51 protein-coding genes (2 of these 51 only partly in view) are annotated in these 57535 nt (G+C 65.1%); 31 read left to right on the top strand and 20 right to left on the bottom strand.

The genetic code is table 11. The features are described from left to right. On the bottom strand, positions 1–210 hold the start of the coding sequence (locus ACU8YE_RS21050) for a (2Fe-2S)-binding protein (RefSeq protein ID WP_004631388.1). It extends 249 nt beyond the left edge of the window; the window shows 210 of its 459 coding nt (coding positions 1–210); its start codon is at positions 208–210; its stop codon lies beyond the left edge, outside the window. 627 nt (positions 211–837) lie between these two features. Between ACU8YE_RS21050 and leuA the strand changes: the two genes are divergently transcribed. The 4 genes from leuA to ACU8YE_RS21030 all read left to right on the top strand — a co-directional run bounded on the left by leuA (position 838) and on the right by ACU8YE_RS21030 (position 5277). After that, positions 838–2550: a 2-isopropylmalate synthase gene (gene leuA, locus ACU8YE_RS21045; RefSeq protein ID WP_446929519.1), complete on the top strand. Its 1713-nt coding sequence runs from the start codon at positions 838–840 to the stop codon at positions 2548–2550. A gap of 127 nt (positions 2551–2677) precedes the next feature. Further along, positions 2678–3064, top strand: coding sequence for a four-helix bundle copper-binding protein (locus ACU8YE_RS21040; protein ID WP_446929518.1), 387 nt, complete (start codon positions 2678–2680; stop codon positions 3062–3064). Positions 3065–3081: 17 nt separating this feature from the next. Further along, positions 3082–3558, top strand: coding sequence for a Cd(II)/Pb(II)-responsive transcriptional regulator (gene cadR / locus ACU8YE_RS21035; protein ID WP_446929517.1), 477 nt, complete (start codon positions 3082–3084; stop codon positions 3556–3558). An 87-nt stretch (positions 3559–3645) separates the two neighbouring features. Then, positions 3646–5277 (top strand): mucoidy inhibitor MuiA family protein, encoded by a 1632-nt coding sequence (locus ACU8YE_RS21030; protein ID WP_446929516.1) that lies wholly within the window; start codon positions 3646–3648, stop codon positions 5275–5277. A 25-nt stretch (positions 5278–5302) separates the two neighbouring features. Here ACU8YE_RS21030 and ACU8YE_RS21025 read toward each other — a convergent pair whose 3' ends face one another. Together ACU8YE_RS21025 and ACU8YE_RS21020 are read right to left on the bottom strand one after the other, a co-directional pair. Continuing rightward, complete coding sequence (locus ACU8YE_RS21025) at positions 5303–7669, bottom strand: heavy metal translocating P-type ATPase (protein ID WP_446929515.1); 2367 nt, start codon at positions 7667–7669, stop codon at positions 5303–5305. A 56-nt stretch (positions 7670–7725) separates the two neighbouring features. Further along, positions 7726–8274, bottom strand: a complete 549-nt coding sequence (locus tag ACU8YE_RS21020) for an RBBP9/YdeN family alpha/beta hydrolase (protein ID WP_316871901.1) — start codon at positions 8272–8274, stop codon at positions 7726–7728. 198 nt (positions 8275–8472) lie between these two features. Here ACU8YE_RS21020 and ACU8YE_RS21015 point away from each other — a divergent pair, with 198 nt between their 5' ends. The 7 genes from ACU8YE_RS21015 (at position 8473) to ACU8YE_RS20985 (ending at position 14554) form a co-directional block, all read left to right on the top strand. After that, complete coding sequence (locus ACU8YE_RS21015) at positions 8473–9771, top strand: CitMHS family transporter (RefSeq protein WP_446929514.1); 1299 nt, start codon at positions 8473–8475, stop codon at positions 9769–9771. A 4-nt stretch (positions 9772–9775) separates the two neighbouring features. Then, the gene (locus ACU8YE_RS21010) at positions 9776–11131 is read left to right on the top strand and encodes an acyclic terpene utilization AtuA family protein (RefSeq protein ID WP_446929513.1); all 1356 of its coding nucleotides are present in this window, start codon (positions 9776–9778) and stop codon (positions 11129–11131) included. Between the two features lies 1 nt (position 11132). Continuing rightward, the gene (locus tag ACU8YE_RS21005; protein WP_260803328.1) at positions 11133–11453 is read left to right on the top strand and encodes an AtuA-related protein; all 321 of its coding nucleotides are present in this window, start codon (positions 11133–11135) and stop codon (positions 11451–11453) included. Between the two features lie 26 nt (positions 11454–11479). Continuing rightward, positions 11480–12379: a LysR family transcriptional regulator gene (locus ACU8YE_RS21000; protein WP_446929512.1), complete on the top strand. Its 900-nt coding sequence runs from the start codon at positions 11480–11482 to the stop codon at positions 12377–12379. Between the two features lie 91 nt (positions 12380–12470). After that, positions 12471–12938, top strand: coding sequence for a universal stress protein (locus ACU8YE_RS20995; protein ID WP_322018059.1), 468 nt, complete (start codon positions 12471–12473; stop codon positions 12936–12938). Positions 12939–13053: 115 nt separating this feature from the next. Further along, complete coding sequence (locus ACU8YE_RS20990; RefSeq protein WP_446929511.1) at positions 13054–13497, top strand: nuclear transport factor 2 family protein; 444 nt, start codon at positions 13054–13056, stop codon at positions 13495–13497. A 52-nt stretch (positions 13498–13549) separates the two neighbouring features. Continuing rightward, the gene (locus ACU8YE_RS20985; RefSeq protein ID WP_446929510.1) at positions 13550–14554 is read left to right on the top strand and encodes an NAD(P)H-dependent flavin oxidoreductase; all 1005 of its coding nucleotides are present in this window, start codon (positions 13550–13552) and stop codon (positions 14552–14554) included. Positions 14555–14557: 3 nt separating this feature from the next. Here the strand turns inward: ACU8YE_RS20985 and ACU8YE_RS20980 are convergent, their stop codons facing one another. Continuing rightward, positions 14558–15094 (bottom strand): PadR family transcriptional regulator, encoded by a 537-nt coding sequence (locus ACU8YE_RS20980; protein WP_260803331.1) that lies wholly within the window; start codon positions 15092–15094, stop codon positions 14558–14560. Positions 15095–15284: 190 nt separating this feature from the next. Further along, entirely contained in the window at positions 15285–16205 is a 921-nt protein-coding gene (gene gcvA / locus ACU8YE_RS20975; protein ID WP_446929509.1) for a transcriptional regulator GcvA, read from the bottom strand. Between the two features lie 135 nt (positions 16206–16340). Here gcvA and hglS point away from each other — a divergent pair, with 135 nt between their 5' ends. Genes hglS through ACU8YE_RS20960 form a run of 3 tightly spaced genes read left to right on the top strand, consistent with a single transcriptional unit; the run spans position 16341 to position 20475 of the window. Continuing rightward, positions 16341–17750, top strand: a complete 1410-nt coding sequence (hglS, locus tag ACU8YE_RS20970) for a 2-oxoadipate dioxygenase/decarboxylase HglS (protein ID WP_446929508.1) — start codon at positions 16341–16343, stop codon at positions 17748–17750. Continuing rightward, entirely contained in the window at positions 17747–18997 is a 1251-nt protein-coding gene (locus ACU8YE_RS20965; protein ID WP_446929507.1) for an aminotransferase-like domain-containing protein, read from the top strand. The genes hglS and ACU8YE_RS20965 overlap by 4 nt, the downstream gene beginning before the upstream one ends. 38 nt (positions 18998–19035) lie before the next feature. Beyond that, positions 19036–20475, top strand: coding sequence for an FAD-binding oxidoreductase (locus ACU8YE_RS20960; protein WP_446929506.1), 1440 nt, complete (start codon positions 19036–19038; stop codon positions 20473–20475). Here the strand turns inward: ACU8YE_RS20960 and ACU8YE_RS20955 are convergent. Further along, positions 20460–21302 (bottom strand): IclR family transcriptional regulator, encoded by an 843-nt coding sequence (locus ACU8YE_RS20955; protein WP_004631370.1) that lies wholly within the window; start codon positions 21300–21302, stop codon positions 20460–20462. The two genes, ACU8YE_RS20960 and ACU8YE_RS20955, sit on opposite strands and share 16 nt — an antisense overlap. Positions 21303–21489: 187 nt before the next feature. On the opposite strand from ACU8YE_RS20955, the gene ACU8YE_RS20950 reads away from it, so the two are divergent. From ACU8YE_RS20950 to amaB, 8 genes are all read left to right on the top strand, one after another. Beyond that, positions 21490–22554, top strand: coding sequence for an ABC transporter ATP-binding protein (locus ACU8YE_RS20950; protein WP_446929505.1), 1065 nt, complete (start codon positions 21490–21492; stop codon positions 22552–22554). Further along, a complete protein-coding gene (locus ACU8YE_RS20945) occupies positions 22551–23408 on the top strand; it encodes an ABC transporter permease (RefSeq protein ID WP_446929504.1) in 858 nt (285 codons plus the stop codon). Before ACU8YE_RS20950 ends, ACU8YE_RS20945 begins: the two co-directional genes overlap by 4 nt. Before the next feature lie 10 nt (positions 23409–23418). Next, positions 23419–24213: an ABC transporter permease gene (locus tag ACU8YE_RS20940; RefSeq protein WP_316869081.1), complete on the top strand. Its 795-nt coding sequence runs from the start codon at positions 23419–23421 to the stop codon at positions 24211–24213. 13 nt (positions 24214–24226) lie between these two features. Further along, positions 24227–24553 (top strand): (2Fe-2S)-binding protein, encoded by a 327-nt coding sequence (locus ACU8YE_RS20935; protein ID WP_446929503.1) that lies wholly within the window; start codon positions 24227–24229, stop codon positions 24551–24553. Further along, positions 24553–25983 (top strand): FAD-dependent oxidoreductase, encoded by a 1431-nt coding sequence (locus ACU8YE_RS20930; RefSeq protein WP_446929502.1) that lies wholly within the window; start codon positions 24553–24555, stop codon positions 25981–25983. The genes ACU8YE_RS20935 and ACU8YE_RS20930 overlap by 1 nt, the downstream gene beginning before the upstream one ends. Then, positions 25976–27109 carry an NAD(P)/FAD-dependent oxidoreductase gene (locus ACU8YE_RS20925; protein ID WP_446929501.1) on the top strand — a complete coding sequence of 378 codons (1134 nt, stop codon included), beginning with the start codon at positions 25976–25978 and terminating at the stop codon, positions 27107–27109. The genes ACU8YE_RS20930 and ACU8YE_RS20925 overlap by 8 nt, the downstream gene beginning before the upstream one ends. 26 nt (positions 27110–27135) lie before the next feature. Next, positions 27136–28200 (top strand): ABC transporter substrate-binding protein, encoded by a 1065-nt coding sequence (locus ACU8YE_RS20920; RefSeq protein WP_232038994.1) that lies wholly within the window; start codon positions 27136–27138, stop codon positions 28198–28200. 67 nt (positions 28201–28267) lie between these two features. Next, positions 28268–29800 (top strand): L-piperidine-6-carboxylate dehydrogenase, encoded by a 1533-nt coding sequence (gene amaB, locus ACU8YE_RS20915; protein ID WP_440818690.1) that lies wholly within the window; start codon positions 28268–28270, stop codon positions 29798–29800. Between the two features lie 71 nt (positions 29801–29871). Here the strand turns inward: amaB and ACU8YE_RS20910 are convergent, their stop codons facing one another. After that, positions 29872–31137 carry a serine hydrolase domain-containing protein gene (locus tag ACU8YE_RS20910; RefSeq protein WP_446929500.1) on the bottom strand — a complete coding sequence of 422 codons (1266 nt, stop codon included), beginning with the start codon at positions 31135–31137 and terminating at the stop codon, positions 29872–29874. Positions 31138–31321: 184 nt separating this feature from the next. Here ACU8YE_RS20910 and ACU8YE_RS20905 point away from each other — a divergent pair, with 184 nt between their 5' ends. Then, positions 31322–32239, top strand: coding sequence for a LysR substrate-binding domain-containing protein (locus tag ACU8YE_RS20905; protein WP_446929499.1), 918 nt, complete (start codon positions 31322–31324; stop codon positions 32237–32239). 9 nt (positions 32240–32248) lie between these two features. Here the strand turns inward: ACU8YE_RS20905 and ACU8YE_RS20900 are convergent, their stop codons facing one another. Both ACU8YE_RS20900 and ACU8YE_RS20895 read right to left on the bottom strand, forming a co-directional pair. Then, the gene (locus ACU8YE_RS20900) at positions 32249–33157 is read right to left on the bottom strand and encodes an alpha/beta fold hydrolase (RefSeq protein ID WP_446929498.1); all 909 of its coding nucleotides are present in this window, start codon (positions 33155–33157) and stop codon (positions 32249–32251) included. A 171-nt stretch (positions 33158–33328) separates the two neighbouring features. Further along, positions 33329–34399 carry an NAD(P)H-dependent flavin oxidoreductase gene (locus ACU8YE_RS20895; protein ID WP_446929497.1) on the bottom strand — a complete coding sequence of 357 codons (1071 nt, stop codon included), beginning with the start codon at positions 34397–34399 and terminating at the stop codon, positions 33329–33331. A gap of 148 nt (positions 34400–34547) precedes the next feature. Here ACU8YE_RS20895 and ACU8YE_RS20890 point away from each other — a divergent pair, with 148 nt between their 5' ends. Together ACU8YE_RS20890 and ACU8YE_RS20885 are read left to right on the top strand one after the other, a co-directional pair. Next, positions 34548–35129, top strand: a complete 582-nt coding sequence (locus tag ACU8YE_RS20890; RefSeq protein WP_316869092.1) for a CGNR zinc finger domain-containing protein — start codon at positions 34548–34550, stop codon at positions 35127–35129. Between the two features lie 116 nt (positions 35130–35245). Continuing rightward, entirely contained in the window at positions 35246–36019 is a 774-nt protein-coding gene (locus ACU8YE_RS20885; RefSeq protein ID WP_446929496.1) for an SDR family NAD(P)-dependent oxidoreductase, read from the top strand. A gap of 328 nt (positions 36020–36347) precedes the next feature. Here ACU8YE_RS20885 and ACU8YE_RS20880 read toward each other — a convergent pair whose 3' ends face one another. The 5 genes from ACU8YE_RS20880 to ACU8YE_RS20860 form a co-directional block, all read right to left on the bottom strand. Beyond that, positions 36348–37784, bottom strand: coding sequence for a M20/M25/M40 family metallo-hydrolase (locus ACU8YE_RS20880; protein WP_446929495.1), 1437 nt, complete (start codon positions 37782–37784; stop codon positions 36348–36350). A gap of 191 nt (positions 37785–37975) precedes the next feature. Continuing rightward, positions 37976–39523 carry a methyl-accepting chemotaxis protein gene (locus ACU8YE_RS20875; RefSeq protein ID WP_446929494.1) on the bottom strand — a complete coding sequence of 516 codons (1548 nt, stop codon included), beginning with the start codon at positions 39521–39523 and terminating at the stop codon, positions 37976–37978. Positions 39524–39699: 176 nt separating this feature from the next. Beyond that, entirely contained in the window at positions 39700–40206 is a 507-nt protein-coding gene (locus tag ACU8YE_RS20870; RefSeq protein ID WP_446929493.1) for a GNAT family N-acetyltransferase, read from the bottom strand. A 2-nt stretch (positions 40207–40208) separates the two neighbouring features. Next, on the bottom strand, positions 40209–41615 hold the full coding sequence (locus ACU8YE_RS20865) for an alkaline phosphatase family protein (RefSeq protein WP_446929492.1): 1407 nt from the start codon (positions 41613–41615) through the stop codon (positions 40209–40211). A 104-nt stretch (positions 41616–41719) separates the two neighbouring features. Beyond that, entirely contained in the window at positions 41720–42979 is a 1260-nt protein-coding gene (locus ACU8YE_RS20860; RefSeq protein WP_446929491.1) for an MFS transporter, read from the bottom strand. 89 nt (positions 42980–43068) lie between these two features. Here ACU8YE_RS20860 and ACU8YE_RS20855 point away from each other — a divergent pair, with 89 nt between their 5' ends. The 3 genes from ACU8YE_RS20855 to ACU8YE_RS20845 are packed head-to-tail and all read left to right on the top strand — an operon-like array spanning position 43069 to position 45654. Next, positions 43069–44061: a GlxA family transcriptional regulator gene (locus ACU8YE_RS20855; RefSeq protein WP_446929490.1), complete on the top strand. Its 993-nt coding sequence runs from the start codon at positions 43069–43071 to the stop codon at positions 44059–44061. Positions 44062–44095: 34 nt separating this feature from the next. Next, positions 44096–44761, top strand: coding sequence for a glutathione S-transferase (locus ACU8YE_RS20850; RefSeq protein WP_446929489.1), 666 nt, complete (start codon positions 44096–44098; stop codon positions 44759–44761). Between the two features lie 32 nt (positions 44762–44793). Next, entirely contained in the window at positions 44794–45654 is an 861-nt protein-coding gene (locus tag ACU8YE_RS20845; RefSeq protein WP_232038979.1) for a class I SAM-dependent methyltransferase, read from the top strand. A 12-nt stretch (positions 45655–45666) separates the two neighbouring features. Here the strand turns inward: ACU8YE_RS20845 and ACU8YE_RS20840 are convergent, their stop codons facing one another. From ACU8YE_RS20840 to ACU8YE_RS20820, 5 genes are all read right to left on the bottom strand, one after another. After that, positions 45667–45999 carry a hypothetical protein gene (locus ACU8YE_RS20840; RefSeq protein ID WP_147217811.1) on the bottom strand — a complete coding sequence of 111 codons (333 nt, stop codon included), beginning with the start codon at positions 45997–45999 and terminating at the stop codon, positions 45667–45669. A gap of 119 nt (positions 46000–46118) precedes the next feature. After that, positions 46119–46484, bottom strand: a complete 366-nt coding sequence (locus ACU8YE_RS20835; protein WP_440077802.1) for a response regulator — start codon at positions 46482–46484, stop codon at positions 46119–46121. 29 nt (positions 46485–46513) lie between these two features. After that, positions 46514–47047 (bottom strand): hypothetical protein, encoded by a 534-nt coding sequence (locus ACU8YE_RS20830; protein WP_446929488.1) that lies wholly within the window; start codon positions 47045–47047, stop codon positions 46514–46516. A gap of 11 nt (positions 47048–47058) precedes the next feature. Then, positions 47059–47775, bottom strand: coding sequence for a methyl-accepting chemotaxis protein (locus tag ACU8YE_RS20825; protein ID WP_446929487.1), 717 nt, complete (start codon positions 47773–47775; stop codon positions 47059–47061). Beyond that, a complete protein-coding gene (locus ACU8YE_RS20820; protein ID WP_446929486.1) occupies positions 47775–50168 on the bottom strand; it encodes an ATP-binding protein in 2394 nt (797 codons plus the stop codon). Before ACU8YE_RS20820 ends, ACU8YE_RS20825 begins: the two co-directional genes overlap by 1 nt. 459 nt (positions 50169–50627) lie before the next feature. Between ACU8YE_RS20820 and ACU8YE_RS20815 the strand changes: the two genes are divergently transcribed. The 3 genes from ACU8YE_RS20815 to ACU8YE_RS20805 all read left to right on the top strand — a co-directional run bounded on the left by ACU8YE_RS20815 (position 50628) and on the right by ACU8YE_RS20805 (position 56512). Continuing rightward, positions 50628–51023: a DUF1801 domain-containing protein gene (locus tag ACU8YE_RS20815; RefSeq protein WP_260803425.1), complete on the top strand. Its 396-nt coding sequence runs from the start codon at positions 50628–50630 to the stop codon at positions 51021–51023. 77 nt (positions 51024–51100) lie between these two features. Further along, complete coding sequence (locus ACU8YE_RS20810; protein ID WP_116575053.1) at positions 51101–51430, top strand: DUF2322 family protein; 330 nt, start codon at positions 51101–51103, stop codon at positions 51428–51430. Between the two features lie 159 nt (positions 51431–51589). Continuing rightward, positions 51590–56512 (top strand): NAD-glutamate dehydrogenase, encoded by a 4923-nt coding sequence (locus ACU8YE_RS20805; protein ID WP_446929485.1) that lies wholly within the window; start codon positions 51590–51592, stop codon positions 56510–56512. Here ACU8YE_RS20805 and ACU8YE_RS20800 read toward each other — a convergent pair whose 3' ends face one another. After that, positions 56513–57535 carry the 3' portion of a phophatidylserine decarboxylase associated domain-containing protein gene (locus ACU8YE_RS20800; RefSeq protein ID WP_446929484.1) on the bottom strand. 255 nt of this gene lie beyond the right edge of the window, so 1023 of the gene's 1278 nt are visible here — the last part of the coding sequence; its start codon lies beyond the right edge, outside the window — the gene reads right to left on this strand; the stop codon is at positions 56513–56515.

The following is a 57535-nucleotide window of genomic DNA, read 5'->3' as shown; positions in this document are numbered from 1 at the left end:
GATCTGCTGGCCGGCCACCGCAGAGATCGGCAGCACGCAGCTGCGCGTGGGCTGGCCGTTCAGGTGCACCGTGCAGGCGCCGCACGATGCAACACCGCAACCGAATTTCGTGCCAGTCAGACCGAGGTTGTCGCGCAGCGCCCAGAGCAGCGGCGTCGACGGATCAGCATCAACTTCCACTGGTTTGCCGTTGATGTTCAACGTGACCATTGGGGGATTCTCCTTGTGGGGCGTGAGGGGGTCTTGCCGTTATAAAGCCCTTGACATAGCGGGCTGGCGGCATGGACGGGGTGTATTAAAGCAGGTTCGGATGGGTTCTGCTGGCGCCCACGTCACATGGCTTCTGGCGGGTAGCACACGTTTTCGTCGGCTTTGGATCTGGTGTTTCATCTGCCCCAAAAAACCGACCTCTATCCGCCAAAGCAACTTGACAGCCCCCGGCCTTCCCCATCACTATCGCCAAATGCATTCTCAGCAGACCACCCTCCAAACCGCTCCTGCCCGCACCCTCCTGTGCGTGCGCGGTCTGCTATCCGCTTCTCTACTACGCGTGTAAGCGCGTAGACCTCTCTTCCCCCCTCGTTCCGGTGTTTGACCGGTCCGTGCCCTAAGCGGCGACGGGCCTTGTGTGTGGCGCAGTCCGTGCGCCGAATCGTTGGAGCCTCTCATGCCCGCCTCGATCCCGCTTTCGCTACGACTACCGACCGGTTGCCAGACCACGCGCCCGTGGCTGTCTGGCCGCCACATCCCGAACCCGATTCCGGCCACCCCGGACGCCGCCCGCGCGGCCGTCCCCGTTGTACGAAACCGATCTCGATCTCACAGGACGCACTCACCATGTTGAAGAACCCTGCCACCAAGTACCGCCCCTTCCCCGCCATCGCCCTCGCCGATCGTACTTGGCCCAACAAGACGATCACCCGTGCCCCGATCTGGATGAGCACGGACCTGCGCGATGGCAATCAGGCCTTGTTCGAGCCCATGAACGCCGAGCGCAAGATGCGCATGTTCAAGATGCTCGTGCAGATCGGTTTCAAGGAAATCGAAGCCGCTTTCCCCGCCGCCTCTCAAACCGATTTTGATTTTGTGCGCGAGCTGATCGAGGGTGGACACATCCCCGACGGCGTGGCCATCGAAGTGCTCACGCAGGCACGCGAAGACCTGATCCGCCGCACGATGGAATCGCTGCGCGGTGCCAAACGCGCCATCATCCACGTCTACAACGCAACCGCGCCGGTGTTCCGCCGCACGGTGTTCAACACCGACCGCGAGGGCGTCAAGCGCATTGCCGTGCAAAGCGCCAAGCTGATCCGCGAGATTGCTCAGACGATGCCCGAGACGCAGTGGACGTACCAATACAGCCCCGAAGTCTTCAGCGGCACCGAACTGGATTTCGCGCTGGAGGTGTGCAACGCGGTGACCGAGGTCTGGGAGCCGACGCCCGAGCACAAGATCATCTTCAACCTGCCGGCCACGGTGGAGATGGCCACGCCAAACATCTACGCAGACCAGATCGAATGGATGCATCGCAACCTGGCGCGCCGCGATTCGATCATCCTCTCCGTGCATCCGCACAATGACCGCGGCACTGCCGTGGCAGCGGCTGAACTGGCCGTGATGGCCGGCGCCGATCGCGTGGAAGGTTGCCTGTTCGGCAACGGAGAGCGCACCGGCAACGTGGACATCGTCACGCTGGCGTTGAACCTGTATTCGCAGGGCGTGGATCCGGAGTTGGATTTCTCGCACATCAATGACGTGGCACGGACCTGCGAAGACTGCACGCAGCTGCCGGTGCATCCGCGTCACCCGTACGTGGGCGACCTGGTGTTCACGGCGTTCTCGGGCTCGCACCAGGACGCCATCAAGAAGGGCTTTGCGGTGCAGAAGCCCGATGCGCTGTGGGAAATGCCCTACCTGCCGATCGACCCGGCCGACGTGGGCCGCACGTATGACTCGATCATTCGCGTGAACAGCCAGTCGGGCAAGGGCGGCATCGCCTATCTGCTGGAATCCGGCTACGGCGTGGCCATGCCGCGCCGCCTGCAGGTGGAATTCAGCAGCACCGTGCAGCAGTTGACCGATGAGAGCGGCCGCGAAGCCACGGGTGCCGACATCTGGGCACTGTTCCAGCAGACCTATCTGCGTGGCGACGGCGCGATCGGCTACGTATCGCACCGTCTGACCGAGCGCGATGACGGCAGCCAGCACATCCGCCTGGTGGTCAACATCGCTGACCGCGAGCACATCTGCGAAGGTACCGGCAACGGGCCGCTGGATGCGCTGGTGCATGCGCTGTCGCACGTGCTGGCGTCCCCCGTGTCGATCCATCATTACGAAGAACGTGCGCTGGGCCAGGGCGCCAATGCCGATGCCATCGCATTTGCAGAAATGGCTGCACCGGACGTGGCGGGCAGCGTATTCGGTGTGGGCGTGGATGCCAACCTGACAACGGCATCGATTCGCGCCGTGGTGGGCGGGGTCAATCGCCTGATCGCACGCGCCGGTAGCGGCATGCTGCGCAGCGGCAAAAGCGAGGTGCAAGCGGTGTAACGCACAAGTCGGGCTCACACAGTGGAGCGCGAGTTGCTAAATTGGAAAGATGAGTCTCGGGCCGCGCCCGGGCTCATCCCTTTCCAAGCGCGCCCGCGTGCACATCCACTGCCACAGGAGAACCGACATGACCACTCGTCCGACCGCGAAAGAGAATGCCAAGCGTTTTGCCAGTGTGATCCAGGCGCTGCAGGCATGCGAGGCCGCTTGCACTCATTGCGCGACGGAATGCGGCAAGAATGGCCACGCCGAAACCATGGCCCGCTGCATCAGCGTGTGCACGGATTGCGCGGAATACTGTGCCCTCACGCGCAAATTCCTGGAGCGCAACAGCGAATTCGCAGACCTGCTTCTCGAAGACTGCGCCGAGATCTGCTCCCAATGCGCGGAAGAATGCGATCATCACGGCCAAGGCCATTGCAGCGCCTGCGCAACGGCCTGCCGCGCCTGCATGGACGCCTGCCTGAAAGTCGCTGGCGTCGAAGCGGTCACCGCGGAGCCGACTGTTTTCTGATTCTTTTTTCAACGCGTATGAAAATTGGCGAACTCGCCCAGCGTACGGGCATCAGCATCGAGACCATCCGCTTCTATGAAGCGCAGGGCCTGCTGCCTCCGGCTGCGCGCGCCGCCAACAACTACCGCGTCTACACACCCGAGCATGTCGAGCAGTTGGCCTTCATTGCGAAGTGCCGGTCGCTCGACATGGCGCATACGGAAATCCGCCGCCTGCTCGAACTGCAGACCAACCCGCAGGCGTCGTGCGAAGAGATCAACAACCTGCTGGACGAACACCTGCGTCACGTTGAAGCGCGCATTGCCGAGCTGACCGACCTCAAAGGCCAGATCGAGGCGATCGGGCAGCGCTGCACGACGGCCGCTTCGGTGGCTGAGTGCGGCGTGCTGCAATCGCTGCACGAAGAGCCCGTCGCCGCCAATCATCACGGCCACAGCCATGAACATGGCGAGGGCGAACACGCGCATCGGCATATTCGCGGCGTGCATCGCTGAGCTGTCTTTCCCCTGCCTGGCACGTCACTTTGACGTGCGCCTTGACGTGCGATACTCGCCGCATTTCACGACACGTGGGTGAGGCGGATGAAGACGAAACCGGCTGCGGCAACACGATTCCAGCATCAACAACGCGTGGCATGCGCAGCGCTTGGCGCCATCGCGTCTGCCGCGGCTGTCACGGCGCAGGCAGCGACGCCTTCGCGCATCACCGATGTCACGTTGTATCCGGATAGCGCCACCGTCGTGCGCACGGCCACGGTGGCCGCAGGCGCCCGCAGCGTAGAACTGACCTGCCTGCCAATGACGTTCGACGCAGACAGCCTCCGCGTGGAAGGCGACAGCAGCATCCGCGTGGGCGATGTGCGCGTGGAGAGCGTTCCCAGCGAAGGCAGTGGCTGTGCGAGAACGGCGCTGGACACGCAAATCCGCACGCTGGAAGACCAGCGCGCCGCACTTGGCGTGCAGATCCAGGCGAATGCGTTGTCGGCCAGCTACCTGAAGGCCGTGAGCGAGCGCACGGGCGGCGATGGCCGCGCACCGGCCACCGATTTTTCAACGCTGGGCCGCGCGACCGACGCGCTGGCACGTAACGCGCAAGACGTCTTTACCCGCCAGGAACAACTGAAGAAGCGCGACGCTGAATTGAAGGCGCAACTCGACGCGCTGCAACGCACGCATGGCTCGGCGTCGAGCACGCTGCGCACGGTGCGCATTGCCGTGGCGGCACCGCGCGGCGGTGAGTTGCGCGTCAGCTATCAGACGTCGCGTGCAGGCTGGCGGCCGGCCTATCAGGCGAGTGTCGATTCAGTGCGTTCGAATGTCGTTGTCGAACGGCAAGCCACGCTTGCGCAATCCACCGGCGAGGACTGGCGGGGCGTGCATCTGCGCCTATCGACCGGCCAGCCGCGCAACACGCCGCGCGGGCCGGAACCGTATGCGTGGCAATTGGACATCCAACCGCCACCGCAAACCCTGCCCTACCCGGCCGCACCCGCAGCCGCGATGGCGCCCGCGCCGAAGGCCAGAATCGGCCGAAACAACGAGCAACGCGAGGCCGATAGCGAACCGCTGTTCGAAGTGAACGCCGTCCAGACCGCCTTCGCCACCGAGTTCGACGTGCCGGGCGCTGCCGAGCTGCCCTCCGACGCTCAGAAGATCACGCTCACGCTGGCGAGCGAAACGCTGCCCGCCAAGCTGGCCGCGCGAAGCACGCCGCGCATGGACGCCACCGCCTACCTGATCGCCACGGTGGACCGCCCCCAAGGCATTTGGCCCGCCGGCAACATGCAGTTGCGCCGTGATGGCGCAGTGGTTGGCAGCACGCAGTGGAATCCGGCAGGAGAAGACCAGAAAGTCACGCTGCCCTTTGGGCGCGACGATCTCGTGAACGTGGTGGTGGAAGCGCCGAAGACCTTCCAGCGCAGTGTGGGCCTGCTCGACAACCGCAACGAGCGCCAATTGGCGGCGCTGTACACGGTACGTAACCGACACCGCGACGCGATCGACGTGCAGATCCTGGAAGCCACGCCGGTCAGCCAGTCCGACGATATCAAGGTGCGCTCGACCTTCTCGCCCGAACCCGCCAAGCGCAACTGGGAACGCCGCCCTGGCGTGATCGCGTGGGAGCAGACGATTCCGGCCGGCGAAAGCGCACGTTTCTCCGCCGACTACCAGATCACCTATCCGAAAGACGCGCGCATTACCGGCTTGCGCTGATCGCGTTGCCGCGCGCGCCGGCCAATCAGGCGTGCGTGCGCATCACCCGCAGGCCGTTGAACACCACCAGCAGGCTCGCGCCCACGTCGGCAAAGATCGCCATCCACAACGTGGCCTCGCCCATCACGGCCAACGCGAGAAACACTGCCTTGATGCCCAGCGCCAGCACGATGTTCTGACGCAGCACGGCCACCGTGCGACGGCTGATGCGGATGAAGCTGGCGAGCTTGCGCGGGTCGTCGTCCATGATGGCCACGTCGGCGGCTTCCAGCGCGGTGGCGGTACCGGCTGCGCCCATGGCGAAACCGATGTCGGCGCGCGCCAGCGCCGGGGCGTCGTTGATGCCGTCGCCGACCATGCCGACAAAGCCGTGCTGTGCGGCCAGCTCGCCCACCACGCGTTGCTTATCGGCGGGTAGCTGTTCTGCGTGCACGTTGTCGATGCCGACCGTCTTGGCGATGGCCTGCGCAGCGCGGCGATCGTCGCCGGTGAGCATGACGGGCGTCACGTCCAGTGCGCGCAAAGCAGCGATGGCTTCGGCGCTTTCGGGGCGCTCGCGATCTCGCACGCCAAAGAGCGCAACTGCGCCGTTCGCATCGCACAGCGTGACGGCAGACATGCCTTCGGCTTGCAGCGACTCGGCTGCGGCGCGCCAGTCGGACGTGTCGAAGCCACGCTCTGCAACAAGCGCCGCGTTGCCCAGATGCCAACGCACGCCATTGAGCGTGCCCGCCACACCACGGCCCGGCAGGACCGACAGGTCTTCCACCGAATTCGCATCGACCGCGCTGTGCGCCGCAGCGGCCTGCACGATGGCCACGGCAATCGGGTGCGTGGTGTTGGCATCGAGCGCCGCGGCCACTGCCAATGCTTGCAACTGCGTCGCGTCGGTTGCGGCGTTCAAATCCGCGACGGCGCGGCGTGCGCCGTCGGGCAGCATCACCGTATCCAGCACCGGGCGGCCGGCAGTGAGCGTACCGGTCTTGTCCAGCGCCAACGCGCGCAGGCGCCGGCCGCTTTCCAGATACACACCGCCCTTCACGACGATGCCGCGGCGCGCGGCGGCGGCCAGGCCGCTGACGACCGTGACGGGCGTGGAGATCACCAGCGCGCACGGGCAGGCGATCACCAGCAACACCAGCGCGCGATACGTCCACGCCAGCCAACCGTCGGCCGTGACCAGCGGGCCGATGACGGCCACCGCCAACGCCAGCAACATCATCGCGGGCGTATAGATGGAAGAGAATTTGTCGACAAAGCGCTGCGTGGGCGCGCGCTGCGATTGCGCTTGCTGGATAGCCCCGGCGATACGCGCCAGCGTGCTGTCCGCAGCCACCGCCGTGGCTTGCGCCTCGACAACGCCGTTGGTGACGATGGTGCCGGCGAGGATGGAGTCGCCAACGGTTTTTTCCACCGGCAGGCTTTCGCCCGTGACGGGCGATTCGTCCAGCGCGGCGCGGCCGCTCACGATGCGCGCGTCGACAGGCACGCGGCTGCCGGTGCGCACACGCAGGCGAGCGCCAACGGCAACGCTGTCGACCGCCACATCGCGCCAGCCGCCCGCCCCATCGGCTAACTCGGCGGTGTCCGGCGCGATGGCCGTCAGCGCGCGCACGGCATCGCGGGCACGCACCAGCGCGCGCGCTTCGATGGCTTCTGCCACGGCAAACAGGAAGATCACCATGGCCGCTTCGGCCCACTTGCCGATCAGCAGCGCGCCGATGACGGCCACCGCCATCAGGAAGTTGATGTTGAACGTGAGCGCGCGCACGGCAATCCAGCCCTTGCGCAGCGTCGGGCCGCCGGCCAGTGCAATAGAAGCAAGCGCCAGCGCCAGTACCGGCCATGCGTGATCACCGAGCGACCAGGCGATGGCCTCGGCGCCGAATGCGGTCACGCCACCGATGCCGAGCAGCCAGGTGCGGCGCGAGATGCGCGTCGGCTCAGCAGGTGTTGCAGCCAGGCGATCGCGCTGCTCAAGCACCTCGCCGTCCATGCCGATGGCGCGCAGCGCTTCCAGGAAGGGCGCGACATCGTCAACGGTGTGGTGGATGGTGAGATGACGCTCCAGCAAATTGAAATCCAGCGCGACAACGCCCTCCGCATTGCCCAGCTTGGCGCGGATCATGCGCTCTTCGGTTGGGCAATCCATCAGCTCGATGCGCACGACGGTGCGGCCGGTGGCGGCTGCGCGCGCTTCGGCATCGACGGGGGCAGCGGCTTCGGGCGCGTGGCCGTGGTCATGATCGTGGTGGTCGTGCTCATGATCATGCGCATGTTGAGCGGTGTCCCTTGCGACCGGTTGCCCATGACCGCAGCAACCGCCACAGCCGGAGGCTTCCGGCTTGGCGTGGTCGTGGACAGGCAGGGTGGAGGCGAGATCGGGTTTCATGCCTCCATTCAAAACCCTGAAGAAGCTTCAGGGTCAAGCCCCATGTTCCCGTGGCGTCAGATGAGGTCTTTCATCCACTTGGTGACGATGGCACGGGCTTCCGGCCAATCGCCCAGCCCCGATTCGGCATTGATATGGCCGCGCGCGCCGAGGTTGACGGGCTCGGCTCCCCACACTTCGGCCTGGCCATCGCTCCAGGCTGCGTCACTGAACGGATCATCGGTGCTGAAGACGAGCACAGCGGGAAATGGCAAACGCTGTTGCGGAATGGGCCGGAAGTCGGCCAGCTCCGGCGGCATGTCGGCGCGATCAATCTGCGGCGGTGCGACCAGCAAGGCGCCGCGCACGCGCACCGCACGAGCTGAAGTGGCCGCCCAATGTGCCGTCAGCACGCAGCCGAGGCTGTGCGCCACCAATACGACATCGCCAGGCGCCGCGCTGACTTCGGCTTCCAGCGCGGCCACCCAATCCGCACGCTTCGGGGCAAACCAGTCGCGCTGTTGAACACGGCGGTCACCATGCAGGCGTTCCCAGCGCGATTGCCAATGCTCGGGGCCGGAGTTCTGCCAGCCGGGCAGGATCAGGACGGTCGGGGTAGCGCTCACGGGGGCTCCGGCGTTGGATAGGCAGATGGGGAATGCGAGACATTCTGCCGCGATTTGGCAGGCGGCGTAGGCACCACTCATCGGCAAGTCCGCACAATCGATCCAAATATTCTGTTTCACAGGCAGATCGCCAACTTCTACAGTCGCTCCTAAATCCCGCCAACAGGGATTCCGAATCCAAAAAACTCGGAGGAGACCATGCTCGCACTGCTCGGGCTGCTGACCATCGTGGCGCTGTTTGTCGTCATCCTGACGAAGCGCATGTCACCGCTGGTCGCGCTCATCGCCATTCCCGTCATCGCCGCGATTGTGGGCGGCTTCGGGCTCAACACCAGCAAGTTCATCATCGGCGGCATCAAGGACGTCGCGCCCGTGGCGGGGATGTTCATCTTCGCCATCCTGTACTTCGGCATCGTCACTGACGCCGGCATGCTGGACCCGATCATCGACCGCATCCTGCGCACTGTGGGCAGCCGCCCGCCGCGCATCGTGGTGGGCTCGGCGCTGCTGGCCCTGCTGATTCACCTGGACGGCTCGGGCGCGGTGGCGTTTCTGATCACCATTCCGGCCATGCTGCCGCTGTATGACCGGCTGGGCATGGACCGCCGCATCCTGGCGTGCGTGACGTCAATGGCCTGCGGCGTAAACTTCCTTCCGTGGACCGGGCCGATGATCCGCGCATCCGCATCCCTGCACATGCCCGTCACGGACATCTTCAACCCGCTGATGCCGGTGCAGATTGCGGGGCTCGTTTTTGTGTTTGCGTGCGCATGGCTGCTGGGCAAGCGTGAAGAAAAACGCCTGGGCCTCACCAACCACGCTGGTGGCGCGCAAGTCGTTGCACGCCCGCTGTCAGATGCGGAACAAGCGCTGCGCCGCCCGCGCAATTTCTGGATCAACCTCATCCTCACCGTCGTTGTGATGGGCGTGATGGTGAGCGGCAAGGTCGACCCGGTGGTGATGTTCATGCTGGGCGTGGTGGCCGCGCTGCTGATCAACTACCCGAATGTCGATCAGCAGCGCCAGCGGGTGGACGCCCACGCCAAGGCCGCGTTGATGATGGCGAGCATTCTGCTGGCCGCAGGCGTGTTCACCGGCATCATGAGCAAGTCCGGCATGCTCACGGCGATGGCGAAGACGGCGGTCGACTTCATTCCGCCCGGCATGGCACACCACATTCCGGTGGTGCTGGGGGTGCTGTCGATGCCGCTGTCGCTGTTGTTCGATCCGGATTCGTTCTACTTCGGTGTGCTGCCGGTTGTGGCAGAAGCCTCGAAGATGCTGGGGGTTGCGCCGGTGCATGTGGCGCAGGCCGCCGTGCTTGGCCAGATGACTACCGGTTTCCCGGTCAGCCCGCTCACGCCGGCGACCTTCCTCGTGGTGGGCCTGTGCGGCATCGAGCTGGCCGACCACCAGAAATTTTCGATCCCCTTCCTGTTCGGTGCCTCGCTGCTGATGACCGCAGTGGCCGTGGTGCTGGGCGTGCTTCCGTGGTGATGGCATGCAGACCGCGTTGAAAACACTCCGCATCGGCGGCGGCGCCGGTTATTCGGGCGACCGCATCGAACCGGCGCTGGAACTCGCAGAGCACGGCGACATCGACGTACTGATGTTCGAGTGCCTGGCCGAGCGCACCATCGCGCTGGCGCAGCAGGTGCGCCGCAAAGACCCATCGCACGGCTACGACCCGCTGCTCGAAGCGCGCATGCGTGCCGTGCTGCCGGCATGCGCGGCACGCGGTATCCGCATCGTCACCAACATGGGCGCGGCCAACCCGCAGGCGGCGGCGGAGCGCACGCGCGACATCGCCCGCGAGCTGGGCCTGAAGCTGCGCGTGGCGGCCGTGACCGGCGACGATGTGTTCGACCTTCTGCAAGCCCGCGGCCAGGACTTCACGCTGATGGATGGCGGCGCACCGGTCACATCGCTGCACGCGCGCATGGTGTCAGCCAATGCGTATCTCGGTGCGCAAGGCGTTGTCGATGCGCTGGCGCAAGGCGCGGACGTCGTCATCACCGGGCGCGTGGCCGATCCGGCGCTCGCGCTCGGGCCGCTCATCCACGCCTTTGGATGGCGCATGGACGATTGGCACCGCCTGGGCTGCGGCACGCTTGCCGGGCATTTGCTCGAATGCGCGGGGCAAATCACCGGCGGCTACTTTGCCGACCCCGGCATCAAGGACGTACCCGATCTCGCACGACTGGGCTTTCCCATTGGCGAAGTGGGCGAAGACGGCTCGGTGCTGATCACCAAGGTCGCCTCGGCCGGCGGCCTCGTCACCGAAGCCACGTGCAAGGAGCAGTTGCTGTACGAGATCCATGACCCTGCGCGGTACCTCACGCCTGACGTGGTGGCGGACTTCTCCAACGTGCGCATGCACGCCGACGGCAAAGACCGCGTCGTCATTGAAGGCGCCACCGGCACACCGCGCACGGGCCAGTTGAAGGTTTCGATCGGCTATCTCGACAGCTATATCGGCGAAGGTCAGATCAGCTATGCCGGCCCCAATGCGGTGGCCCGCGGCAAGCTGGCGCTCGACATCGTGCGCGAGCGGTTGGCGCTGACCGGCGTGCAGACGACGGAGGCGCGCTTCGAGCTGATCGGCGTGGATGCGCTGCACGGTGCAGCCCTTTCCCGCACCGATGCCGAACCGTACGAAGTCCGCGTGCGCGTGGCCGCGCGCACCGAATCGATGGCCGAAGCCATGCGCATCGGCAACGAAGTCGAAACCCTGCTGACGTGCGGCCCGTCCGGCGGCGGCGGCGCGACCAAGAGCGCGCGCGAGATCATCGCGGTCGCCTCGACTTTGATTCCCGCTGAACTTGCCCCGCACGCCGTGCACATTCTGGAGAGCTGACATGCCCCGCACCCTCCGCGACCTCGCCCACACCCGCGCCGGCGACAAGGGCGACATCTCGTGCATCTCCGTCATCGCACTTCGTCCGGAATGCGCCGAAGACTTCGCCGTGCTCGAACAACACGTGACGGCCGAGCGCGTGCGCGCGCATTTCGCTGAACTCGTCCGCGGCGATGTCGAGCGCTACGTGCTGCCGCAGTTGGGCGCGCTCAACTTCGTGCTGCACGGCGCCCTGGCCGGCGGAGTGACACGCTCGCTGGCGCTGGATGCGCATGGCAAATCGCTCGCAAGCGCGCTGCTCACGCTGGAGATTCCGGGCTAAGCTGGCGCACCACGCCCGCCATCGCCATGAACCTTTCCGTCAAGCAGCTCCGCGCCTTTGCCGCGCTACGCGAGCACAAGAACTTCACGCAGGCGGCACAGACGTGCCACTTGTCGCAATCGGCCTTCAGCGCGCTGATCCAGAACCTGGAGGCCGACGCAGGCGTGCGCCTGTTCGACCGCAATACGCGCCATGTTGAACTGACGCCCGAGGGCGAAGCCTTTGCGGAATCCGCGCTGCGGCTGCTGGCCGATTTCGAGGCGACGTTTTCCGAGCTGCGCGATCGCGCCGCAGCCCGCACGGGGCGCGTAACGGTGGCCGCCTTGCCGTCAATCGCGGCGGGCATTCTGCCGGGCGTGCTGGCCGCGTTCTCTGCACAGCATCCGGGCATTCAACTGGCGCTGCACGATCAACTGTCGGACCCGTGCATCGACATGGTCCGGCGCGGGTCAGCGGACTTCGCCATTGCGGCCATGGGCGCCGACATGGCGGGCCTGACCGCGCAACCGTTCTGCACCGACGACTTCCACCTCGTCTGCCACCAGGATCACCCGCTGGCGCGCAAGCCGGCGCTGGCCGTGGGCGACCTCGTCGACACGCCGTTCATCCACCTCGCACGCAACACGAGCATCCGGCAATACCTGGATGCGGCGCTCCACCCGACCAAGCTGCGCAGCGGCATGGAAGTCGAACACCTGGCCACTGCGGCGGCGCTGGTGGCGGCCAACCTGGGCATCACCGTCATTCCTGCGCTGGCGCTGTTCCAGTTCCGCCTGCCGGAGTTGGTGGTGCGGCCGCTGCCGCTGCCTGGGCTCGTGCGTACGCTGTATGTCATCCGACGCGACCGGCGCAGCCTGTCGGTGGCGGCGCAAGGGCTGCTCGACTTGCTGCTGGCGCACCCAGCGCACACGACGGCGTCTGTTTGATGCGGCGCAACCCGGGCACATCCGGGTGCAGCATCGCCCACCTGCGCTGCTACAGTGAGGCATTCCCATTCCGATTCTGCGGAGCGCCCCCATGCATCAACGCATTCTTGCTGCCTTCGACGGCACCCATGAATCCCACTTGGCGGTGGAGGAAGCCGCCGCCCTTGCCCGCGCATTCAACGGCCGGGTCCGGGTCGTCTGGGCGATCGGCTCGCCGGCCATGCCGGAGTCGCGCGAAATCTACAGCGTCGACAAGTTGCGTGAAGAGGCCCACCGCACGGCCAGCGCATCGCTGGTCGAATTGCAGCGCCTGTTCGACGCTGACGGCACCGCTGCTGAAACTGGCGTGCTGATGCTTGACTCCACCGACGACGACATCGGCCTCGCGCTCGAGCACGAGGCCGAGCGGTGGCAGGCCGACACCATCGTGGTGGGCTCGCACGGCAAGCACGGGCTCGCGCGCCTTCTGCTGGGCAGTGTGGCCGAGCGCACGGCGCGCCTGTCGCACCGCACCGTCATCGTGGTACGTGCACCGCACCCCCAGAACGCTGCCGGCTGACAACGACTGAAGTCGAAGGGTCCCACTATGCAACTTGTTGCATAGAGAAAGTTGGCTGTGCTATGTTGCGTCCCACGTTGATGCAATCCGTTGCACTTTCTGCCCAGGAGCCAGCATGCCGCAGCCGATTCCCCAGACACTGAACGCCCCCGCGCAAGCCACGCTCGAGGCGTGGCACGCCATGCTCGACAACGGCAACATGGACGATCTCGACCGGCTGTTCGCTGACGAAGTGGTCTTCCGCTCGCCCGTGGCGCACACGCCTTACCCGGGGCGCACCGCGACCACGCTGGTGCTGCGCACCGTCAACACCGTCTTTGAAGACTTCAAATACCACCGCTGCTTCGCCACCGACGATGGCGCCAGCGTGGTGCTGGAGTTCAGCGCCAACGTGAGCGGCAAGGCACTCAAGGGCATCGACATGGTGCGCTTCAACGCTGAAGGCAAGATCGTCGAATTTGAAGTCATGGTCCGTCCGGCCACCGGCTTGCAGGCACTCGGCGCAGCCATGGGCGCCAAGCTGAGCGACAAGCTCGCACTGCTCAAGGCTGAAGCCTGAGACCCGCTCGCCCCCTTTCCCTCATTCCATAACGATTCCAACGGAGACTGCCATGTCGCTGCCCCGGATCCTGCAAAACCGCCTGTCCGTGCCCGTGGTGGGCTCGCCGCTGTTCATCATTTCCAACCCCGACCTCGTGATCGCGCAGTGCAAGGCGGGCGTGGTCGGCTCGTTCCCGGCGCTCAATGCGCGGCCGGCCGAGCTGCTGGAGACCTGGCTGCAGCGCATTACCACGGAGCTGGCCGAGTACGACGCGCAGCACCCCGACAAGCCGTCGGCGCCGTTTGCCGTCAACCAGATCGTGCACAAGTCGAACGACCGCCTGGAGCACGACCTGGAGCTGTGCGTGAAGTACAAGGTGCCCATCGTCATCACCTCGCTGGGCGCGCGTGAAGACGTGAACCAGGCGGTGCACAGCTACGGCGGCATCGTGCTGCACGATGTCATCAACAACAAATTTGCCAAGAAGGCGATCGAGAAAGGCGCGGATGGCCTGATCGCTGTGGCGGCGGGCGCGGGCGGCCATGCGGGCACGACCTCGCCGTTTGCGCTGATCCACGAAATTCGCGAATGGTTTGACGGCCCGCTGCTGCTGTCGGGCGCCATCGCCAACGGCAATGCGATCCTGGCGGCGTTGGCAGCGGGCGCGGACCTGGCCTACGTCGGATCCGCGTTCATCGCCACCGAAGAAGCCAACGCGATCGAGGGCTACAAGCAAGCGATCGTGGAAAGCACCGCCAGCGATATCGTCTACACGAACCTGTTCACCGGCGTGCACGGCAACTACCTGCGCAAGAGCATCGAAGGCGCCGGCCTGGACCCAGACGCGCTTCCGGAATCGGACCCGAGCAAGATGAACTTCGGCTCGGGCGGCGGCGCCAAGGCCAAGGCATGGAAAGACATCTGGGGCGCCGGCCAGGGCGTGGGCGCGGTCAAGCGCGTCGTGCCGGCAGCGGAACTCGTCAAGCGCTTTGCCGAGGAGTTCGAAGTGGCGCGCCGTCGCCTGAACAACATCGAAGCGCTGCGCGCTCCGGCCGGTAGCAAGGCGACGGCTTGATTTTTAAGCGGTGACTGAGGCTGGCTCCAGCAACGGCAGCACATCGTCTGCCCATGCGAGCCAGCCTTCTTCGTAAACGATGCCGCGCTGAAGCACCGCGTGTTGCAGCTGCTGCGCACGTGTAAGATCGGGCCGCGCAAAATCGCGCTGCTCGATTTCGCGGAAGGTATTCAGCCGCGTGCGGTGCTGCTCGATCAGGCGCTGCATCTCGTCAGCAAAACCGAGCGGGCCGATCACGGCCTCGGCACGCAGCTTCACCAGCACTTCTTCTCGATTGTCCGACGACACGGTCGGCTCCAGCACCCAGCGGGCGAGTTCGTCCCGGCCCGGCGGCAGGACGGTGTACGTCTTCTTGCGGCTGTCTTCCTCTTCTTCCACGCTCACCCAGCCTGCTTCGGCCATACGGCCGAGCTCGCGGTAGATCTGCTGATGCGTGGCGCTCCAGAAATAGCCCATCGACTTGTCAAAGCGTCGGGCAAGCTCGTAGCCCGACGAGGGCTTTTCCAGCAGGGATGTCAGCAGTGCGTGTTGGATGGACATGGGCGAGAGATAACGTCAGCTTTGTTTTGCGTCGGACCGGGCTTTGAGCATAGCTGGCCCGATCCGACAAATTCGATCTGCGAACTTTACAGAACCCCGATGGGCGAGTCATGCACTGCTTCGCCACCGTTGGTTTGGTGCCGAACGCGCGCGTTCTGCTTGCTCTGTGCACTTGCGAAAGCGCGGCGCTTTACCTTGCAGGCTGCGTGATCATGAAATCTTGCGCCGCTTTCACCAGCCATGTCCGCAGCGCTTGCAGCGGCGGGTAGTCAGCGCGGTTCGTGGGCCAGGCGAGGTAGTAACGCTCCGCGCTCTCCATCTCGGGTACATGCGGCAACGCCTGCACCAGGTCGCCTTGCTGCAGCTCGTGGATGATCAGAAAGCGCGGCAGTAACGCCACGCCCAGGCCCGCAACGGCAGCTTGCGCGGCGGTGGCAAATTGGTCGAACAGCATGCCCTGGGGTTCTGCCCCTGTTACCTGATGACTGGCCAGCCAGCGCGGCCAAGCATCGGGGCGGGAGGCCAGGTGCAACAGCGGCGCATGCAGCAGGTCGCGCGGCTGCGCAAAGTCGTAGCGGGCCAGCAGCGCCGGGCTGCAAGCGGGTACGACGGTTTCGCTCATCAGCAAGGCCAGTTCTGCCCCCGGCCAGTGCGGCGTACCGAAGTGAATGGCCGCATCCACCGCTTCCAGTTGAAAGTCGAACTGCGACAGCCGCGTCGTCAGATTGATGGTGATGCCGGGGTGCTCGTCGAAAAACGCCGGCAGGCGCGGTGCCAGCCAGCGGGTGCCGAACGTCGGCAGGATGGCCAGATTCAAGCTGCCGCCCTGCGGATTGGCTCGGAACCCCACCGTGGCGCTGGAGATGCGCATCAACGCGGCGCGTATTTCCTCCGCATACGCCTGACCCGCCGCGCTCAGGCGCACGGTCTGGCGTTCGCGCACGAACAGTTCTGCACCCAGGCGCTCTTCCAGCGCGCGGATCTGGCGGCTGACGGCACTTTGCGTGAGATGCAGTTCAGCGGCGGCAGCCGTGAAGCTCTGGTGCCGCGCGGCGGCCTCAAACGCGCATAGCAGGGACATCGGCGGCAGAAAGCGGCGGGACAGGAACATGGGAGCGCGGAAATTGTGCGATGCGAAAGTCGCCCAGTCATTCTCGATTGGAATGATCTACGCCCGGATTATCGTTTGACCGGGCTTCATTGGCCACCCTAGCATCGCTTTACCCCTGCCAAACCGAACCCAGTCATGAGCGATCTGCATCAACCTTCGGCGTTCCACTTCGTCAACGCCAACGAAATACGCTCGCGCTTTTCGCGCGCCATGTCCGCCATGTATCGCGAGGAGGTGCCGCAGTACGGCACCCTGGTCGAGCTGGTGGCTGACATCAACGCTCGCACGCTGGAGGCCCAGCCCGCGCTGCACGCGCAGATGGCGCAGTCCGGCGAGTTGGAGCGGCTGGACGTCGAGCGCCACGGCGCCATCCGCGTCGGCACGCCCGCCGAGCTGGCCACGCTGCGCCGGCTGTTTGCCGTCATGGGCATGGAGCCGGTGGGCTACTACGATCTGTCGGTGGCTGGCGTGCCAGTGCATTCGACGGCGTTCCGCCCGGTGGGCGATGCCGCGTTGCTGGCCAACCCGTTCCGCGTGTTCACGTCGTTGCTGCGGCTTGAGCTGATTGCCGACGCTGCCCTGCGTGAGAAGGCCGCCGCCATCCTGGCGCGCCGGCAGATCTTTACGCCGCGCGTGCTGGAACTGATGGCCCAATGCGAAGCCGACGGCGGCCTGGCCGACGCAGATGCCGAAGCGTTCGTACGCGAGGCGCTCGAAACCTTCCGCTGGCACAGCACGGCCACGGTCGACGCCGAGACGTATCGCGCGCTGCAAGCCGCCCACCGCTTGGTGGCCGACGTGGTGTGCTTCCGCGGCCCCCACATCAACCACCTGACCCCACGCACGCTCGACATCGACGCCGCCCAGGCCGCGATGCCCACACGCGGCATGGACGCCAAGGATGTGGTGGAAGGTCCGCCGCGCCGCGACTGCCCCATCCTGCTGCGCCAGACCAGCTTCAAGGCACTGCAAGAAGCGGTGCGCTTTACTGACGATGCAGGCGCCCACACGGCGCGCTTTGGCGAAATCGAGCAGCGCGGCGTGGCCCTGACGCGCAAGGGTCGCGCGCTATACGACCAACTGCTCGCCGAAGTGCGCAACATGGGCAATGCCGGCAGTGCCGCACCCGACTACGGAAGCCGGTTGGCCCAGGCATTCCGCGCCTTTCCGGACAGCCATGACGTGCTGCGTGCGCAAGGGCTGGCGTTCTATCGATACACCCTCACGCCATTGGGCCAGGCACACGCCGACACCGCAGCGGCGGCCGAAGCGTCATTGGATGAACTGCTCGCCAAGGGCTGGGTGCAAGCGGACCCCATCACCTATGAAGATTTCTTGCCGGTCAGCGCGGCCGGCATCTTCCAGTCCAACCTGGGCGGCGAGGAGCAGAAGCAGTATCAAGCCTACGCCGCGCAGCAGGCCTTCGAAGCAGCGCTGGGCGCGCGCGTGCATGACGAAATCGCGCTGTATGAAGCCGCGCAGCAGCGCTCCATCGATCAGGTGCATGCCGTGCTGCGCGGCACGCCCGTGGTGGACGCTGCATGACCGGCCCGCACACGCCTGCCGCCATGCCTGGCTTTGCCGCCCCGTTTGCAAACCCCGCCGGCTCGCCCATCCGTGAACTGTTTCCGTACCTCAGCCAGCCGGGGATGATCTCGCTGGCGGGCGGTTACCCGTCGCCCAGCCTGTTCGACGCCGAAGGGCTGGCGCACGCCACCGCCCAAGCCATGGCGGGCGACGCCCATGCCTTGCAGTACGGCGCGACTGAAGGGCTGCCCGTCCTTCGCACGGCGCTCGCAGCGCTGATGGGCGCACGGGGCATTCAGGCCAGCGCCGAGCAGATGATGGTGACCACGGGCTCGCAGCAAGCGTTTGACCTGCTGGTGCGTGCGTTGATCGAGCCGGGGGATACGGTGCTGGTGGAAGTGCCCGCCTACCCTGCCACGCTGCAAGCCTTGCGCCTGGCGCAGGCCCGCATCGTGCCCGTGCCGATGGACGAACACGGCCTGCAAACCGATGCGCTGGCCGACCTGCTGCATCAGTTGCCCGCCACGCAGCGCCCCAAGCTGCTCTACACCGTCCCGAATTTTTCCAACCCGCGCGGCACGCTGCTCGCTGCCCAGCGGCGCGAAGCCCTGGTGCAGTTGGCCTGCACGCACGGCTTTCGGGTGGTGGAAGACGATCCCTACGGCGAGCTGCGCTTTGATACGGCAGGGGGCGACGCCTCTGCCATGCCACCCACGCTGCGCGCAGTGGGCGATCGGCTTGCCGCAGGCGGCATGAACCCGGTGGTGTATCTCTCCAGCCTATCCAAGACCGTCGCGCCTGCACTGCGGATCGGCTGGATGCTGGCTGACAGCAGCCTGCTGCGCCGCTGCGCCATCGCCAAGCAGACGGTGGATCTGTGTACGTCTCCGCTGGCGCAGATGGTGGCCGCGCGCTATCTGGAAAGCGGCCGCTATCCGGCCACGGTGCGGCGCGCACGCATCGAGTATCAGCGGCGCATGCAGGCCCTGGTGCAAGGTATCGCTACGCAGTTGAATGGCTATGTGCAGTGCGCCACGCCGGCGGGCGGCATGTTTGTCTGGGCCACGTTCGCGCCGTCGATCGACCCGCAGGCGCTTTTCGAGGCCGCCGTGTCGCAGCAGGTGCTCTATGTGCCGGGCAAGGCGTTCTACCCGGACAACGCGCAGCTCAACACCATGCGACTGTCGTTTGCCGCGCCCGAGGTGCCGCAGATCGAACAGGCCGTGCAGCGGCTGGCAGCCGCCGTGGCGCTGGCCATGCGTTGACGCCGCCTCAGATAGAGACAACCTTCATCGCAATAGCCATGACTCCCGACAACCTGATTCCGGCCTTGCGCGACATCGTCGGCGCCGCCAATGTTCTGACCGGCGACGACTGCGCCGAATACGAATCCGATTGGCGCCAGCGCGTGCGCGGCAAGGCGCTGTGCGCGGTGCGGCCCGGCTGCACGGCCGACGTGGCTGCGGTCGTGCGCGCGTGCGCACAAGCCGGTGTGTCCATCGTGCCGCAAGGTGGCAATACGGGGCTGGTGGAAGGCTCGGTTCCCGATGCCACCGGCGAGCAGGTCATCTTGAGTCTGCGCCGCATGCAGACCGTGCGCGCCATCGACGCCGCCAACATGACGATGACGGTGGATGCCGGTTGCGTGCTCCAGTCGCTGCAGGACGTGGCAAGCGAAGCCGGCATGCTGTTCCCGCTGAGCCTGGGTGCGGAAGGCAGTTGCACCATCGGCGGCAACCTGGCGACCAACGCGGGCGGCACACAGGTGCTGCGCTACGGCAATGCGCGCGAGCTGTGCCTCGGGCTGGAAGTCGTGCTGGCCGACGGCCAGGTCTGGGAAAACCTGCAAGGCCTGCGCAAGGACAACACCGGCTATGACTTGCGCAATCTGTTCATCGGCAGCGAGGGCACGCTGGGCATCATCACGGCGGCCACGCTGCGGCTGTATCCGCAACCGGCCGCGCAATTGACGGCGTGGGCCGCCGTACCGTCACTGCAAGCCGCCACGGCATTGCTGGCGTTGTCGCACCGGCATCTGTCTGCGGCGCTCACGGGTTTTGAGGTGATGAGCCAGGAAGGGCTCAGGCTGGTCGACACGCACTATCCGCAGTTGCGCGTGCCGATGTGGCGCGAAACGATGTGGTGCGTGCTGCTGGAAGCGTCCGACAGTGAATCCGAGGCGCACGCCCGGGCGCAGTTTGAACACCTGCTCGAAACCGCGATGGAAGACGGCATCGTGACCGACGCGATCATCGCCGAAAACATCCGGCAGGCGCACGACCTGTGGCACATCCGCGAAAGCATCACGCTGGCCCAGGCGGCCGAAGGACCCAACATCAAACACGATGTCTCGGTGCCGATCTCGCGCATCCCCGAGTTTGTGGCCCAGACCGATGCGCAACTGCAGGCGCTTGCGCCCGGGCTGCGGCTCATCAACTTCGGGCACCTGGGCGATGGGAACCTGCACTACAACGTGCAGCCGCCAGCGGGTGCGGACGCCGCTGCGTTCGTGGCCGCGCATGAGGCTGCGATTGGCGATGCGGTGTACCAGTCCGTCCACCGCTTTGGCGGTTCGATCTCGGCCGAGCACGGCATCGGCGCGCTCAAGCGCGACCACCTTCCGCACTACAAGGCGCCGGTGGCCCTGCACTTGATGCGCACCATCAAACAGGCGCTCGACCCGCAATGCCTGCTGAACCCGGGACGCGTGCTCGAACGACCGCCGGGTCAGATGGCGCGATAGGTATCGCTCACGGCCATCGATTGCATCGGGCGGCGCAGCGTCGGATCGAACGGGTTGATCTGCGTGGTGAGGCGATTGGCCTCGCGCAGCAGCATGTCGTAGACGATGGGCAGGCGATCGGCGCTCAGGCGGTTGGCGAGCGTACCCACGGAAAGCGCGGCGACGACGTTGCCGTTGCGATCGAACACGGGCACGGCAATACCGGCCATGCCTTCGAGCAGCCCGTCCGTCTTGGCGCTATAGCCGCGCTCGCGTGCCTTCCTGACCTCGGAGCGCAGATAGACCTCGTCATAAACGCTGTAGTGCCGGATGCGCGGCAGGTTGTAGCGCAGCACCTCCTCCTGCTCGGCGTCGGGCAGGTGCGCGAGGATCACCAGCGCGCCCTGGCCCACACCGAGTTCGATCCGGCCGCCCACATCGCCGGTGAACGTGCGAATGGGGTACTGCCCTTCCACGCGGTCCAGACATACCGCATCGAAGCCCGAGCGCACCAGCAGCAGCACCGTGTCGCCCAGGCTGGCATTCAACCGCAGCAGGGCCGGCCGGGCGACGGAGCGCAAGTCGTTCACCGCGCCCGCCTGGGCCGCCAGACAGAAAAGATCCAGGCTCAGACGGTACAGCTTGTTCTGCTGATCCTGCTCGACCATGCCTTCTTGCGTCAGCCCCTGCAGCAGGCGGTGCGTGGTGGCCGGGGTCATTCCCAGCGTCTTGGCCAGGTAGGTGACGCGCACACCTTGGTGCTGCTGCTCCGCCATGGTGCGCAGGATCTGGAAAGTGCGGTGCATGGCGCTGCGCTGATGCGCGTCGTCGTCGGAATCTACGGACATAAAGCTGGAATGGACTGAATTTTGTTGATCAATTGTATTCCGATGAACGGAATAAATACGAGAAAAATTCCAACTACAGCGTATACACCTAGGCGAAATCGATGTTTTGGCACATCTGTTGCAATAGCATATCCATATTGTTCAATTGGAAGAGTCTGGCGACGCCCCCGGTCGCAAAGGATCACCGATGAGTTTTCTGCGCCTGAACCATGTCTCCAAGCAGTACGGCGACCTACGGGTCGTACAGGACTTCAACCTGAACGTGCACAAGGGCGAGTTTGTCTCGCTGCTGGGTCCGTCGGGCTGCGGCAAGACGACGACGCTGCAGATGATTGCGGGCTTCGCGGAGGTGACCGAGGGCTCGATCGAGCTGGACGGCAAGGACATCACCCGTGCGAAAGCCAACGCGCGCGGCCTGGGGATCGTGTTCCAGACCTACGCGCTGTTTCCGCACATGACGGTGCGCGAGAACGTGGAGTTCGGGCTGGAGATGCGCAAGTGCCCGCCGGCCGAACGCCGCGAGCGCGCCCTGCAGACGCTGGCGCTCGTGCATCTGGACAAGCACGTTGACCGCTACCCGCGTGAGCTGTCGGGCGGCCAGCGCCAGCGCGTCGCCCTGGCACGCGCGCTGGTCATCAAGCCGCCGGTGCTTCTGCTGGACGAGCCGCTGTCGAACCTGGACGCCAAGCTGCGCGAAGAGATGCAGTTCGAGCTGCGTGAGATCCAGCGCAAGGTGGGCACGACCACCATCATGGTCACCCACGACCAGGCCGAAGCCATGTCGATCAGCGACCGTGTGGTCGTCATGGAGGCAGGCCGCATCACGCAGGTGGATACGCCGCTGGCGGTGTATGAGCATCCGCGCAATGCGTTCATCTCCACCTTTGTCGGCAAGGCCAATCTGCTGCATGCGGCAGTGGTGTCGGGCGCTGACGGCGAGCTTCGTGCATCGGTCGGGTCCGTGCAACTCGCGCTGCCGCCGGGCACGCCGGTGGGCAGCAAGATTGTGCTGGCGCTGCGCCCCGAAAAGATGACGTGCACCGCCGACGGTGGCGGCCGCTGCGAAGGCCGCGTGACCGAACGCTTCTTTCTCGGCAACCAGTGGATGTACACCGTCGACACGCCGCTTGGCGCGATGCTGGTCTCCGCCGTCAACGATGGCGACGCCCCATGCGACGTGGGCCAGACCGTCGGCGTGGATTGGCAAGACCGCTATGTCCGCGTGATCGGTACCGAGGGGGCCGCAGCATGAGCCGCAGACCGATCTGGGTGCCGTGGAGCATGACCGGCCCGGCGCTGGCGCTCTTCGGCGTGATGCTGTTCGTGCCGCTCGCGCTGAGCGTGATGCTGTCGTTCAACGCGTTCGACGCCGACAAGGGCCCGATTGCGGGCACCTTCACGTTTGCGCACTACCTGCATGTGGTGCAAGACCCGTACTACTACGAAATCTTCTGGCGCACGCTGCGCGTTTCAGCGCTCGTGACGCTGATCTGCATCCTGATCGGCGCGCCCGAGGCCTACATCCTGAGCCGGATGCGCAAGCCCTGGCGCTCGATTTTCCTGCTCATCATCCTGGCGCCGCTGCTGATCTCCGTTGTGGTGCGCGCATTCGGCTGGAGCATGCTGCTCGGGCCCGAAGGGTTGATCAACGCCGTGTTCAAGGCCGTTGGCATCGGCTCGGTCAAGCTGCTGTACAACGAGACGGCCGTGGTGATTGCGCTGGTGCATGTGATGCTGCCGTTCATGGTGATTCCGGTGTGGACGTCACTGCAAAAGCTCGACCCGTGGGTGGAAAACGCCGCGCTGTCGTTGTCCGCATCGCACTTCACCACGTTGCGCCGCGTGGTGCTGCCGCAAGTCATGCCGGGCATTCTGTCGGGCAGCCTGATCGTGTTTGGGCTGGCGGCCAGCTCATTCGCCATTCCGGGCCTGCTCGGCGGGCGCCGCGTGAAGATGGTCGCCACGCTCATCTACGACGAATACCTGAACGAACTGAACTGGCCGCTCGGCGCAGCCATCGCGCTGATTCTGCTGGCGGCCAACCTCGTCATCATGCTGGGCTGGAACCGCATGATCGAAGGCCGCTACAAGAAGACGTTGGGCTGAAGGAGCGCACATGCAAAAGAACGGACCGCTCGCGCTCATCTTCAACGCGCTCGTCATCACCTTCATGGTGGCACCGCTGGTGATCGTGTGCATCGTCGCCTTCACGCCCGAAGAAACGCTCACGCTGCCGACCCACCATTTCTCGCTGCGCTGGTTCGACCAGGTGCTGCATCACCCCGACTTCGTGCAGTCGTTCTGGAACAGCCTCTGGCTGGGCCTCGCGGCGGCCACGCTGTCGACCGCGCTGGCGGTGCCGGCTGCCATGGCCATCGTGCGCTTCCGTGCGCCGGGGCTGCAGTATCTGCAAGGCGTGTTTCTGTCGCCGCTGATCATTCCGCACCTTGTGCTGGGCGTGGCGTTGCTGCGCATGTTCTCGCTGGTGGGTGGGCAAGGCAGCTTCGGCTGGCTGATCTTCGCGCACGCGCTGATCGTCACGCCGTACACGATGCGGCTGGTGATGGCGGCGCTGGTGGGCTTTGACCACTCGGTCGAGCATGCTGCCTATTCGCTGGGCGCAAGCAGCTTTACGGTGTTCCGCCGCATGACGCTGCCGATGATCCTGCCGGGCATCACGGGCGGCTGGCTGCTGGCCTTCATCAACAGCTTTGATGAGCTGACCATGTCGATCTTCGTGGTGTCGCCCGCCACCGTCACGCTGCCGGTGCGCATGTATATGTACGCCACGGAATCGCTCGACCCGATGATGGCCGCCGTCTCGGCGCTGATCGTCTTCCTCACGCTCGCGCTGATGCTGCTGCTGGACAAGGTCTATGGTCTGGACCGAATTCTGATCGGCAAGCATTGAGACAGAGATCACGATGAATGCTCCTGCAAACCGCTCTGCCCGCGTGCAGCTCCAGCGCCTCAAAGAGCGCAATCGCCCCACAGTGGCCTTCGTGCTGGACGGCCGCCCTGCTGAAGCACTTGCCGGCGACACCGTCCTGACGGCCGTGCTCACGCAAACGCGCCAGTTGCGCATCAATGAATTCAGTAAGCAGCCGCGCGCCGGCTTCTGCCTGATGGGCGCGTGCCAGGACTGCTGGGTGCGCCTGGCCGACGGCAGATCGCTGCGCGCCTGCCAAACCATGATCGAACCGGGCATGCACATCTGCACGCAACCGGCCGGCAACGAGGGCGCCGCGTGATGACGCAAGCAGCTCCCACCCTGCAGCGGCAATCGCAAGAGGATCTGCAGCCCGTCATCATCGGTGCCGGGCCGGCGGGCGTGCGCGCGGCGCAAACCTTGCTGACACATGGCCTCAAGCCCATCGTGCTGGATGAAGCGCCGCGCTCGGGCGGCCAGATCTATCGCCGCCAGCCGGATGGCTTTAGCCGCAGCGCCGCTGATCTGTACGGCACCGAAGCCGAGCGCGCGCAGGCCATACACCGCACCTTCGACCAGCTCCAACCGCAGATCGATTACCACCCGCAGACCCTGGTCTGGAATGCCCAGCCCGATCTGCTCGACCTGCTGCATGTGCCAACGCGCGCGGTCAGCAGCCTGCCCTGGCGCGATGTGATCGTCGCCACCGGCGCCACCGACCGCGTGCTGCCCATCCCGGGTTGGACGCTGCCTGGCGTCTATACGCTCGGCGGCGCGCAAGTCGCGCTCAAATACCAGGGCTGCGCGATTGGCGATGCCGTCGTGTTTGCCGGCACCGGCCCGCTGCTGTATCTGGTGGCCTGCCAGTACGCCAAGGCCGGCGCGAACGTTGTGGCGGTGCTCGACAGCGCGCCTGCCTCCGCGCGCTACAAGGCGGCGCCTGCCATGCTGGGCCAGCCCGCCGTCATGGCCAAGGGATTGGCACTGGTCGGCTGGCTCAAGCTACATGGCATTCCGATGCACCACGGCGTGCGATTGCTGCGCGCCGAAGGCGATGCGGCGGTGGAACAACTCGTGTGGCAAGACAGCGCCGGCCGCGAGCAGCACACTGCATGTTCCGCCGTGGGCATGGGTTACGCGCTGCGGCCGGAAACACAGCTCGCCGATCTGCTGAGCTGCGCGTTCGAGTTTTCTGCACTGCACCGCTGCCACGTGCCGCGCATCGACGCCATGCGGCGCAGCTCGGTCGCTGGCGTCTATCTGGCAGGCGATGGCGCGGGCATCATGGGCGCCGATGCAGCCGAGTGCTCCGGTGAATTGGCCGCGCTCGCCTTGTTGCAGGACCGGCAAATCACCGTCGAAGACGATCGCTTGGCTGCGCTACGCCAGCGCCTGCAGAAGATCGAGCGGTTCCGCCGCGCGCTGGAAGTCGCCTTCCCGTTTCCAGATGACTGGGCCGTGCACGCCAGCGACGACCTGGTGGTGTGTCGCTGCGAAAACGTCACCGCGGGCACCCTGCGCCAGACGGCAGCCGAATGCGGCGTGCACGAGCTGAACCGGCTCAAGGCGCTGTGCCGGGTCGGCATGGGCCGCTGCCAGGGCCGGATGTGCGGCGCGGCGGCGGCGGAAATTCTGGCGCACGCGCAGTCCGTGCCGCTGGAACAGGTGGGCCGATTGCGCGGGCAGGCACCGATCAAGCCGCTGCCGCTGGATGTGACCGAGGTGATCGAACCGGAGGGCCACCATGCGTGAGCAGCTTGCATGCGACGTGGCCATCATCGGCGGCGGCATCATGGGCAGCGCCACGGCGCTGTTCCTGCGGCGGCGGGGGCTGGCCGTCACCTTGCTCGAACGCGACCTGTGCGGATCGCGCTCCAGCGGCGTCAACTTTGGCGGTGTGCGCCGCCAGGGGCGGTCCATTGAGCAATTGCCGCTAGCGCAGCGTTCGCACCAGATCTGGGGGCGCCTGACCGAGCTGATCGGCACCGAGGCCGAGTACGAACGCAGCGGGCACTTCAAGATCGCGCGCAGCGTGGCCGACATGGAATCGCTGGCCGGTTATGCGGCGCGCAGCGAGGGGTTTGGCCTGGGGCTGCAGCTCATCGAGGGCCGGGCTGCGCTGCAGAAGTATTTCCCGATGGGCGGCGAGCAGATCGTCGGCGGCTCGCTGTGCCCGGAAGACGGACAGGCCAATCCGCGCCTGCTGTCGCCCGCATTTGCACGCGCCGCGCAGGCTGCCGGTGCCGATGTGCGCGAGCACGCGCCGGTGCAATCAGTCGAGCACGATGGCGCGCGCTTTGTTGTCCATGCACGCCAGCATGATCGCGATCTGGAGGTCAAAGCCTCTGCGCTGGTCAACTGTGCCGGGGCGTGGGCCGCCCAGTTTGCCGCGCAATGGGGCGAGCCCGTGCCCATGTTCACCATCCCGCCCACCATGGGCGTGACCGAGCCGCTGCCGTTCTTCCTGCCCTGGAGCCTGGGCGTGGAAGGCGGCGGCATCTATTGCCGCCAGGTGCGGCGCGGCAATGTGGTGTTCGGCGGCGGGCGCGGCTACGTGCTGGACGACCAGCGCGCACGCTCGTCGCACGTGGCGATCCTGCGCCAGCTGCCGCAATTGGCGGCGCTGCTGCCGCAACTCACGGGCGCCCACATCATCCGCACCTGGAGCGGCACCGAAGGCAACCTGCCCGACGACCAGCCCGTGATTGGCCCCAGTGCCCGCCGCCTCGGCCTGTTCCACGCGTTCGGCTTTGCCGGCGCCGGCTTCCAGCTCGGCCCCGGCGTGGGCGATGTCATGGCCGAACTGATTGCCGAAGGCCGCACCACCACACCGATCGAACCCTTTTCCATCCAACGCTTTCTGCCACCCGCAGCTTGATGCACTTGATGCCCCAGGAGACCACCATGCTTGTGAAACACGCGAAAACATCGTTCACGTCCGTCATTGCTGCGGCTGCCGGTATGGCGCTGCTCGCCGCGGGCACCGCCCACGCCGACACCAAGACGCTGTACATCGGCATGAACGGCGGCAACATGGAACGCACCTACACCCAGTTCGTATTCCCGCCGTTCGAGAAGGCCAACAACGTCAAGGTCGTTGTCGTGCCCGGCACCTCGACCGACATCCTCGCCAAGGCGCAGGCGACCAAGGGCCGCGCACAGATGCATGTGATGACGCTGGACGACGGCGTCATGTTCCGCGCCATCGGCATGGGGCTGTGCGAAAAGCTCAAGCCTTCGGCCAACCTGTCGACCGTGCCGGCCATTGCGCACCTCAAGGGTGACTACGCGGTGGGCTTGTCGATGGGCCTGACGGGCCTGGCCTACAGCACCAAGATCTTTGCCGACAAGGGCTGGACGCCGCCCACCTCGTGGGGCGATCTGGCTGACCCGAAATACAAGGGCAAGGTGGTCGTGCAATCCATGCCGGCTTCGTCGTTCGGGCTGGACGCCTTCCTGATGTTCAACCGCCTCAAGGGCGGCACGGAAAAGAACGTCGAACCGGCTTTCAAGGCATGGCCGACCACCATCGGCCCGAACGTGGTCGAGTACATCCCCAACTCGTCGAAGGTGGTGGAGATGATGCAGGCCGGCGATGCAGCGCTGTTCCCGTACACGCTCACGCAGGTGGAGCTGATGAAGTCCAAGGGCATCCCGATGGAATTCGTCGCGCCCAAGGAAGGCGCTGTGGTCCTGCTGACGGCGCAATGCGTGCTGGCCAACAACCCAGATGCCGACCTGGCGCAGAAGCTCGTGGATTACCTGATCAGCCCCGAGGCACAGGCGCTCGCCATGGAAAACGGCTCCTACAATCCAGTCAACCCCAAGGCCCCGCTCAAGGGCAAGGCGGCCGAAGAGCAGAACAAGATGAACACCATCCTGAAGACGGCCGTTGCGCTGGACTGGGATGTGATCAACGCCGAGCGCCCCGAGTGGAGCAAGCGCTGGAACCGCGTCGTCGAGCGTTGAGCGTTACACATCACCGCACCGCAACAGTTTTTCGATTGAACACGAGAGAAGAGCAAGGATTCACGCCATGTCAGATTCACGAACACGATTGCAGACCGTACTGAAGGCCCTCGGCCTGGACCTGAAGGCATACGAAGGGCCGGACTGGACAAGCCGCGCCCCGCGCGACGGAGCGGTACTGGCGACCGTGAAATCGCATACCGCCAGCGAGGCCGAGGCTGCCATCCAGAACGCGCATCAGGCGTATCTGGCATGGCGCATCGTGCCGGCGCCCGTGCGCGGCGAACTCGTGCGCCGCCTGGGCGAGGTTCTGCGCACGCACAAAGCGGCGCTTGGCGAACTGGTGTCGTTGGAGGCCGGCAAGATCACCTCCGAAGGCCTGGGCGAAGTACAGGAGATGATCGACATCTGCGACTTTGCCGTCGGCCTGTCGCGGCAACTGCATGGCCTGACCATCGCCAGCGAGCGCCCTGGGCACCGGATGATGGAAACGTGGCATCCGATGGGCGTGGTGGGCATTATTTCGGCGTTCAACTTTCCGGTGGCGGTGTGGTCGTGGAACGCCGCGCTCGCCCTCGTGTGCGGCAACGCCATCGTGTGGAAGCCGTCGGAGAAAACGCCGCTCACCGCCATCGCTTGTCAGCATCTGATGCAACAGGTGGTCGACGCGTTCAATGCCGAAAAGCCGGGGGCGATTCCTGCTGGTCTGAGCCAGTTGCTGATCGGCGGGCGCGACGTGGGCGAAGCGCTGGTGGCCAGCCACCTTGTGCCGGTGGTCAGCGCCACGGGCTCGACGCGCATGGGCCGCCAGGTGGGCGTGAAGGTGGCGGAGCGCTTCGGCCGCTCGATCCTGGAGCTGGGCGGCAACAACGCGATGATCGTCACGCCCTCGGCGGACCTGGAATTGGCGGCGCGCGCCATCACCTTTGCCGCCGTCGGCACGGCGGGCCAACGCTGCACGTCGTTGCGTCGCCTGATCGTGCACCGCTCGGTGGCCGACACGCTGCTGGCTCGCCTCGAAAAGATCTACCAGAGCATTGCCATTGGCGACCCGCTGGCCGACGGCACGCTGGTCGGCCCGTTGATCGACCAGGCTGCCTTCGACGGCATGCAGCAGGCACTGGCGCAGGCGCGCGCTGAAGGCGGCGAAGTATTGGGTGGCGAGCGCGTGCGTGAAGACCTCGGCGCCGATGCGTGGTATGTGCGCCCTGCGCTGGTCAAGATGCCGAAGCCGACGAAGGTGATGGAAAGCGAGACCTTCGCGCCCATCCTCTATGTCGTGACGTATGACGGCGACACCGAGCAGGCCATCGCGATCCAGAACGGCGTGCCGCAGGGCCTGTCGTCTGCGATCTTCACGGCCAACCTGAGCGATGCCGAACGCTTCATGTCGTCAGCAGGCAGCGACTGCGGCATCGCCAACGTCAACATCGGCACGTCGGGCGCCGAGATCGGCGGCGCATTCGGCGGCGAGAAGGAAACCGGCGGCGGGCGGGAATCCGGTTCGGACGCGTGGAAGGGTTACATGCGCCGCGCCACCAACACCGTCAACTACAGCGGTGCGCTGCCGCTGGCACAAGGCGTCCGGTTCGACGTTTGATCGGCGCTTGAGCGACGTGATGATCAGGGCGGCGCGCGAATTGCTCCGCCGCCTTGATGGTCAACACGCGCTCAACGCGCCGCGCCACCCACTTCCGTGATCGCGCTATAGACCAGCGTGCGCAACTGCCGGCGCACGGGGTAAGCAGACGAAGGCAGCACCTGCGTGAGGAACAGGCCGATCAGGTCTTCCTGCGGATCCACCCAGAAGAACGTGCCGGCCGCGCCGCCCCAGAAGAAATCGCCCGTGCTGCCGGGAATCAACGTAGCGGCCTGCGAGATCGTGGTCGCGAAACCCAGCCCAAATCCGACGCCGTCATACGCGGCCTCGCTGAACATCGAAGGCGACGACAGGCTCGACATGTCCCGCCCGCCCGGCAGATGGTTGGCCGTCATCAGCGCCAGCGTTTTGGGCCCCAGCAGGCGCACGCCGTCCAGCTCGCCGCCCTGCAGCAGCATGCGTGAGAAGCGCAGGTAATCCGCCGCGGTGGAAACCAAACCACCGCCGCCGGAAATGAAGCTGGGCGGCTTCAGATAGGGGCTGGTGTGCGGATCGTCCTGCAAGACCGGCCCACGGTCGGACACCACCTTCGAGCCCATCGCCCCCACCGCATAGCACGCACAGAAGCGCGACGCCTTCTCTTCCGGCACATGAAAGGCCGTATCGACCATGCCCAACGGATCGAAAATCCGTTCCTTCAGGAAGGTCTCGAACGGCATGCCGCTGATCTTGCCGACCAGGTAGCCGAGCACATCGGTGGAAACGGAGTAGTTCCACGCGTCGCCCGGCGAGAACTCCAGCGGCACGCCGGCCAGCTTTTCGATCATCTCGTCGAGCGTGCCGTCGGTGGCAATGTCGCCCAGCTTGAGCCGGCGGTACGCTGCGTCGACATTCGTGTTCTGGTGGAAGCCATAGGTCAGCCCGGAGGTGTGGCGCAGCAGGTCGACCATGCGCATGGGGCGCTTGACCGGGCGCGACTGGAAGCCCTCCATGAAGCCGCCGGCGTGCACGCCCAGGTTCGCCCACGCGGGGATGAACTTGCTGACCGGATCGTCCAGCGCAACCTTGCATTCCTCCACCAGCATCATGAATGCCACCGACGTGATGGGCTTGGTCATCGAGTAGATGCGGAAGATCGAATCTTCAGCCAGCGGCACCTGGCGCTCGCGGTCGGCCAGGCCCAGCACGGAGTTCAGGGCCAGTTCGCCGCGCCGCCACACCTGGACGAGCGCGCCGGGTAGCTTGCCGGTCGCAATGTAGGCGTCATCGATGAAGCGCTCGACCCGTTCCAGCCGATCACGGGACATCCCCTGCGTTTGCGTGCCTTGCCTGTCCATGCCTTCTCCTTGCATTGATGCCCGCGCGAGCGGCGCAGGCGTGCCAGACTCCGATCCGGTCTGCACGGTATTCCGACGCGCGCAAACCGGCCCTGCGACACTGTACAGCGCTGATCCATTGCCCGCGACAATGTCCGGCCCGCGCCTATGCTTCAATGCGGTTCGACCGCAACCCCGACCGAATATGAAGCGCTTCGACGACCTGTACCTCTTCACACGCGTGGTGGAAGCCGGTGGCTTTTCCGCCGCCGAGCGCGCCACGGGCATTCCCAAGTCGCGTTTGAGCCGGCGCATTGCCGAACTGGAGGTTCAGCTCGGCACGCGGCTGCTGCAGCGATCGAGCCATCGCGTATCGGTCACGCCCGTGGGTGAAGCGGTGTATCGGCATGCGCGCGACATGGCCGACGCATCTGCCGCCATTGAAGCGCTGACCGGCGCAGCACGCAGCGAACCGGCCGGCGTGCTGCGCGTCGGCACGTCGCCGTTGCTGGCGGAAACGTTGGTCGCCGGCTGGCTGGCCGAGTTTGCCGATGTGCATCCGAAGCTGCGCATCGAGCTGGATTTGTCCAATACGTACGTCGATCTGATCGAGCAGCGCATTGACGTGGCGATCCGAGCGGCCACGGGGCCACTGCCCTCGCGGGATGTGGTGGCGCGGCATCTGGCGGTCTCGCCGCGCGTGCTGGTGGCCAGCCCCGCATTGATTGCCCGTGTGGGCGAGCCGGACACCCCCGCCGCGCTGGAAGATTTCCCTTGCCTGGGGCAAGGCTCGCTCACACGCAGCCGCGATTGGGTGCTGCAGGATGCGCGCGGGCACCGGCTGTCGCTGCCGATTCGCCCGCGCTTTGCCAGCGACAACATCATCGCCCTGCGCGAAGCGGCCATCGCAGGGCTCGGGCTAGCTGTCCTGCCGCTGCATTGCTGTCATGCGGCGCTTGTCAGCGGCCGCCTGCGGTCGGTGCTGCCAGGCTGGACCCCCGAGCCGGCCGACCTGCACGCACTCTATCCGTCGCGCGCAGGCGTGCCGCCTTCGGTGAAGGCGCTGGTGGCGTTCCTGCGCGAGCGCTTTGCCGCGGAAGCCACTATGCAGCCGATGCCCTGACGCCGCGCGCTACTTCACCACGCGGCCAAGAAAGTCGAGCATGCGCGCACCAATTTCCGCATGGTGCGTCTCCAGCGCAAAGTGGCCGCTGTCGACAAAGTGGATCTCCGCATCCGGCAGGTCGCGCTGGAAAGCCTCCGCGCCGGGCGGAATGAAGATGGTGTCATTGCGACCCCACACCGCCAGCAGCGGCGGGCGATGCGCGCGGAAGTACGCATGCAGCGCCGGATACAGTGCCACGTTGCTCGCGTAATCCAGGAACAGATCCATCTGGATGTCGAGCTGGCCCGGACGGCTCAGAAAATATTGATCCAGCAGGTAGCCATCCGGCGCCACGCGCGTCGGATCCGGCACGCCGTTCAGGTATTGCCACTGCGTCATCTCATCCGACACGATTGCATGCAGCTCGCGGCGATGCGCTTCGTCCGGGTTGTTCCAATACGCCTTGATTGGCGCCCACGGACCTTCGCCCAGGCCTTCCTCATAGCCGTTGCCGTTCTGCGTGACGATGGCGCTGATGCGCTCCGGATGGGCCATCGCCAGGCGCCAGCCAACCGGCGCGCCGTAGTCGAACACGTAGATCGCATACCGCGACAGGCCGATCGCCTGCGTAAAGCCGTCGACCACATGCGCCAGGTTGTCGAACGTGTAGCGGAAGCCGCTCGGCACCTGCGTCAGGCCAAAGCCGGGAAAGTCCGGTGCCACCACGTGATAGCGCGCAGCCAACTGCGGAATCAGGTTGCGGAACATATGCGATGCGCTGGGAAAGCCGTGCAGCAACAGCACGGTCGGCGCATCGGCCGAGCCGGCCTCCCGATAGAACACGCGCGCACCTTCGACATCCACCGTGCGATGACGTACAGCGGTGGGGGCATACGCATCGACAACCAGATCAGCGGCTCGGACAGGGGCGTTCATGGCAAGACTCCGGATGGGTTTCGAGAAAGCAGCGAAACCATAGTAACCCTGTAAACACTGTTTTTCAAGTTACATAAAATTTTCCCATTGCTCGCATGCCGATTTGTGATGCGAAACAAAACGGGCACGCCGTCTGGCGTGCCCGCGCGGGAAACGATGCAGCAGGAAAACTCAGGTGAGCCGCTCGAGCGCCTGGGCGGCAATGCGCCGCGTGATGGTTTCGGCCGACGCTTCCGTGGCCAGCCGGCTGGCCTGGCCTGACCACAGGTTGATGAAATCACCCGAGCCAGTCGGCTCCGTCTTGGCGCGCAGCGGCGCCAACGCGCCGCCGGCTGTCGGAAAGGCCGGTGCAAACGCGCTCATGGGGCCGATCTCGCGCATCAGCCGGTTGACGATGCCGCGCGCCGGTCGGCCGGTGAACAGGTTGGTGAGCGCGGTGTCGGCATCGGTTGCTTGCTTGAGCGCTGCGCGATGAATGGCCGAGGTCTTGGCCTCCGGCGACAACATGTAGGCCGTGCCGATCTGCACCGCCGATGCCCCCAACGCCAACGCCGCCACCACACCGCGCGCATCGCCGATGCCGCCCGCTGCAATGATCGGCACCTTCACCGCATCGGCCACCTGGGGCACTAGCGCGAAGGTGCCCACCTGCGATTCGATCGTCTTGGCGAGGAACATGCCGCGATGGCCGCCCGCCTCGTTCCCCATGGCGATGATCGCGTCGACCCCGCGTGCTTCCAGCCACCGCGCCTCTTCCACCGTGGTGGCGGCGGAGATGACTTTCGCCCCCGCGGCCTTCACGCGGGCCTGCAATTCCGGCGCCGGCAGGCCGAAATGGAAGCTCACCACCTCCGGCTTCAGTTCCTCCACCAGCGCGCAGGTCGCTTCGTCGAACGGGGCGCGGTTGACGGCCGGCGCTTGCGCGTTCAAATCGATACCGAACTCGGCGTAGTACGGGGCCAGATGGGCACGCCATTTGGCATCGCGCTCGGGGTCCGGGCGCGGCGGCGTGTGGCAGAAGAAATTCAAGTTGATGGGGCCGCGCACGGCCGCCCGAAACTGCTCGACCTGCTGGCGGATCTGCTCGACATTCAGCATCGCGCACGGCAACGAGCCGAGGCCACCGCCGCGCGCCACGGCAATCGCCAGCTCCACGCCGGCCACCCCCGCCATCGGCCCCAGCACGATGGGCACCTCGATATTGAACAACTCCAGCACGCGTGCATCGGGCCATGCGCTCATGATCGTCTCCGGCAAGTTACTTGGATGACACATGGTAATGCGGCGGACTTTTCACTGGATTGATCCATTGAAACGCATGCGCAACAAGTAACTGGAATACCAACTTAAATTGGTTACAATTCGATCACCTATCTTTCTGAAAATCGCCATGCCCGCACCTGCAGCTGCCGCCGATGCCCCCCTGCTGATCGCCGACGATCCGGTGCTGGACATGCTCAACACCGTCGCCAACGTCAACGGCGAGCCGCACGATTTCTGGCAGAACGACGCCGATGTCTCCGATTGGCTGGTGCGCGCCGGCTGGCTTGCGGAGCCCGTGGCAGGCCGCTATCCGCCTGGCGTGCTGCTGGCGGTGGCGCGGCACCTGCGCGAAGTGATTCGCACATTGGTGGAGGCGCGCAAGTCGGGCCGTGCTGCCAGCGCCGATGCGCTCAATGTGTTCCTGCGGCAAGCGCCCAGCCATCCCGTATTGGTCTGGGAAAACGGCACCCCGCGCGTCGAACGCCTGCGCCCCACCGATTCGGTCGAGCAATGTCTGGCGCCGCTGGCTGAGGCCGCCGCACACCTGCTCGCCGAAGGCGATTTCCAGCTCGTGCGCGTGTGCGAACACCCCGAATGCACGCTGTGGTTTTACGACCGCACCAAGTCGCACAAGCGTCGCTGGTGCAGCATGGCTCTCTGCGGCAACCGGCATAAGGTGGCGGAGTACCGCAAACGCCAGCAGGGCTGATCGGCCTTCCGTCGTTCCAATGCTGGAACGCCGCGTCGCGGCCAAACGGGCTGCGCGCACGTCTGCTGGTTCGTAACCTGTTCTCCCGAAACATCGCACCCAATCAGGAGAACAGCATGTCCGCAACGCAAGCCACCCCATCCACGATCACGCAACGCCTCGCAGGCCGCACCGCCATCGTCACCGGCGGCTCGCGCGGCATCGGCGCCGCCGTGGCGCATCGGCTGGCCGCCGACGGCGCGCGCGTGGCCGTGGTCTATCGCAGCAATGCCGCAGAAGCCGACGCGGTGGTCAACACCATCCGCAGCACCGGCGCGCAAGCCATTGCCGTGCAAGCCGATGTGAGCGATGCCGTGTCCGTTGACGCGATGGTGAGCACCGTGCGCGAGGCCTTCGGCGCCATCGACATCCTCGTCAACAACGCCGGCATCCTGGAAAACCAGCCGGTGGGCCGCATCGATCTCGCATCGTTCGACGCGCAGTTCCGCACCAATGCCTTCTCCACGATTCTCGTGACGCAAGCGGTGCTGCCGCATGTGCCGGCACGCGGGGGGCATATCGTGAACGTGTCTTCCAGCCTCGCGTACCGGCCCCGCGCAGGGCTGGCAGTGTATGCGGCAAGCAAGGCCGCCGTCAGCGCCCTCACCCACGCGTTTGCGGTGGAACTGGGCGCGCGCAACATCACGGTCAACGCCGTGGCACCCGCGCTCACGCGCACCGACATGACCGCGCCGATCCCCGATGAAGTCAAGGCGCGCATGCGCGAATCGACACCGATGGGCCGGCTGGCAGAGCCGGACGACATCGCCGACGCCATCGCCTTCCTGGCCTCCGACGACGCCCGCTGGATTACCGGCCGCACGCTGATGACCGACGGCGGCTTCATCTGAGAGGAAACCGCCTAAAAACCGCGTGCCGCGCCGCCAACCCAGGTACACGGACGGTGTGGCAGTACCCTGCCCTATGCGGCGCCTTGAATTTTTGTGAGCGGGCGGAAAAAGGAAGGAGGCTGTCTGAGCGCAGCGAGTTTGCCTCCTTCCCCGCACGGTCACGGAAATTCAAGGAAGGGGTCGCCGCATCGGGCGCGCCTTTCTTTGCTTACCTTTCTTTGGCAAGACAAAGAAAGTAAGTCGGCCCCGCCAGGGGCCGAAACCCAACAAAAAAACCAGCACCAACAAGCCGCGCCCGATGACAAACACGAGCGCAGCGCCCAACAATTTACTCAGCCAACTGCTTCACAAGCCGATAAAGAAACTCCCGCCCGTCATACAACCGCGCAATCTCGATACGCTCATCCAGGCCATGCGTGCGCAGGTCTGCCGGCTCGGTAAACAACCCCGACACGCCATACATCGGAATACCGGCATTGCGCATGAACCGGCTGTCGGTCGCGCCCGTGCTCATCGCCGGAATCACCGGCACATTCCACATCTGCTGCGTCAGCGCCTCCACCGTCTTCACCAGGTCGCCATTGAGCGGCGACGCGGGGCTCGCCAGCGGCTTGTTGACGTAGCGCACGCTGATCTTCTCGTTGCCGATCACCTGCTTCAACTGGCGATCGATATCGGCCGGATCATCGTGCGGCAGGATGCGGCAATTGACGGTGGCCTTGGCCGATTGCGGCAGCGCATTTTCGGCATGGCCAGCGTTGACCATGGTAGCCACGCACGTCGTGCGCAACTGCGCGTTGTAGAACGGAATGGCCGCGAGCCGGTCGATGGCGGCCTGGTCCGGCTTGCCGGTGCCGACCGACCGCATGTCGTCGGCCAGTTGCCCCGTGGCCAGCGGTGCGCTGCGCGCGAAGTAAGTTTGCGTCACGTCGGCCAGCTTGACGGGAAACTGATACGCGCCCAGCCGGTCCAGCGCGGCTGACAACGCATAGATCGGGTTCGTCTTCGTCGGCACCGAACTGTGGCCGCCCACGTCGCGCACTTCCAGCTCGTACGTCGTGTACATCTTCTCGGCCACCTGAATGCGGTGGAGCACCGGCTTGCCGTTGCGCAACTCGCCACCGCCACCTTCGTTGATGCCGAACTCGGCCTTCACCAGCTCAGGCTTGTTGTTGACGATCCAGTACGCGCCGTTGGTCGGCACATCGCCGCGTTCCTCGTCGGTGGTCAACGCCAGGATGATGTCGCGCGACGGCTTGAAGCCTTCCTGTTTGAGTTGACCCAGCACGGACACGAAGGCCGAGGCCATCGCCTTGTCGTCAATCGCACCGCGCGCGGTGAAGTAGCCATCCGTCTCCTGCAGCTTGAAGGGGTCGGTCTTCCAGTCTTCACGCTTGGCTTCCACCACGTCAATGTGGGCAAGCAGCAGCATCGGCTTCTTGGCGCCGGTGCCCTTGAAGCGCAGCACCAGGTTGCCCTTTTTCGGAAAGGGCTCCAGCACCTGCATGTCGGCTGCGGCAAAGCCCGCGTCGCGCAGGCGCTTTTCCATTGCATGCGCGGCCTTGGTCGTATCACCCGCCGAATGCGTCGTGTTGATCTCGACCAGCTCCTTATAGATGTCGTGGTAGCGCTGCTGCTCGGGCGTGAGCGTGGTGGGCGCGGGCTTGCTGGCGGGGATGGTCTGGGCGAATGCGCCGGCGCTGTATGCCAACACAGCTGCAGGCACCAAGACGCGAACGGGAACACGACGACACTGGAAACGCATGACACCTCCGGATAATCGTTATGTGAACCGGCTCATGGCTCGTAGCGAGTGGCTCGGGGGGCGTGGCAGGACCATGAGCGGCTTCTGGGTGCACCGCATAAAACAAAGCGGGGCCGACCCGAAGGCCGACCCCGCAGTGTAGCGCCGCGGCAGCCATTTCGCTGCCACGGCAACCCATCAGGAAACGTGGTTTACATCGCCACGCGGAACACCGCCACAGCGCGGCGCAGTTCGTCCGCTTGTTCCTCCAGCGCCTGCGCAGCGGCAGCCGCTTCTTCCACCAGCGCGGCGTTCTGCTGCGTCACGTCGTCCATCTGCGTGACGGCTTCGTTGATCTGCTCGATGCCGGTACTTTGCTCAGCCGAGCCCGCGCTGATCTCGCCCATGATGTCCGTCACGCGCTTCACGGCCACAACGATCTCTTCCATCGTCTTGCCCGCACGCGCCACCAGCGTCGAACCAGATTCCACGCGCGTCGCGGAGTCTTCGATCAACGATTTGATTTCCTTGGCGGCACCCGCGCTGCGCTGTGCCAGCGTGCGCACTTCACCGGCCACCACGGCGAAGCCGCGGCCCTGTTCACCGGCACGCGCCGCTTCCACCGCGGCGTTGAGCGCCAGGATGTTGGTCTGGAACGCAATGCCTTCGATGACAGCGATGATGTCGGTGATCTTGCGCGACGATTCGCTGATTTCGCCCATCGTGGTCACCACGTCTTGCACCACGGCACCGCCCTGCACGGCAATGTCGGAGGCGGTCACAGCCAGCGTGCTCGCCTGACGGGCGTTGTCGGCGTTCTGCTTCACGATGCTCGTCAGCTCTTCCATGCTCGATGCGGTTTCCTCCAGCGAGCTGGCCTGCTCTTCCGTGCGTTGCGACAGATTGGTGTTGCCCGCGGCGATCTGCTGCGTGGCGGACGCAATCGACTCGCTGCCGCGACGCACCGTCACCACGGTCTCCTTCAGCTTGGCTTGCATCTGCTGCAGGCCTTCCATCAGCAGGCCCATCTCATCACGCGAGTGGATGCGCACGTCGGTGGTCAGGTTGCCGCCCGAAATTTCATGGAAGTGCACGAGCATCTCTGCGAGCGGGCGAGAGATCGCGCGCGACAGCACCAGGTAGCAGGCGGCAGCCAGCGCAATACCCACGGCAATCACGATGATGAACGCCCAAACCAGACCGTCGAAGAACGACTGCGCCTTGCTGTAAGCCGACGCGGCAATCTCTGCTTGAATGGCGTTCAGGCGATCGGCCTTGATGGCGTAAGGCACGAACAGTTCGTACAGCTTGTCGAGCACCAACGGACGCGCGGCTGCGTAGTCGTGACGGTCAAACGCTGCCAGAGCCGGCTTCAAACCCTCGTTGAAGAACGCGTCGCGCAGGCGCTTGGCCTCGCCAGCGGTCTGCTCTTCTTCAGGCGTGGCGAACGGCAGCGCGTTGTAGGCATTCCAGCCATCGTCGCTGGCCTTGACCTGCTCGCGGGCGGCCTTCACCAAGTCTGCGATCTTGGCGTCGTCCGTTTCATAGACGGCACGATCCAGCGCCGTACGGACCTGCACCAGCCTCGAAATGGCCTGACCCAGTGCGCGCGTGGAGGCGAGCTGATTCGAATAGGTTTCCTTCAGCGCCTTGTTGGAGCGCATGTTGCCGTACAGCCCCAGCGCGCCGACGCCCGCAAGGAATACAGCCAGAACAAACAGGACCAGCGCCAGCCGAGCCTTGATGGAGAGCGTCTTCATATCTGCCGTGGATTGCGAAGGACAAAACGTCGCGACTGCCCGTGGGGGCGCCGACGTAAGCCAAAGTAACGACAGATAGTCCGTAATCTTTAATCAAGATCTAATGGTTTGTACTGAATATACGGCGCGTAACCACACGTAGTTAAACGCGCTTCACACGCTGCACGTCCATGCGTTCAACGTGTGAAACACGCGGCCTGAGTTCGCACCATCAGCGCGTTATCGAGCAGGACACCGCGCACCGTGACGCGTTGGCGTGCAAGCACTCCAAACCCGTTGCGAGCAAAGAAGGGTTCTGCGCTCAAACTCACATGCGCCTGCACGCTCGGCACGCCGCGCTGCGCTGCCAACTCGAGGATGTGACTCATGAGCTGTTGCCCGACACCTCTTCGCGCGTGCACGGCCGATACGAAGAAGTGATCGATATAGCCGTTGGTCTGCAAATCGGCATAGGCCACGGGCTGCCCGTTGCGTTCCGCCACGAAGGGCTGGATGCGGCGGATGCGCTCATTCCATTGTGCGACGTCGTAGTGGGTCGGGGCCCACGCTTCGCACTGCTGCGGCGTGTATTGCCCGGCGGCCAGACCGTGCACGGCGGAATGGAAGACCGCATGCAGCAGGGGCTCGTCACCGGGTCTGAAGGCGCGGATGACAACGGGCGATTGTTCAAGCGGTGCGTTCATGATCATTGCCCCGCGTACGGCAAATCCATCGACGCAAGCACATCCTTGATGTGCTGCGCGGCCTGCTGGGCATTCTGCGCTGCGGGCACAGGCGGCTGTTGATCGGTCGACAGGTTGCGCACATGGTCATCAATGCTGATGCCGGTGCCCAGCGGCGCGAGCATCGCCGCCGATTCGTGCATGGCCCACTGGAAGTCATTGAGCGGCGCGTTGCGGGCGGCCTGCAGACCGGCTGGGTTCGCCGCCATGGCGCGGGCGGCGACTGGGTCGCGGTTGTCATCTGGCGCACTCAATTCCAAGACCTGCCCCAGGTCGGGTGCGCTGGCATCGCGCGCAGTGAGCGGCGTCCGGATGTTGTAGCGCATGCGCAGCGTCTTGATGATGGCGGTGTGATCGTACGGCTGCGCCACGGTCGAGCAGAAGATCGTGCCCTTGGGAATCCATGGCGACACCACCACCGCCGGCACGCGCACACCCAACCGGTCGAATGCGAAGAGCTGCCCGGGCTGCGGCGGGCTCGGCGGCACCACGGCAGGCGGCGGCACGTGGTCGAAACAGCCGCCGTGCTCGTCGAAGGTGATGATGAGCATCGTCTGGTGCCACTGCGGCGAACTGCGCAGCGCGTTGTACACCTGCGCGACGAGCGCGTCGCCGTAGCCGACGTCATGCGGCGGGTGCATATCGTTGGGCCAGTCGAGATCGGCAAAGTAGCGCGGCTCGATAAAGCTGTACGAGGGCAGCTTGCCGCTGGACGCATCGTCGAGAAAATCGTCGAACAGGTGGAAGTGGTCCAGATGCAGCCACAGCCGCGTGAGCGTGAGCGATTGCGCGAAGTCGTGGTAATAGACGGCCCAGTCGTTGGGCGCCACGCCGTCGAGCACATTGAACAGCGTCGGCATCAAGTACGGAAAGTGCACCGGCGAGTTGTTCGGATAACCGTGCGCGGTGCCGGTGTGCACAAAAAACCGGTTGGGCCACGTCTGGCACGGCGCCGAGGCAAACCACGCATCGCACACGGCGTAATTGCGCGCCAGCGTGCTGAGCGCGGGCACTTGGTCCGGCGTGAAGAAATGCATGATGTCGCGCGGGTCGCCACCGTTCTTGGCGTAGTTGGTGGTGAAGCCCTGCATGGTGGGCGTCTGCCCCAGCGGCATCTGCTGGCCGAAGAGCTGCTGGTTGATGTCAGTGAAAAGTTCGCCCGGGTCGGGATTGGGCAGCGTCATCACGTTGGCCGGCGCGGGCGTCGTCCACACGCGGATGGGCTGGCCGCCGCCGTCGGGGTTGGTTTCTTCGCCCGACAGGCCGTCGAACTCCGCGCTCTTTGAATACAGCGTGCCGAACAGGTTGTCGAACGACCGGTTCTCCAACATCAGCACGACCACGTGCTCGATTGCGCCCAAGCCTGCCATGGTGGCCCCCTCGTTTCGTTGCGTTGCTTCGTTTTACGGAGCCGCACCGGGCGGCGCCTGCGGCTCACTATAGGAAGAAACAAGGGGATTGGCGTTGCGTGCGGCTACGGACGGGCCGCCGGCAGCACACGCCACGCAATCAGCGCGCTGCCTGCCGCCACGAGCCACACCACCGGCCATGACGACCAGGCCAGCACCTGCGGCAAACACAGCGATGTCAGCCCCAGCGCCGCAAACGCGCCCGTGTTGCCCAAACCCAGCGCCGTGCCGGCACGCTGCGCACCGGCCAGCGTCGCCAGCTCGGTGTAGCCCACGCCATGCCACGCCGATACGCAGATGCCGCCGGCCACCACGGCCGCCACCAGCGCCACGCGCATGATCGACAGATCGATCGACAGCGCCGACGTCATCCATGCCACGCCGGCCAGCACGACGAACAGCGCAACGCTCAACCGTGCACACGCGAGCAGATAAGCGCGGCGATTGCCGTGACGGTCGGTCCAGCGGCCGCTCCACACGCGCATGACGGCCGCCCCGCCCTGCACCGCTGCCATGGTCAGGCTGAGCGTGAGCACATTGGCGTGTGCAAAGTCGCGCAGGAACACCGTGGCGAAGGCCACCACCGCGCCTTGCGGCACGCACAGCAGCCCAATGGCCAGGGCCATGCGCAACAGCGTCGGATCGCGCAGCGGCCCCGTGCTGCCAGGCGCTACGGTTTGTGCTGCCCCATTCACCGTGGCCGGCGCGTCATGCACCCACAGCCACGTGAGCGCCGCAGTCAACGCACACGCCGCCGCCAGCACGCCATACACGGCCGCAAACCCGGCGTGCGCGGCCAGGCTCGGCAGCACCAGGGCACCAACGCCGCCGCCCAGCGGTACGGCGGTCTGGCGGATGCTCATGGCCAATCCGCGCTCGCCTTCGCGAAACCAGCCCATGACCGCGCGGCCGCTCGAACCGTTCACGCTACCGCCCAGGAGGCCGACGCTCAACATGCCGCCGACCAGCCACGCGAGCGGCGGCACATTGCCATGCAGCGGCACCACGCAACATGCCATCACGAACAGGGCCAGCGCGGTCAGCCCAAGCCCCGTCAGCAGCACCGTGCGATCGCCCCAGCGGTCTGTCAGCAAGCCCCACGGCAATTCGCTGATGGCGATGCCCAGCCCCAGCGCGCCCAGCGTCACGCCCAGCTCCGCATTGCCAAGGTGATACGCCGAGCGGATGAACACGGCCGTCGTCGGGATGCCCGAGAACGCCGCCGAAAAACTCGCATTGGCCGCCACACCCACGCCCAGCACCTTCCAGCGGTGATGGCGCGACAGGGGCATCGAAGTGGCCGGCAGGCCCATCGCGGTTGTCATGATCGTCTCTCCAGAAATGCGTTTGACAGCAGCAGTCTGGCGGAGCAACATCAGGCCTAAATGACGTTAATCCCTCATTTCAAGACATCATGCGCAGAATCGGCTTTTTGGTGTTTCCGGGCTGCAGCCTGCTCGATTTCACCGGCCCGCTGACGGCCTTTGACGTGGCGAACCGCCTGGCACCCCAGCCGGCGTACCGGATCGACGTGCTGTCCGAAGGCGGCACGCTGGTCCAGAGCGCGCCGGGCCTCGTCATGCAGACGCAGGGCCTGGACGATCCGGCCTTCGATACGTTGATCATCTCGGGCGGCAATGGCCCGCGTGAGGATGCGTTCTCGCCCCGGCTGATCGCCTTCGTGCGGGAAGCGGCGCAGCACTCGCGACGCATGACGAGCGTGTGTTCCGGCGCGTTTGCGCTGGCGGCGGCAGGCCTGCTTGATGGCCGCCGCGCCACCACGCATTGGCGCATGGCGGCGCTGCTGCAGCGGCGGTATCCGCGCGTGCAGGTGCAGAGCGACCACATCTTCATCCACGACGGGCCGGTGTGGACGTCGGCCGGCATCTCGTCAGGCATCGATCTGGCGCTGGCGCTCATCGAGGAAGACCTGGGCATCGACGTGTCGCGCGCCGTGGCTCGCGAACTGGTGGTCTATCACCGACGGCCCGGCGGGCAATCGCAGTTCTCGACCTTGCTGGAGCTGGACCCGGCATCGAGCCGCATCGCGCGTGCGCTGGGCTATGCGCGCGAGCACCTGCACGAAGCGCTGGACGTCGACCGCCTGGCCGAAGTCGCGCACCTGAGCCGCCGCCAGTTTGACCGCGCCTTTGTGGCCGAGACGGGCCAGACGCCCGCCAAGGCCATCGAAAAACTCCGTGCCGAAATCGCCCGGCCACGCGTGGAAGCCGGTGATGAATCGCTGGAACAAGTCGCGCGCGCCGTGGGCTTTGCTGACCCCGAACGCATGCGGCGCGCGTTCATCCGCGTGTTCGGGCAGCCGCCGCAATCGGTGCGGCGCTCGGGCCGATCCGGGCACACACGCCTGGTGGTCCAGCCCGCCGCGCCCGTGAATCCGCTACCCTGACGCGCCTGAAATCCGTAGCCCCGCATTCGTACCAATGTCCGACACTCCAGCCTTGCCCCTGCTCTACAGCTATCGCCGCTGCCCCTATGCCATGCGCGCGCGCCTGGCGATGCTGCAGGCCCATCGCCGCTTCCAGACGTTTGAGATCGTCATGCGCGACAAGCCGGCCGAACTGTTGGCGCTGTCACCAAAGGGCACCGTTCCCGTCTTGCGTTTGTCAGACGGCGGCGTGCTGGAAGAGAGCCTCGACATCATGCGCTGGGCATTTGAAGCTCGCGACCCGGAAGGCTGGTGGCGCCGCGCGCAATCCGACGACAACCTCGCCCTGCTGCGCGCCAACGATGGCGAGTTCAAACGCCAGCTCGATCGCTACAAATACCCCGACCGCTATCCGCAAGAGACCACGCCGCGTGAGACAGCCCGTGCCCGGGCAACAGAAACCCTGCTGATACCGCTGGAATCACGCTTGCTGGATCAACGCTATCTTGGCGGCTCGACGCCGTGCGCGACGGACTTGGCGATCTTCCCGTTCGTGCGGCAGTTTGCAGCGGTGGAGCCGGACTGGTTTGCCGGCCAGCCGCTGCCCGCTGTGCAGGCCTGGCTTGCCGAGTGGCTCTCCAGCCGCTTGTTCGAGGTCTGCATGACGAAGCAGCCCGTGCAGGCCGTTGCCGTGTTTCCCGAGTATCAGCATCCCAATTGACTGGCTGGTCTACCGATGGAGGCGTGTGTGCAATGAACGAACCACAGACAGCATCCCCCGACAGCACCGCGGCGCGCGTCGCGTTGTGGCGCGCCTTGCATGTGCACAGCGATGCACCGCCGCACGTGCTGGAAGACGAAGTGGGCCTCAAGCTGCTCGACCCCCAACCCGACTGGCAACAACGCGGAGACATGGACCCGCAGTTCACGCGTCCGTTTCGTGCGTCCATTGTGGCCCGCGCACGCTTTATCGAAGACCTCGTCATCGAACAAGCGGGCCGTGGCTTGAGCCAGTATGTGATTCTCGGGGCGGGGCTCGACAGCTTTGCGCAACGCCGGCCTGATGTGGCATCGCGCATGACGGTGTTTGAAGTCGATCAGCCCAGCCCGCAAGCCTGGAAGCGCCAGCGTCTGGAAGCGGTGGGCTTCGGCATTCCGCATTGGTTGCGCTTCGTGCCGGTGGATTTCGAGGCGCGCGAATCCTGGCAGGATGCGCTGGTCGCGGCCGGGTTTGATGTGAGCCAACCGGCCATCGTGGTGTCCACGGGCGTGAGCATGTATCTGTCGAAAGAAGCGAATGCGGCCACGCTACGGCAGGTGGCGTCACTTGCACCGGGCTCGATGCTGGCGATGACGTTCCTGCTGCCGCTGGAGATGGCGGACCCGGACGTCCGGCCCGGCCTTGAGATGGCGGAGAAAGGTGCACGCGCGAGCGGCACCCCGTTCATCAGCTTCTTCACGCCGCCCGACATGCTTGCACTCGCCCGCGAAAACGGCTTTCGCGATGCCCGGCACATCTCGGCAGACATGTTGACGGAGCGCTATTTCGCTGGCCGCACTGATGGGCTGCGCCCGCCCCGCAATGCCGAAGAGCTGCTGGTGGCGACGGTCTAGCCGCGCGCCCGCCTAACGCTCGCGCAGCGGCCCGGGCAGTGCCTTCAGGCCAATCCACAACACACCGATGACCACGTTGACGGGTACGCTCAACGCGCTGGGCACGTAGAACAGTACCGACAGGCCCGGCGTGTTGAGCCCCAGTTCCAACACGCCGCCCAGTGCGTAGCAAAGCAACCCGCACCAGAGCCAGCGGCGCATATAAGCGAGCAACCAGTGCGCATGCGCCTGGTTGAAACGCCACGCGGCAGACCGTTCGAACAGGTTGCCGCGGCTGGCATCCTTGAACAGCCAGCCGAAGAAGAAGTAGCGGTACAGCAGCGTGCGAAAGGCGAGCTCTTGCATGATGGCTCCCTCGGTCAAACCAGCCTTCAAGCGAGCAAGTTTGGCTCCAAAATCGCGCGGGCGCCATGCCCTGCGGCGCAGGGTTGATCATGGCGCACCCGGCTGCGCTGCTTCGTCTTTCAGCCTGCCAGCTTCTTGAAGGTTTCAAGCACTGCGTCGCCCTTGAACGGTTTGACGATCCAGCCCTTGACCCCAGCGGCCTTGCCGCGGTCTTTCATGGCAGGGCTGCTTTCGGTGGTGAGCATGATGACGTTGACCGTCTTGTTGCCCAGCTCGCCGCGCACCTTTTCGACCATGGTCAGGCCGTCCATGTTGGGCATGTTCACATCGCTGATGACGAGTCTGACGCCGGGGTTGGCCTTGATCTTCGCCAGGCCGTCCTTGCCGTCCACCGCGGTGTCAACCGCCAGGCCGTGCTTCTTCAAAAAGCCGGCCACCTCATCGCGGACGGTGCTCGAATCGTCGACAACCAGAATCTTGCTCATAGCGCTTTCCTCGTTCTCAATCTTTCCAATCAAAACAATTCCAACTCGCCGCCCGATTCCACTTCGTCGCGCACATCGGCCACGAAATCCAGCGGGGCGTGGGTACACACACACACGGCGGCGCTCACGCGCACGGTGTCGTTGATGGTGACCGTGTAGGCGGCCACGTAGCCCGGCTTGAGCACGTCCAGATACGGCAGGCAGCGCGCGCTCACCACATAGGGCGTGGACATGCCAAGGTCGGGAAACACCTGCAGCAGCTCCTGGTTGAGCGCGCCGCAGCACAGGTTGCCGATTTCCAGACGCGCTTCTTCAAACGATCGCCCCGTACCTTCACCAGTGAAGTAGGCGCGCGTGGCGTCGGACTCATCAAAGCGCAGCACCAGCAGCAAGCGGAAGGCGATGGACGAGATGGTGAGGATCAAGGCCTCCTCACCGCTGATGGTGTCGCCCTCGGCCTCGATGCTGATGTGGCAGGTGTCTTCCGGCTGCCGCGCAAGCCGCGTACGGGCGGCCTTGCGGAAGATGCGATCGAAACTCTCTTGTGCGTTGCTGCGGATCACGTCAGGCCTGCCTAATGAAGCTGGTGTTGAAACTGGCTCGCCAGCGCCTCAACGCTCGACAGCGACGCGGTGATCATCTTGCCGCCCGCCTGGATGTCCTGGAACGTGGCGGTGGTGGTCAGGTCGTTCAGGTGCAGGCTGTTGCGATAGCTTTTCGACAGTTCTTCCGAGCGTGCTGCCAGCGCGCGCACCTCGCTGGCCACCACGGCAAAACCCCGGCCCGCCGTGCCCGCACGCGCCGCCTCGATGGACGCATTGAGCGAGACGATCACCACATGCCTCACGATGGACTGCAGCTCCTGGTTCTTCGCATGCATGTCGTGGTTCTGCTCCATGAGCGAAATCATCTGCTCATGCCAGCGCTCGAACGTCAGTGCCAGGCCGCGCAGGCGTGCGGCTTCTTCGGCAATCTGTCTGGCGCGGCTCGCCCACTGTTCCTTGGCTGCCGTGGCCGACTGCAACTCGGTCCGCAGTTGCTCGATCACTTCCAGTTGGTCGGCAGCGGCATCGCGCATCTGGGCGACAGTGGTTTCCATTGCGGCCACTTCGCGCATGCCCGTATCCACCAGCGCAGCGTGCTTCGCCAGATCAGCCGACAGATCGGCGATGCGGCCATCGGCATCGCCCAAGGTGCTCGCCATCGCATTCACCTTCCCTTGCCGGATCAGCCACACCAGAACACCGGCCACCAAGCCGCCCGTGATGACGGCCAGAACAATCGTCCCCATCACGATGCTTCCTTATCCAAGTCCATACGCACTGCCCGTTGCGCGCCGAGCGCGGCGTTCACGCTGTCGACCGCAAGACGTTCGGGCAGGCACACCACCGTCTGGAACTGGCGAAACGCAGCACCCTTGTTGTCGTCGGTAAAGCGCAGTTCGATGCGGCCATGCTCACGCTTGAGGAACTCCTGCACGGCATCCATGCCGACGCCGCGTCCGGACACTGCCGTCACCTTGTCGGCAGTCGAGAAGCCGGGGCGGAAAATGCACTGCGCGATGTCTTCGTCACTGGCGGGTTGGCCGGCGCCGATCCAGCCGCGCTCCGCCGCGATGCTGCGGATGCGGTCGAGCGCCAGGCCTCGGCCGTCGTCGCACAGCGTGATCTGCAGCATGCCCTGATCAACACCGACTTCAATGTCGATGGTGCCTGCCGCCGGTTTGCCGTGCGCGATGCGCTCAGCAGCGGGTTCAATGCCGTGGTCGATTGAATTGCGCAGCAGGTGCATGAACACGTTCTGCAGGAGGCCGCGGGCCTCCGTGCGCACGCGGTAGCCGTTGTCGTCGATGCGCACGGCAACGGGCTCCTTGCCCAGTTCCTGCGCCAGCGACGGCAGCGATTGCAATGCGCCGGACAACAGCGCGTCCACCGTCTCGCTGCCCAGCAGGCGCAGCTGCTCATAAATGGAATCACGCATCGCAACCAGTTCGTCCAGGTTGCCTGGGTTGACCCTCTCTAGCAGGCGCAGGCTTTCCTGAATGCCTGCCATCACATCAGGGGCGGCCTGCATGGTATTGCCCGATACCCCGTCACCTTTGTGGCCCTTGCGGCCAAGCTTCACCTCGTTGATGCGGGCGTAGTTCTCGATGGCCTCGCGCACGCGCGTCAGCTCTTCCATCAGCCAGTCCTGGTCCCACGTGTGCTCGCTGTCGGGCTCGCGCAGCGCGTGGTAGGTCTGCTCGGTCTCGTGCACCACGTTGGTCAAATGCTGCAGGTTGTACGTGCGCGCATTGCCCTTGATGGTGTGCATGTTGCGGAACAGCGCCGCAATGGCCGCGCTGTCCGCCTGCGAATACTGGCGGATGATCCGCTCGTTCTCGTGCACAAAGGTCGTGGAGCTGTCGATGAAGTGCTGGAACTTCTCCTGGCTCACCGCCAGGATCTCGCCGATCATCTCCAGGTTGCGGCGCTGCTCGCTGGCCTCGGCCGCCAGCTTGCGCAGCTCGGTCACATCGCGCACGCACAGCATCAGGCGCAGGATCGTGTCGCTCTCGTCGGTAATGGCCGACCACGACAGGTCGAGCGTCTTCACGCGCCCATCCGGCATGCGCTTTTCCACCTCGCTCGCAAGCAGATGCTGGTTGAACGCGAAGTTGATGATGTCCTGCCCCAGGCATGCATCGACCGCCGCATCCACCTGCGACAGCGCATCGGCGCCCAGGCTGGTATCGGCAAAGATCAGCTCCATGAACTTGCGGCCTGCAATCTCCTGCGTCTCAAAGATCGATTCGAGGTAGACCGAATATTCCTCGTGCACCACGCCGCCATCGACCACGGTCAGGATGCCCTGCTGCATGTTCTGCAGCATCGCCTGGATGTCGGCCGTCTTCTGTTTGAGCAGCGCGGCGTTCTCCTGGATCTTCTCGATCATCTGGTTGAACGCGACGACCGAGTGGCCAATCTCGTCCATGCGGCCCACCGGCACACGGCGCGTAAAGTCCTGGCTGGTGGCGATCTCGCTCATCTCGACCTGCATACGCGTGAGCGGGCGCGTGATCTGGCGATACAGCAGCATGCCGATGGCCGTGAGCAGCACGATGGCCACGCCGCTCACCACGCCAATGGTGGTGGCTGTGCTCGCAAGCTTGCCGTTCAGGCCGGCAATGGCTTCGTCCTTCTCGCGGTTCTTCTCGATGCGCAGCGTCTCGACAATCTTTTCCAGCACGTCGCGGTAGCTGGCGACGTTGGCAAACAGGAAAGCCTGCGCCAGTTCATCCTTGCCCGCCAGCTTCATGTCGGTGGTCTGCTGGATGGCCTCGACGTAGCTGTCGATGGTCTCCTTGGCCTGCGCGACCAGGCCTTTCTGTGCTTGGCTGTTGGCGCGCTTGGCCTGTACATCCAATGCAGTGCGCAGCGCCGCTTCCTTGGCCTTCAGGTCGTCTCGGGCCTGTGCAACGATGTTGCCGTCAGGCGCATACACCAGCACCATCGTCGCCAGTTGCACGTCCTTCACGAGCGACACGAGGTCCGCCGACGCCAGCGCACTCGGCACCACGCCCTCCGTCACCTGGCGGACCTCCGCAGCGCTGCCGCGGGTCTGGTAGACCGCGTATCCGCCGATGGCCGCCAATGCGGCAAACATCAGCACCACGAGCAATGTAATGCGATGACGAATGGTCATTTGAAATTCTCTCGATTCAGGCACCCCCTGAAAGAAGGGGTGCTTCAATATGTTTTCCTGAACACCGGAGGCGCAATTATTGAAGCCGAAAGATGACCAATCGATGACCGTCGCATCAACCATCCGGGCATTGCGGTATTGAATTTTCGTGCGCAGGCATTGCGCCGCATACCCGCTCGGCACTTGGGTTTCCGGCGAAATCGTTTGGCTCCCCCACTCAAGTAGGGGAATTGCACGAAAGCGCTAAAGTTATTTTTCTTGTCGCCGTTAACTCAGCGCCGTCTTGTTTTCTCTTTTATTTCGCGCATTATTTTTCGCCTTGATTCCAATAGCAGAAAAAAGGCGTTTCTCATTTTCCCGGCGCAACCTGATGGCGTATCTCGCCCACCGTTGCCAAGTGGCTACCGGCCCATGTTCCTGCCAGAATGTTCTGCTTGGGCCCACCACGGAGGTAGACACATGAAGAAGAGCACGCAGGACACCGCAGCACCCGCGTCCGAGCTGATCGACGCGCGCATTGCTGAGCTGGACGACTGGCGCGGCGACATGCTCGCCCGCCTGCGCGCCATCGTCCGGGCGGCCGACCCCGACGTAGTGGAGGAATGGAAATGGAGCGTGCCCGTGTGGTCGCACCATGGCCTGATCTGCACCGGCGAGGCCTACAAGCAGACCGTGAAGATGACGTTTGCCAAGGGCGCCTCTGTGCCCGACCCAGCGGGCCTGTTCAATTCCAGCCTGGACGGCAACACGCGCCGCGCCATCGATTTCCGCGAGGGCGACAAGGTGAACGAGAAAGCGCTGAAGGCGCTTATCCAGGCGGCCATTGCCGTGAACAAGGCTGGCGCCAAACGCTGAAGAACGCACAAGCTCGCGCGGGCAGGGCCGGAGCCGTTAACATACGGCCCGCCTGATCAACCAACGGAGCAACCGCAGTGATTCAACCGACCAGCGTATTCAAGGACAACCTCGCCCAACTGCCTGCCATTGACGGCATCGAGCGCATCGATCTGGTCGATGGCCAGGGCGCCGTGGTGGCCGACATCGAAAACAAGCCCGGCAAGCAAGGTTCGGTGGCGGTGTATCACTACCTGCAGCAGACGTTCGGCCAGCTCGACGCCACGGCCGCCGAGCACGGCCTGGCCGTGTTTGCCGAGCACACCATCGACGCACGCAACCGCCCCGGCGCCCATCCGAATGTAGACCGCCTGTTGGCCATCGCGGCAGGTGAGCCGGCACTGCGCATCAACGTCGTCAAGGCCTGATGACGCCTCGCTGATGCGCGCCGCAAGTAGCGAGTGAACCACCTGTTCTCTCGCTGCACTGCACACACCGGCATCAGGAAAACTGTGCACGGCGCACGCTGATTGCCAGCCATGGGCACGCGGCGTAGCATGAGGCAGCCCTTCTTCGGGAGCCGCCTCATGTCTGCCCAGCACGAAGACAAGGTCCGCCAGCACATGGCGGATGCAGTGGCCCTGGCGCGCGAACGTGCGCCCGATATTGCCGACCTGTTCGAGCCGTTCCTGCGGCATTACTACGGTCTGGCAGACCCCGAAGACGTGATCTCGCGCAGCGTTGCCGACCTCTACGGCGCGGCCATGGCGCACTGGCAACTGGGCCAGAAATTCGTGTCGGGGCAACCGCGCGTACGCGTCTACAACCCAAGCCTCGAACAGCACGGCTGGTACTGCGGCCACACGGTCGTTGAAATCGTCAACGACGACATGCCGTTCCTGTTCGACTCCGTGACCATGGAGATCAACCGGCAAGGGCTGGCGCTGCATTCCGCCTTCCACCCCGTCTACCGCGTACAGCGCGACGCAGCCGGCATGCGCGTAGCGGTTTCGGCGGGCGGCGGCGTCCAGCGCCCGGCGGCCCTTGCGGGCGACATGCCCGATACGCCCGCCGATGCCGACAGGGAAACCCACGGCGTTGCCCGCTTCGAATCAACCATCCACATCGAAGTCGATCGGTTCTCCGAGCCCGAACGCCTACAGGCATTGCACGACGGCCTGATGCGAGTGTTGGGCGACGTGCGCGCCACGGTGGAAGACTGGAAGCCGATGCAGGCCGCAGCCCACGCCGCCATCGACGCACTGGCCGTACGCGCCGCACAGCCCTCCACCGGTGACGTGGAACGCGCCGAGATAACCGAAACACAGGCCTTCCTCAGCTGGATGCTCGAGCGGCATTTCACCTTCCTTGGCTATCGTGATTACGAACTGATCACGCAAGACGACGGCCATTATCTGCGCGGTATACCCGGCACCGGCCTGGGCGTGCTGCGTGAAGCGCTGCGCGACACCTCCACGCCGGACACGACGCGCCTGGCACCGGGCGCGGCCAAGTTCATCGACGCCCCCGAGCCCATCTTCCTCACCAAGGCCAATTCGCGCGCCACTGTGCACCGACCCGGATATCTCGACTACGTCGGCATCAAGCTGTTCGACGCCGAGGGCCGCGTCTGTGGGCAGCGGCGCTTTCTGGGGATGTACACGTCGAACGTCTACATGGTGCCGGCCGAAGACATTCCGCTGGTGCGCCGCAAGGTGGCTGACGTGATCCGGCGCACAGGCTTCCTTCCCGACGGGCATCTGGCCAAGACGCTGGTCACGATCCTGGAGCAATACCCGCGCGATGAGCTCTTCCAGATGGATGCCGAAGCGCTGCACGACATCGCACTCGGCATCCTGCGGTTGCAGGAGCGCCAGCGCACGCGCCTGTTCGTGCGCCGTGATCCGTTTGACCGTTTCGTGTCGTGCCTCGTGTTCGTGCCGCGCGAAAAATTCAACACCGACCTGCGCGTGCGCATCCAGAGCCTGCTGCAGGCCGCGTATCACGGCACCGCCGTGGAGTTCACGCCACAGTTGTCGGAATCAATGCTCGCGCGCATCCATATCACCGTGCGCACGCAGCCGGGCAATGTGCCAGACGTGGACGTTGCCGAACTCGAAGACCGCATCGTGCAAGCGGCGCGGCGCTGGCAGGACGACCTGGCCGACGCGCTGCTCGAACGCGGCGGCGAAGAGCGCGGCAACCGTCTGCTGCGCCGCTATGCGGGCGCCTTTCCGGCGGGTTTTCGCGAGGACTACGCCGCCCGCCTTGCCGTGCGCGACATCGAACTGATGGAGCCGCTGCTCGCCGCAAACGCCGCGGACAACGTGCTGACCATGCAGCTCTACCGGCCGCTCGAAGCGCCGCCCGGGGCGCTGCGTTTCAAGATCTACCGCGCGGGGCAGCCGACATCGCTGTCGCACAGCCTGCCGATGCTTGAACACCTGGGCGTGCGCGTCAACGAAGAGCGCCCCTACTGCATCGAACCCGCAGATGCCGCCCCCATCTGGATGCACGACTTCGGCATGGAGACCATCGACGGCAGCGAGGTCGATCTGGACGAAGCCCGTGCGCGCTTTGAAGACGCCTTCGCGCGCATCTGGAGCGGCGAGCTGGAGAACGACGATCTCAACCGCCTCGTGCTGCAGGCTGGCCTGACCTGGCGCGAGGTGCGCATCCTGCGTGCGTATGCGCGCTACATCCGCCAGATCGGTTCGACCTTCAGCAACACGTATATGGAGAGCGCGCTGAACGGCAACCCGTCGATTGCGCGGGCGCTGGTGCGGCTGTTCCTGGTGCGATTCGACCCCGCCCTTGCCGAGGCCGAGCGTTCGCGCGCAAGCGAAACGCTGCGCAAGCAGATCGACGAGGCGCTCGAAGACGTGCCCAACCTGGATGAAGACCGCATCCTGCGGCAGTTCCTGGGTGTGGTGGAAGCCACACTTCGCACGAACTATTTCCAGAGCCTGCCGGATGCCGGGCAGGAGCAGCCCAAGCCCTATCTGTCGTTCAAGTTCGACCCGGCGCGCGTGCCCGGCCTGCCCGAACCCAAGCCGATGTTCGAGATCTGGGTGTATTCGCCGCGCGTGGAGGGCGTACACCTGCGCGGCGGCAAGGTTGCGCGGGGGGGCTTGCGCTGGTCTGACCGGCGCGAGGATTTCCGTACCGAGGTGCTGGGCCTGGTCAAGGCGCAGATGGTCAAGAACACGGTCATCGTCCCGGTGGGCTCCAAGGGCGGCTTTGTCGTCAAGCAACCGCCACCGGCCAGCGACCGCGATGCGTACCTGGCCGAAGGCGTGGCGTGCTACCAGACCTTCCTTCGCGGGCTGCTCGACCTGACCGATAACTACGTCGACGGCCGCGTCGTGCCGCCCCCCGATGTCGTGCGCTATGACGAAGACGACCCCTACCTAGTCGTTGCCGCCGACAAGGGCACGGCCACATTCTCTGACTACGCCAACGCCATCTCGGCCGAATACGGCTTCTGGCTGGGCGATGCATTCGCCTCCGGCGGCTCGGTGGGCTACGACCACAAGAAGATGGCCATCACCGCGCGCGGCGCATGGGAATCGGTCAAGCGGCACTTCAGCGAGATGGGCGTCGATACGCAAACGCAGGATTTCACCGTTGTGGGCGTGGGCGACATGTCAGGCGATGTGTTCGGCAACGGCATGCTGCTCTCGCGCCATATTCGCCTGCTGGCGGCGTTCGACCATCGGCACATCTTTCTTGACCCGTCGCCCGATGCGGCCGCGAGCTTTGCAGAGCGCGAGCGCCTGTTCAACCTGCCGCGTTCAAGCTGGGCCGATTACGACCGGGCGCTGATCAGCCCTGGCGGCGGCATCTTCCCGCGCACGGTCAAGTCGATCCCGCTCACGCCAGAGGTGCGCGCCATGCTTGATGTGACGGCCACCGAGATGGCGCCAAACGACCTGCTGCACGCCATCCTCAAGGCGCCCGCCGATCTGCTCTACAACGGCGGCATCGGCACCTACATCAAGGCCAGTACCGAAACGCATGCCCAGGTGGGCGACCGCGCCAACGACGGCCTGCGCGTGAACGGCGCAGAGCTGCGCTGCAAGGTCGTGGCCGAGGGTGGCAACCTGGGCTGCACGCAGCTCGGCCGCATCGAATACGCGCAGCATGGCGGACGCATCAACACCGATGCCATCGACAACTCCGCCGGCGTGGATTGCTCCGACCACGAGGTCAACATCAAGATCCTGCTGGGGCTGGTCGTGGCCGACGGCGAGATGACGCTCAAGCAGCGCAACACGCTGCTGGCCGAGATGACTGACGAGGTGGGCGAACTGGTGCTGCGCGACAACTACTTCCAGACGCAGGCGCTGTCACTGGCGCGCACGCGCACGGCGTTGTGGCTCGACCCAGAGGCGCGGCTGATGCGTTATCTGGAACGTGGCGGGCGCCTGAACCGCGCGATCGAATTCCTGCCCGCCGATGAAGAGATCGACGCCCGCCGGGCAAGTGGCGGCGGCCTGACCACGCCCGAACGCGCCGTGCTGATGGCCTACAGCAAGATGTGGCTGTACGACGTGCTGCTCGGTAGCGATCTGCCCGACCAGCCTTTCGTGGCCGACGGTCTGCCGGCGTATTTCCCGCAGCCGCTGCACACGCGTTGCGCGACCTCGATCCCGCGGCACACGCTGCGTCGCGAGATTCTGGCGACGATGCACGCCAACGCGCTCGTCAACCGTGCCGGCGTGACCTTCGTGCACCGGATGGCCGAAGAAACCGGCGCAGAACCGATTGCCGTGGTGTGGGCCAGCCTCGTCGCGCGCGCGGTCTACCGGCTCGACGCGCTCTGGCAACAGGTCGATGCCCTGGATGCGCAGGTGCCGCACGAAACGCAAACCGCCTTGTTCACAGCGCTCGCGCAGTTGCATGAGCGCGCGACCCTGTGGTTCCTGCGGCGGCGCGTGGGGAATGTGCCGGCAGCGGTCGAGCACTTCCGGTCTGCGGTGGATGCGCTCGCACCCGAGATTGACGCGCTGCAACCCGAGGAATCTGCGCAAGCCGCCGCTCAGCAGCGGCAGGTCTTTACCGAAGCCGGTGTGCCGGAAGGACTGGCGCGCGTGGCAACTGGCGTGCCGGCGCGTGTGTCGTTGCTCGACATTGCGGAGGTCGCTACGGCCAGCGGCTGCGATGCGCGGCTCGCCGCACGCGTGTACTTTGCCCTCGACCAGCCACTGGGTTACGGGTGGCTGCAAGGCGGCATTCTCGGCCTGCCCACACAAACGCATTGGCAGATGCTGGCGCGCGCGACGCTGCTCGAAGAACTGGGGCAATTGCGGCGTCGGCTCACGCAGTCGGTGTTGCAAAATGCAGCCCCTGGCGCGAGCGCGGAAGCCCTCATCGACACATGGCGCGGTACGCGACAGGAAGCGCTGGCGCGCTACAACCGCGTGATTGCCGATCAGGTCGCTGCTGGCTCGGCCGATCTGGCGATGCTGTCGGTGGGCCTCAACGCGCTGGCCGAGGTCGACGCTTGATCAACGCCGCTCTCTGGCGCGCGCCAGTGCGGCGTTGACGCGCACTGGCGGCGTATCGTGCGAGAACGGCGGCTGCACGACGAAGGCATCCACCACGCCTGGCTGAAAGAACATGCAGTACGTCGAGCCTCCGTACTGGAAGTAGCCAAGCTCCTCGCCCTTGCAAACGTGCTGGCCCGGTGTCACGTCGACCATGCACGAAGACACCTCTGCCATGCCGATGAACACGCAACCCACGGTGCCCACGGCAGGATCGTCGCAAGCAATGGTGATGACCGCGCGTGCGGCCATGGCTGCGCTGTAGCCTTGCGAATCGTTCAGCCCTTCCGGGTCAGCGCCTTCCGATTCCACGCACGAGTAGTACGTGCCATCTACGTGAAAGGTATCGCCGATGGTGCCGGCGACGGGCGCATGCCAGCGGTGGTAGTTGTAGGCACTCAGGAAGGCCTGGTAGACACTGCCGCCCGAAAACAGCTCGGCGAGGTGTGCCTTGCCCGGTCCGAAGATGTCGCGCAATGAATAGGGCTGCGCCTTGATCCAGAACGCATCTTCATCGCGCGCATCGTGGCTGATGTTGTAGGGGGCGGCCTCGCAAGCGCTGACGATCAACTTGTTGTCGTCCTCGCCTGCGACGGGTCGCATGCCGGCACGAAAGCGGCGCGTAAAGAAGTCATTCCAAGAGGTAAAGCCCCAGTACGGTTGCGACGGATCGCACAAGAACTGCTCCATGCCGATACGCCGTGTCGCCTCGGGGCTGAACCAGCCGTCGGGCTCGCGCGAGTTCAGATAGGCACGCGAATGCGGGCCGCTGAGAAATGCGCTCCAGCCATTGAGCACGGCCTCGAGCGCATCGTTGAAGCGGCGGTCACGAAACAGCGCGTAGCCCGATGGCATGCACATCGGCCAATCGAGCAATGCATTGAGCGGACAGACCACCAGCGCCTTCTCGCTAAAACGCGGCGCGCACGTGACGACATGGTCGATGGCGAGCAGCAATTCTGCGCTGTCCTGGTAGCCGAGTTC

It is taken from the genome of Ralstonia sp. VS2407, assembly GCF_052950655.1.
Note: the sequence above shows the minus strand (reverse complement) of the source record. Positions and strands in the feature narration are given on the sequence as shown.

Coding starts and splice junctions, on each gene's coding strand:
- ACU8YE_RS20950 (WP_446929505.1), top strand. CDS start 21,490: ATGAGTTTTCTGCGCCTGAACCATGTCTCCAAGCAGTACGGCGACCTA.
- gcvA (WP_446929509.1), bottom strand. CDS start 16,205: ATGTTCCTGTCCCGCCGCTTTCTGCCGCCGATGTCCCTGCTATGCGCG.
- ACU8YE_RS20905 (WP_446929499.1), top strand. CDS start 31,322: ATGAAGCGCTTCGACGACCTGTACCTCTTCACACGCGTGGTGGAAGCC.
- ACU8YE_RS20990 (WP_446929511.1), top strand. CDS start 13,054: ATGCCGCAGCCGATTCCCCAGACACTGAACGCCCCCGCGCAAGCCACG.
- ACU8YE_RS20995 (WP_322018059.1), top strand. CDS start 12,471: ATGCATCAACGCATTCTTGCTGCCTTCGACGGCACCCATGAATCCCAC.
- ACU8YE_RS20900 (WP_446929498.1), bottom strand. CDS start 33,157: ATGAACGCCCCTGTCCGAGCCGCTGATCTGGTTGTCGATGCGTATGCC.
- ACU8YE_RS21015 (WP_446929514.1), top strand. CDS start 8,473: ATGCTCGCACTGCTCGGGCTGCTGACCATCGTGGCGCTGTTTGTCGTC.
- ACU8YE_RS21025 (WP_446929515.1), bottom strand. CDS start 7,669: ATGAAACCCGATCTCGCCTCCACCCTGCCTGTCCACGACCACGCCAAG.
- ACU8YE_RS20980 (WP_260803331.1), bottom strand. CDS start 15,094: ATGTCCATCCAACACGCACTGCTGACATCCCTGCTGGAAAAGCCCTCG.
- ACU8YE_RS20885 (WP_446929496.1), top strand. CDS start 35,246: ATGTCCGCAACGCAAGCCACCCCATCCACGATCACGCAACGCCTCGCA.
- ACU8YE_RS20960 (WP_446929506.1), top strand. CDS start 19,036: ATGACTCCCGACAACCTGATTCCGGCCTTGCGCGACATCGTCGGCGCC.
- ACU8YE_RS20835 (WP_440077802.1), bottom strand. CDS start 46,484: ATGAGCAAGATTCTGGTTGTCGACGATTCGAGCACCGTCCGCGATGAG.
- ACU8YE_RS20940 (WP_316869081.1), top strand. CDS start 23,419: ATGCAAAAGAACGGACCGCTCGCGCTCATCTTCAACGCGCTCGTCATC.
- ACU8YE_RS20925 (WP_446929501.1), top strand. CDS start 25,976: ATGCGTGAGCAGCTTGCATGCGACGTGGCCATCATCGGCGGCGGCATC.
- leuA (WP_446929519.1), top strand. CDS start 838: ATGTTGAAGAACCCTGCCACCAAGTACCGCCCCTTCCCCGCCATCGCC.
- ACU8YE_RS20945 (WP_446929504.1), top strand. CDS start 22,551: ATGAGCCGCAGACCGATCTGGGTGCCGTGGAGCATGACCGGCCCGGCG.
- ACU8YE_RS20955 (WP_004631370.1), bottom strand. CDS start 21,302: ATGTCCGTAGATTCCGACGACGACGCGCATCAGCGCAGCGCCATGCAC.
- ACU8YE_RS20815 (WP_260803425.1), top strand. CDS start 50,628: ATGAAGAAGAGCACGCAGGACACCGCAGCACCCGCGTCCGAGCTGATC.
- ACU8YE_RS20880 (WP_446929495.1), bottom strand. CDS start 37,784: ATGCGTTTCCAGTGTCGTCGTGTTCCCGTTCGCGTCTTGGTGCCTGCA.
- ACU8YE_RS20870 (WP_446929493.1), bottom strand. CDS start 40,206: ATGAACGCACCGCTTGAACAATCGCCCGTTGTCATCCGCGCCTTCAGA.
- ACU8YE_RS20840 (WP_147217811.1), bottom strand. CDS start 45,999: ATGCAAGAGCTCGCCTTTCGCACGCTGCTGTACCGCTACTTCTTCTTC.
- ACU8YE_RS20930 (WP_446929502.1), top strand. CDS start 24,553: ATGACGCAAGCAGCTCCCACCCTGCAGCGGCAATCGCAAGAGGATCTG.
- ACU8YE_RS20875 (WP_446929494.1), bottom strand. CDS start 39,523: ATGAAGACGCTCTCCATCAAGGCTCGGCTGGCGCTGGTCCTGTTTGTT.
- ACU8YE_RS20850 (WP_446929489.1), top strand. CDS start 44,096: ATGTCCGACACTCCAGCCTTGCCCCTGCTCTACAGCTATCGCCGCTGC.
- ACU8YE_RS21000 (WP_446929512.1), top strand. CDS start 11,480: ATGAACCTTTCCGTCAAGCAGCTCCGCGCCTTTGCCGCGCTACGCGAG.
- ACU8YE_RS21040 (WP_446929518.1), top strand. CDS start 2,678: ATGACCACTCGTCCGACCGCGAAAGAGAATGCCAAGCGTTTTGCCAGT.
- ACU8YE_RS20860 (WP_446929491.1), bottom strand. CDS start 42,979: ATGACAACCGCGATGGGCCTGCCGGCCACTTCGATGCCCCTGTCGCGC.
- ACU8YE_RS20865 (WP_446929492.1), bottom strand. CDS start 41,615: ATGGCAGGCTTGGGCGCAATCGAGCACGTGGTCGTGCTGATGTTGGAG.
- amaB (WP_440818690.1), top strand. CDS start 28,268: ATGTCAGATTCACGAACACGATTGCAGACCGTACTGAAGGCCCTCGGC.
- ACU8YE_RS20910 (WP_446929500.1), bottom strand. CDS start 31,137: ATGGACAGGCAAGGCACGCAAACGCAGGGGATGTCCCGTGATCGGCTG.
- ACU8YE_RS20805 (WP_446929485.1), top strand. CDS start 51,590: ATGTCTGCCCAGCACGAAGACAAGGTCCGCCAGCACATGGCGGATGCA.
- ACU8YE_RS20920 (WP_232038994.1), top strand. CDS start 27,136: ATGCTTGTGAAACACGCGAAAACATCGTTCACGTCCGTCATTGCTGCG.
- ACU8YE_RS20985 (WP_446929510.1), top strand. CDS start 13,550: ATGTCGCTGCCCCGGATCCTGCAAAACCGCCTGTCCGTGCCCGTGGTG.
- ACU8YE_RS20855 (WP_446929490.1), top strand. CDS start 43,069: ATGCGCAGAATCGGCTTTTTGGTGTTTCCGGGCTGCAGCCTGCTCGAT.
- ACU8YE_RS20890 (WP_316869092.1), top strand. CDS start 34,548: ATGCCCGCACCTGCAGCTGCCGCCGATGCCCCCCTGCTGATCGCCGAC.
- ACU8YE_RS21010 (WP_446929513.1), top strand. CDS start 9,776: ATGCAGACCGCGTTGAAAACACTCCGCATCGGCGGCGGCGCCGGTTAT.
- ACU8YE_RS20935 (WP_446929503.1), top strand. CDS start 24,227: ATGAATGCTCCTGCAAACCGCTCTGCCCGCGTGCAGCTCCAGCGCCTC.
- ACU8YE_RS21005 (WP_260803328.1), top strand. CDS start 11,133: ATGCCCCGCACCCTCCGCGACCTCGCCCACACCCGCGCCGGCGACAAG.
- ACU8YE_RS20825 (WP_446929487.1), bottom strand. CDS start 47,775: ATGGGGACGATTGTTCTGGCCGTCATCACGGGCGGCTTGGTGGCCGGT.
- ACU8YE_RS20845 (WP_232038979.1), top strand. CDS start 44,794: ATGAACGAACCACAGACAGCATCCCCCGACAGCACCGCGGCGCGCGTC.
- cadR (WP_446929517.1), top strand. CDS start 3,082: ATGAAAATTGGCGAACTCGCCCAGCGTACGGGCATCAGCATCGAGACC.
- ACU8YE_RS20965 (WP_446929507.1), top strand. CDS start 17,747: ATGACCGGCCCGCACACGCCTGCCGCCATGCCTGGCTTTGCCGCCCCG.
- ACU8YE_RS20895 (WP_446929497.1), bottom strand. CDS start 34,399: ATGAGCGCATGGCCCGATGCACGCGTGCTGGAGTTGTTCAATATCGAG.
- hglS (WP_446929508.1), top strand. CDS start 16,341: ATGAGCGATCTGCATCAACCTTCGGCGTTCCACTTCGTCAACGCCAAC.
- ACU8YE_RS21030 (WP_446929516.1), top strand. CDS start 3,646: ATGAAGACGAAACCGGCTGCGGCAACACGATTCCAGCATCAACAACGC.
- ACU8YE_RS20820 (WP_446929486.1), bottom strand. CDS start 50,168: ATGACCATTCGTCATCGCATTACATTGCTCGTGGTGCTGATGTTTGCC.